The 57,671-nt window shown below is 38.2% G+C and carries 57 protein-coding genes, 1 other RNA gene and 1 pseudogene (1 of these 59 running past the window's edge); 21 read left to right on the plus strand and 38 right to left on the minus strand.

From position 1 onward, the window contains the following. Positions 1–90: 90 nt before the first annotated feature. The 5 genes from EFY79_RS10360 to EFY79_RS10380 form a co-directional block, all read right to left on the minus strand. The gene (locus EFY79_RS10360; RefSeq protein ID WP_123120643.1) at positions 91–1,905 is read right to left on the minus strand and encodes a RagB/SusD family nutrient uptake outer membrane protein; all 1,815 of its coding nucleotides are present in this window, start codon (positions 1,903–1,905) and stop codon (positions 91–93) included. A 26-nt stretch (positions 1,906–1,931) separates the two neighbouring features. Then, positions 1,932–5,198, minus strand: a complete 3,267-nt coding sequence (locus EFY79_RS10365) for a SusC/RagA family TonB-linked outer membrane protein (protein WP_123120644.1) — start codon at positions 5,196–5,198, stop codon at positions 1,932–1,934. 224 nt (positions 5,199–5,422) lie between these two features. Further along, a complete protein-coding gene (locus tag EFY79_RS10370) occupies positions 5,423–6,583 on the minus strand; it encodes a Gfo/Idh/MocA family protein (RefSeq protein ID WP_317128038.1) in 1,161 nt (386 codons plus the stop codon). A gap of 65 nt (positions 6,584–6,648) precedes the next feature. Then, a complete protein-coding gene (locus EFY79_RS10375) occupies positions 6,649–7,311 on the minus strand; it encodes a gluconate 2-dehydrogenase subunit 3 family protein (protein ID WP_123120645.1) in 663 nt (220 codons plus the stop codon). A gap of 21 nt (positions 7,312–7,332) precedes the next feature. Then, positions 7,333–9,072, minus strand: coding sequence for a GMC oxidoreductase (locus EFY79_RS10380; protein ID WP_123120646.1), 1,740 nt, complete (start codon positions 9,070–9,072; stop codon positions 7,333–7,335). 123 nt (positions 9,073–9,195) lie between these two features. Between EFY79_RS10380 and EFY79_RS21430 the strand changes: the two genes are divergently transcribed. The 4 genes from EFY79_RS21430 to EFY79_RS10395 are packed head-to-tail and all read left to right on the plus strand — an operon-like array spanning position 9,196 to position 12,795. Beyond that, positions 9,196–9,351 (plus strand): hypothetical protein, encoded by a 156-nt coding sequence (locus tag EFY79_RS21430; RefSeq protein ID WP_158605195.1) that lies wholly within the window; start codon positions 9,196–9,198, stop codon positions 9,349–9,351. A gap of 57 nt (positions 9,352–9,408) precedes the next feature. Then, on the plus strand, positions 9,409–11,490 hold the full coding sequence (gene ligA, locus EFY79_RS10385) for an NAD-dependent DNA ligase LigA (RefSeq protein WP_123120647.1): 2,082 nt from the start codon (positions 9,409–9,411) through the stop codon (positions 11,488–11,490). A gap of 29 nt (positions 11,491–11,519) precedes the next feature. Beyond that, the gene (locus EFY79_RS10390; RefSeq protein ID WP_123120648.1) at positions 11,520–12,083 is read left to right on the plus strand and encodes an HNH endonuclease; all 564 of its coding nucleotides are present in this window, start codon (positions 11,520–11,522) and stop codon (positions 12,081–12,083) included. 43 nt (positions 12,084–12,126) lie between these two features. Beyond that, on the plus strand, positions 12,127–12,795 hold the full coding sequence (locus EFY79_RS10395; protein WP_123120649.1) for a DUF2461 domain-containing protein: 669 nt from the start codon (positions 12,127–12,129) through the stop codon (positions 12,793–12,795). Between the two features lie 33 nt (positions 12,796–12,828). Here EFY79_RS10395 and EFY79_RS10400 read toward each other — a convergent pair whose 3' ends face one another. Then, the gene (locus EFY79_RS10400; protein ID WP_123120650.1) at positions 12,829–13,350 is read right to left on the minus strand and encodes a hypothetical protein; all 522 of its coding nucleotides are present in this window, start codon (positions 13,348–13,350) and stop codon (positions 12,829–12,831) included. Positions 13,351–13,614: 264 nt separating this feature from the next. After that, entirely contained in the window at positions 13,615–16,485 is a 2,871-nt protein-coding gene (gene gcvP, locus EFY79_RS10405; RefSeq protein ID WP_123120651.1) for an aminomethyl-transferring glycine dehydrogenase, read from the minus strand. Between the two features lie 210 nt (positions 16,486–16,695). Here gcvP and EFY79_RS10410 point away from each other — a divergent pair, with 210 nt between their 5' ends. The 6 genes from EFY79_RS10410 (at position 16,696) to EFY79_RS10435 (ending at position 20,478) form a co-directional block, all read left to right on the plus strand. Continuing rightward, a complete protein-coding gene (locus tag EFY79_RS10410) occupies positions 16,696–16,932 on the plus strand; it encodes a hypothetical protein (protein WP_123120652.1) in 237 nt (78 codons plus the stop codon). 73 nt (positions 16,933–17,005) lie between these two features. Then, the gene (locus tag EFY79_RS10415) at positions 17,006–17,506 is read left to right on the plus strand and encodes a YkgJ family cysteine cluster protein (protein ID WP_123120653.1); all 501 of its coding nucleotides are present in this window, start codon (positions 17,006–17,008) and stop codon (positions 17,504–17,506) included. Between the two features lie 119 nt (positions 17,507–17,625). Then, the gene (gene pepT / locus EFY79_RS10420; protein WP_123120654.1) at positions 17,626–18,879 is read left to right on the plus strand and encodes a peptidase T; all 1,254 of its coding nucleotides are present in this window, start codon (positions 17,626–17,628) and stop codon (positions 18,877–18,879) included. A 39-nt stretch (positions 18,880–18,918) separates the two neighbouring features. After that, complete coding sequence (locus tag EFY79_RS10425) at positions 18,919–19,275, plus strand: cupin domain-containing protein (RefSeq protein ID WP_123120655.1); 357 nt, start codon at positions 18,919–18,921, stop codon at positions 19,273–19,275. A 93-nt stretch (positions 19,276–19,368) separates the two neighbouring features. Continuing rightward, positions 19,369–20,043 (plus strand): MotA/TolQ/ExbB proton channel family protein, encoded by a 675-nt coding sequence (locus tag EFY79_RS10430; RefSeq protein ID WP_123120656.1) that lies wholly within the window; start codon positions 19,369–19,371, stop codon positions 20,041–20,043. Positions 20,044–20,076: 33 nt separating this feature from the next. After that, positions 20,077–20,478, plus strand: a complete 402-nt coding sequence (locus tag EFY79_RS10435) for an ExbD/TolR family protein (protein ID WP_123120657.1) — start codon at positions 20,077–20,079, stop codon at positions 20,476–20,478. Here the strand turns inward: EFY79_RS10435 and prmC are convergent, their stop codons facing one another. Further along, the gene (prmC, locus tag EFY79_RS10440) at positions 20,479–21,339 is read right to left on the minus strand and encodes a peptide chain release factor N(5)-glutamine methyltransferase (protein WP_123120658.1); all 861 of its coding nucleotides are present in this window, start codon (positions 21,337–21,339) and stop codon (positions 20,479–20,481) included. Between the two features lie 65 nt (positions 21,340–21,404). Between prmC and ribD the strand changes: the two genes are divergently transcribed. The 4 genes from ribD (at position 21,405) to EFY79_RS10460 (ending at position 25,409) form a co-directional block, all read left to right on the plus strand. Continuing rightward, positions 21,405–22,442 carry a bifunctional diaminohydroxyphosphoribosylaminopyrimidine deaminase/5-amino-6-(5-phosphoribosylamino)uracil reductase RibD gene (ribD, locus tag EFY79_RS10445; RefSeq protein ID WP_233577977.1) on the plus strand — a complete coding sequence of 346 codons (1,038 nt, stop codon included), beginning with the start codon at positions 21,405–21,407 and terminating at the stop codon, positions 22,440–22,442. 156 nt (positions 22,443–22,598) lie between these two features. Then, complete coding sequence (ffh, locus tag EFY79_RS10450; protein WP_123120660.1) at positions 22,599–23,921, plus strand: signal recognition particle protein; 1,323 nt, start codon at positions 22,599–22,601, stop codon at positions 23,919–23,921. Positions 23,922–24,083: 162 nt separating this feature from the next. Further along, the gene (gene rpsP / locus EFY79_RS21950; protein WP_123120661.1) at positions 24,084–24,560 is read left to right on the plus strand and encodes a 30S ribosomal protein S16; all 477 of its coding nucleotides are present in this window, start codon (positions 24,084–24,086) and stop codon (positions 24,558–24,560) included. Positions 24,561–24,728: 168 nt separating this feature from the next. Next, positions 24,729–25,409: a lipid-binding SYLF domain-containing protein gene (locus EFY79_RS10460; protein WP_123120662.1), complete on the plus strand. Its 681-nt coding sequence runs from the start codon at positions 24,729–24,731 to the stop codon at positions 25,407–25,409. Between the two features lie 1,056 nt (positions 25,410–26,465). Here EFY79_RS10460 and rnpB read toward each other — a convergent pair. The 10 genes from rnpB to EFY79_RS10510 form a co-directional block, all read right to left on the minus strand. Continuing rightward, positions 26,466–26,877, minus strand: an RNA gene (gene rnpB / locus EFY79_RS10465) — RNase P RNA component class A. Positions 26,878–26,922: 45 nt separating this feature from the next. Beyond that, complete coding sequence (locus EFY79_RS10470) at positions 26,923–27,930, minus strand: Smr/MutS family protein (RefSeq protein ID WP_123120870.1); 1,008 nt, start codon at positions 27,928–27,930, stop codon at positions 26,923–26,925. A gap of 149 nt (positions 27,931–28,079) precedes the next feature. Beyond that, positions 28,080–29,168 (minus strand): class I SAM-dependent methyltransferase, encoded by a 1,089-nt coding sequence (locus EFY79_RS10475; RefSeq protein ID WP_123120871.1) that lies wholly within the window; start codon positions 29,166–29,168, stop codon positions 28,080–28,082. A 115-nt stretch (positions 29,169–29,283) separates the two neighbouring features. Further along, complete coding sequence (locus EFY79_RS10480; protein WP_123120663.1) at positions 29,284–29,478, minus strand: hypothetical protein; 195 nt, start codon at positions 29,476–29,478, stop codon at positions 29,284–29,286. 40 nt (positions 29,479–29,518) lie between these two features. Continuing rightward, positions 29,519–30,721, minus strand: coding sequence for a coiled-coil domain-containing protein (locus tag EFY79_RS10485; RefSeq protein WP_123120664.1), 1,203 nt, complete (start codon positions 30,719–30,721; stop codon positions 29,519–29,521). Between the two features lie 142 nt (positions 30,722–30,863). Beyond that, positions 30,864–32,003 (minus strand): lactonase family protein, encoded by a 1,140-nt coding sequence (locus EFY79_RS10490; RefSeq protein WP_123120665.1) that lies wholly within the window; start codon positions 32,001–32,003, stop codon positions 30,864–30,866. Between the two features lie 50 nt (positions 32,004–32,053). Further along, entirely contained in the window at positions 32,054–32,329 is a 276-nt protein-coding gene (locus EFY79_RS10495; protein WP_123120666.1) for an acylphosphatase, read from the minus strand. A gap of 80 nt (positions 32,330–32,409) precedes the next feature. Continuing rightward, on the minus strand, positions 32,410–33,171 hold the full coding sequence (locus tag EFY79_RS10500; protein ID WP_123120667.1) for a sugar isomerase domain-containing protein: 762 nt from the start codon (positions 33,169–33,171) through the stop codon (positions 32,410–32,412). Positions 33,172–33,182: 11 nt separating this feature from the next. Then, positions 33,183–34,343: an MFS transporter gene (locus tag EFY79_RS10505; RefSeq protein WP_199727505.1), complete on the minus strand. Its 1,161-nt coding sequence runs from the start codon at positions 34,341–34,343 to the stop codon at positions 33,183–33,185. Positions 34,344–34,359: 16 nt separating this feature from the next. Continuing rightward, positions 34,360–35,301, minus strand: coding sequence for an ROK family protein (locus EFY79_RS10510; protein WP_123120668.1), 942 nt, complete (start codon positions 35,299–35,301; stop codon positions 34,360–34,362). A gap of 309 nt (positions 35,302–35,610) precedes the next feature. Here EFY79_RS10510 and EFY79_RS10520 point away from each other — a divergent pair, with 309 nt between their 5' ends. The 4 genes from EFY79_RS10520 to EFY79_RS10535 all read left to right on the plus strand — a co-directional run bounded on the left by EFY79_RS10520 (position 35,611) and on the right by EFY79_RS10535 (position 38,879). Beyond that, on the plus strand, positions 35,611–36,354 hold the full coding sequence (locus EFY79_RS10520) for a DeoR/GlpR family DNA-binding transcription regulator (protein WP_123120670.1): 744 nt from the start codon (positions 35,611–35,613) through the stop codon (positions 36,352–36,354). A gap of 184 nt (positions 36,355–36,538) precedes the next feature. Continuing rightward, the gene (locus EFY79_RS10525) at positions 36,539–36,994 is read left to right on the plus strand and encodes a hypothetical protein (RefSeq protein WP_123120671.1); all 456 of its coding nucleotides are present in this window, start codon (positions 36,539–36,541) and stop codon (positions 36,992–36,994) included. Between the two features lie 105 nt (positions 36,995–37,099). Continuing rightward, complete coding sequence (locus tag EFY79_RS10530; protein ID WP_158605196.1) at positions 37,100–37,639, plus strand: RNA polymerase sigma factor; 540 nt, start codon at positions 37,100–37,102, stop codon at positions 37,637–37,639. Between the two features lies 1 nt (position 37,640). Then, positions 37,641–38,879, plus strand: coding sequence for an outer membrane beta-barrel protein (locus EFY79_RS10535; protein WP_123120673.1), 1,239 nt, complete (start codon positions 37,641–37,643; stop codon positions 38,877–38,879). A 170-nt stretch (positions 38,880–39,049) separates the two neighbouring features. On the opposite strand, the gene EFY79_RS10540 is transcribed toward EFY79_RS10535, so the two are convergent. The 4 genes from EFY79_RS10540 to nagA all read right to left on the minus strand — a co-directional run bounded on the left by EFY79_RS10540 (position 39,050) and on the right by nagA (position 43,136). After that, the gene (locus EFY79_RS10540; protein WP_123120674.1) at positions 39,050–39,289 is read right to left on the minus strand and encodes a hypothetical protein; all 240 of its coding nucleotides are present in this window, start codon (positions 39,287–39,289) and stop codon (positions 39,050–39,052) included. 96 nt (positions 39,290–39,385) lie between these two features. Continuing rightward, positions 39,386–40,027, minus strand: a complete 642-nt coding sequence (locus EFY79_RS21755; RefSeq protein ID WP_233577978.1) for a polysaccharide deacetylase family protein — start codon at positions 40,025–40,027, stop codon at positions 39,386–39,388. Between the two features lie 50 nt (positions 40,028–40,077). Continuing rightward, positions 40,078–41,925 carry a glycoside hydrolase family 9 protein gene (locus tag EFY79_RS10545; protein ID WP_233577979.1) on the minus strand — a complete coding sequence of 616 codons (1,848 nt, stop codon included), beginning with the start codon at positions 41,923–41,925 and terminating at the stop codon, positions 40,078–40,080. Positions 41,926–42,023: 98 nt separating this feature from the next. Further along, complete coding sequence (gene nagA / locus EFY79_RS10550) at positions 42,024–43,136, minus strand: N-acetylglucosamine-6-phosphate deacetylase (RefSeq protein ID WP_123120675.1); 1,113 nt, start codon at positions 43,134–43,136, stop codon at positions 42,024–42,026. Between the two features lie 319 nt (positions 43,137–43,455). On the opposite strand from nagA, the gene EFY79_RS10555 reads away from it, so the two are divergent. Both EFY79_RS10555 and EFY79_RS10560 read left to right on the plus strand, forming a co-directional pair. After that, on the plus strand, positions 43,456–44,487 hold the full coding sequence (locus EFY79_RS10555) for a pseudouridine synthase (protein WP_123120676.1): 1,032 nt from the start codon (positions 43,456–43,458) through the stop codon (positions 44,485–44,487). A 10-nt stretch (positions 44,488–44,497) separates the two neighbouring features. After that, positions 44,498–45,223, plus strand: coding sequence for an RluA family pseudouridine synthase (locus EFY79_RS10560; protein ID WP_233577980.1), 726 nt, complete (start codon positions 44,498–44,500; stop codon positions 45,221–45,223). 99 nt (positions 45,224–45,322) lie between these two features. Here EFY79_RS10560 and EFY79_RS10565 read toward each other — a convergent pair whose 3' ends face one another. Beyond that, positions 45,323–45,958, minus strand: a complete 636-nt coding sequence (locus EFY79_RS10565) for a peroxiredoxin (RefSeq protein WP_123120678.1) — start codon at positions 45,956–45,958, stop codon at positions 45,323–45,325. A gap of 124 nt (positions 45,959–46,082) precedes the next feature. Here EFY79_RS10565 and EFY79_RS10570 point away from each other — a divergent pair, with 124 nt between their 5' ends. After that, positions 46,083–46,493 (plus strand): RrF2 family transcriptional regulator, encoded by a 411-nt coding sequence (locus tag EFY79_RS10570; protein ID WP_123120679.1) that lies wholly within the window; start codon positions 46,083–46,085, stop codon positions 46,491–46,493. A 94-nt stretch (positions 46,494–46,587) separates the two neighbouring features. Here the strand turns inward: EFY79_RS10570 and dinB are convergent, their stop codons facing one another. From dinB to EFY79_RS10650, 15 genes and pseudogenes are all read right to left on the minus strand, one after another. After that, entirely contained in the window at positions 46,588–47,736 is a 1,149-nt protein-coding gene (gene dinB / locus EFY79_RS10575) for a DNA polymerase IV (protein ID WP_123120873.1), read from the minus strand. Between the two features lie 159 nt (positions 47,737–47,895). Continuing rightward, positions 47,896–48,270, minus strand: a complete 375-nt coding sequence (gene rplL / locus EFY79_RS10580; protein ID WP_123120874.1) for a 50S ribosomal protein L7/L12 — start codon at positions 48,268–48,270, stop codon at positions 47,896–47,898. A 138-nt stretch (positions 48,271–48,408) separates the two neighbouring features. Then, entirely contained in the window at positions 48,409–49,134 is a 726-nt protein-coding gene (rplJ, locus tag EFY79_RS10585) for a 50S ribosomal protein L10 (protein ID WP_123120680.1), read from the minus strand. 52 nt (positions 49,135–49,186) lie between these two features. After that, on the minus strand, positions 49,187–49,876 hold the full coding sequence (gene rplA / locus EFY79_RS10590) for a 50S ribosomal protein L1 (protein ID WP_123120681.1): 690 nt from the start codon (positions 49,874–49,876) through the stop codon (positions 49,187–49,189). A 54-nt stretch (positions 49,877–49,930) separates the two neighbouring features. Further along, positions 49,931–50,374, minus strand: a complete 444-nt coding sequence (gene rplK, locus EFY79_RS10595) for a 50S ribosomal protein L11 (protein ID WP_123120682.1) — start codon at positions 50,372–50,374, stop codon at positions 49,931–49,933. A 171-nt stretch (positions 50,375–50,545) separates the two neighbouring features. After that, positions 50,546–50,881 carry a DUF6804 family protein gene (locus tag EFY79_RS10600; protein WP_123120683.1) on the minus strand — a complete coding sequence of 112 codons (336 nt, stop codon included), beginning with the start codon at positions 50,879–50,881 and terminating at the stop codon, positions 50,546–50,548. 19 nt (positions 50,882–50,900) lie between these two features. After that, positions 50,901–51,416, minus strand: coding sequence for a hypothetical protein (locus EFY79_RS10605; RefSeq protein ID WP_148041900.1), 516 nt, complete (start codon positions 51,414–51,416; stop codon positions 50,901–50,903). Between the two features lie 51 nt (positions 51,417–51,467). Beyond that, positions 51,468–52,358 (minus strand): tetratricopeptide repeat protein, encoded by an 891-nt coding sequence (locus EFY79_RS10610; RefSeq protein ID WP_123120685.1) that lies wholly within the window; start codon positions 52,356–52,358, stop codon positions 51,468–51,470. Positions 52,359–52,457: 99 nt separating this feature from the next. Beyond that, positions 52,458–52,754: a hypothetical protein gene (locus EFY79_RS10615; protein ID WP_123120686.1), complete on the minus strand. Its 297-nt coding sequence runs from the start codon at positions 52,752–52,754 to the stop codon at positions 52,458–52,460. A gap of 341 nt (positions 52,755–53,095) precedes the next feature. After that, the gene (locus EFY79_RS10620; protein WP_123120687.1) at positions 53,096–53,491 is read right to left on the minus strand and encodes a HEPN domain-containing protein; all 396 of its coding nucleotides are present in this window, start codon (positions 53,489–53,491) and stop codon (positions 53,096–53,098) included. After that, positions 53,488–53,802: a nucleotidyltransferase domain-containing protein gene (locus EFY79_RS10625; protein ID WP_123120688.1), complete on the minus strand. Its 315-nt coding sequence runs from the start codon at positions 53,800–53,802 to the stop codon at positions 53,488–53,490. Before EFY79_RS10625 ends, EFY79_RS10620 begins: the two co-directional genes overlap by 4 nt. A 207-nt stretch (positions 53,803–54,009) precedes the next feature. After that, a pseudogene (locus EFY79_RS22035) lies at positions 54,010–54,213 on the minus strand (type II toxin-antitoxin system RelE/ParE family toxin); the annotation flags it as partial. A gap of 11 nt (positions 54,214–54,224) precedes the next feature. Continuing rightward, positions 54,225–54,563: a hypothetical protein gene (locus EFY79_RS10635; protein ID WP_123120690.1), complete on the minus strand. Its 339-nt coding sequence runs from the start codon at positions 54,561–54,563 to the stop codon at positions 54,225–54,227. 273 nt (positions 54,564–54,836) lie between these two features. Next, complete coding sequence (locus tag EFY79_RS10640) at positions 54,837–57,305, minus strand: helix-turn-helix domain-containing protein (RefSeq protein ID WP_123120691.1); 2,469 nt, start codon at positions 57,303–57,305, stop codon at positions 54,837–54,839. Positions 57,306–57,508: 203 nt separating this feature from the next. Continuing rightward, on the minus strand, positions 57,509–57,671 hold the 3' end of the coding sequence (locus EFY79_RS10650) for a single-stranded DNA-binding protein (protein ID WP_123120693.1). Its footprint extends 182 nt past the window's final position; the window shows 163 of its 345 coding nt (coding positions 183–345); the start codon falls outside the window, past its right edge; it ends in the stop codon at positions 57,509–57,511.

The raw sequence follows: 57,671 nt of genomic DNA on the forward strand, positions 1-57,671 counted from the left end.
CCGTTACCGATGGGCCGACCATCATCATCTACATAGCATTAAATAATAAAATCAAAGAACTAATTTGTATTCATTATTTATTCGTGACACTCAATAACCAGGATTCTGTTTTAAATAGACAGTACCTCCGGAATTGATAGCATCTATCTGACTTTGAGGAATAGGATAATATTCATTCTTTCCGGCTGTAAACTTGGTACCAAGATAATATGGAACATAATTCTTAATATAAGCCTGGTAAGCATTTAAAACCTCTGCAGCAATTCCCCAGCGCACGAGGTCAAAGAAGCGCTGGCCTTCCATTGAAAGCTCAAGTCTTCTCTCCATTATAATGGCTTTTAATGCATAAGCCTGATTGCTAAAAGCGCCTGCGGGGTATAATCCAATTTTATAATTGCCTGCCGGAGTGGTTTGGGGAGAATAGGTAGCTGAAGAAGCGTCATAAGTAGCGCCCCCAGCATATACCCAACCGGTTTTATCGGCAGCACGAGCACGAACTCTGTTTACCAGTGCTTCTGCAGTTGTTGGATCGCCGGTGGCAAGATCAGCTTCTGCCGCCCACAATAATACATCTGCAAAACGAATCACATTTACGTTATTTGCTGTTAATTCTGTGGAGGCCCAATAGCTTTCAGTGCTTGATAATGAGCCTTTTTGACTTTCGGCATACACATCTTTTTTAGTTACGAAATGTCCATTATTGGCCGGATCACGAATCCAGGAATCACCTGGCATAGGGCCCCAATCGAGGTAAGGAACTCCTTTTCTTCCGATTGCAATGTCAATTCTTGGATCCAATGTTCCGGGATAAGTTGAACTGTTGACATCTGTACCACTATTATAGCTGCCATCTAACAGGGGTAATCCATGGGAATCAGTTTTATAGGCATTTCCTAAATCCTGGGATGGATTGAAAAATCCACAGCAAGCGCCCGGGCCGTTATTATATGGAAAATTCAATAAATCGCCGTAGTTGCCGTTTGCTACACCCTGTCCATTGGCCTGCGCATTACCAGACCCGTCATTCACAGACATTTGAACTACAAATACTGCTTCAGCATCACCTTTATGATTTTGTGCCGGATTAAAATTGCTGGCATAATTTATCAAATCATATTTCACACCGTCAGAAGTAGTTCCGCTGCTAATTAGCTCATCCAGCAAAGGTTTGGCATCTGAATACTTCTTCTCATACATATAGCATTTAGCTAAAAAAGCCTGTGCTGCCCATTTGTTGGCTCTGCCAACCTGTGGCTGAGTGGCCGGAAGGTTTTCCATAGCAAATTTAAAATCAGCTTCTATATCAGGCCATACATCTACATACCCAGAGCCACTGATATTAGTAATCGCAGCAGGACTGGAAGTATCTCCTGTTACATTCTCAGAGATAAAAGGGACATTATTAAAAACTTTTTTCAATTCAAACATTTGAAAACCTCTTATAAACCTGGCCTCTGCAGTGATAGTTTTAACCTGGTCTTCCGGAATATCTTTTGCCAGTGGCAAAATCCGAAGAACGTCATTTGCTCTCTGTACACCATAATAACAGTTTCTCCATTTACCTACGGTATAACCATTTGTAGGTAAAGTAGCCCACGTTTCAATAGGAACTACGTCCGGTTGGTCATCTGGTGTTGAACCTTTATAAGCGTCGTCGGCTGCTACACTTCCCAATGACCAGTTCGAAATAGCCCCGCCCCAGCCACCGTCGCCATTTCCCGGATAACCATCAAGAGTGGCATAGGCGCCTACCAGAAGTCCTTCTACTCCTTGCTGGTTAGCCATGATTGATGGGTTCAGGGATCCGACGGGTGGGATATCGAGAAATTCTTTTTTGCAACTGTAGCCTATACAAATCAGAAGGAATACGCTCAGTATTAAATATTTTATATTAGATTTTTTCATATCACTAATTTTTTTATTTTTAAAATTTAAAATGAGGCATTTATTCCAAAAAGGAATTGTTTCTGATTAGAAGGATAGTTACCGAAATCAATTCCGAAATTACTGTTATTACTTAAATTAGATTGTTGTAATTCCGGATCAAGCCCGGTATATTTTGTTATCGTAAACAAATTAGATCCTTGTATATAAATGCGGAGCTTATCAATTCCAACCTTTTTCAAAGGTGAAATAGGAAGCGTATAGCCTAACATTAAAGAACGAAGTTTCAGGAAAGAACCATCTTCCACATAAAAAGAATTAAACGCTCCACTATTACTAAAGCCACCGGCTGTTTCCAAAACCGGAACAGTTGCTCCCGGATTGGCCACATGTGCAGTTGGATCTGTAACTGTAGTTGGCTGTCCGGCTGAATTTACGAGGATAGCAGACTTATTTAATGCATCATTGCTGATACCGCCGCGGAAAACCTGTGGAAAATCAGTCCAGTATTTTACATAATTAACATCCTGGTTGCCCTGGGAACCATAAAAGAATATAGAAAAATCGAAAGCTTTATAACTTGCATTAATATTTAGGCCATAGGTGAAATCGGGATTTGGGTTTCCAATCCAGGTTCTGTCCTGATCATCAATTTTTCCATCAGGCTTCCCATCAGGGCCACTTATATCGGCATATTTGAAACGGCCAGGATTTGCAGCAGTTTGCGTAGGTGATTTAGCTACATCTGCGGCATCCTGGAAAAGCCCAATCACTTTATATCCAAAAAATTCACCGATTGCTCTGCCCGGTTGCACACGGGTAAAGGCTCCAATGCGGGTAGATCCATCACTGTTCCTATCCTGATACTTATAACCCGGAGGCAGGCTAACTACTTCACTCTTATAACTGGTAAGCGTTCCCTGGATATCAAATTTAAAGTCAGAACCTGCGCTTCCATGGAAAGTAATGCTTCCATCAATACCGGAATTTTGGATATCGCCGGAATTAACAACCGGCTGACTCGCACCGCCTGCAAAATTTCCTATCAGAGATTGCTTTTGGAACAATAATCCACTGATTTTTTTCTTGTACCATTCAACGGACAGGCTTAATTTATTATTAAGAATGGTAGCGTCCAGGCCTACGTTAGTTATGATATCCTGCTCCCATGTTGTCAATGGATTGCCAAATTGGCTCTGATAGAATCCCATGGTAGCACCCTGGGGATCTCCGTCAATTGAATAGTAGGAATAGCCAGCACCAGATGCATAAAGGCTATAAGGATTAGTAGCCCCAATATTATTAATGGAACCCAATTTCCCCCAACCACCTCTGAATTTCAAATCATTAAAAAATGAGACGCCTTTCAGGAAGCTTTCCTGGGATATTCTCCAGCCCGCAGATACAGAAGGGAAAACGCCAAATCTATGATCTTTATCAAAAACAGATGCACCGTCTCTGCGCACAGTGGCACTAATAAGGTACTTGTCATTGTATTGATAATCCAGTCGGCCAAATTGTGAATATAAGGATCGCTGATAAGGTGCTCCTCCATTATTACTTACGCCGCCGGTAGGACTTCCGGTATTTAGGATTAAGTAGTTAGGGTCTGAACTGAAATAATTAATTCTCCCAGCGGAGAAGCTACGATCATAAATCTTTTTTGCCTCAATGCCACCTAATACTTTAATGTTATGTAATCCTATTACATTTGAATAAGTTAATGTATTTGTCCATTGCCATAAACTATTATATCCAGCTCCTTCAGTAAATGCATTTGGATTGGTGTTACCTTCCGCATCGTTATATGGCGTAGGGCTGAATGAATAATAGTAATAATTTTCAACAGTGCCGCCGAAGGAAGTATGTGCGGTAAAATGTTTTAGAAAATCCACATCAGCAAATACATTTCCGATCATAGACCAGCTATTGCTTTTATTATTGGCGGTACGCTTTTGCCTGGCTACAGGGTTTTGCGAGTTGCTAAGGTGAGGTGCATGAGTTCCGGCGAAATTTCCCATAATATCGTATACCGGAATAATCGGTGGAGTACGATAAGTGAATGAAATTGAGTTCCCTTCGTTTTGGTTGGTAAATCCCGGATTTTGGCGATATACAACATCGGCATTTTCACCAATTCTTATATTGTCTTTAATATTGAAAACGGTATTTGCTCTTACGTCATATTTTTTCAGGTAAGTATTTATCAGGGTGCCTTCCTGATTGAAATAATTCATTGAAAATAAATAGGACGATTTATCGCTCCCTGCACTTACAGTCACCGTATGGTTTTGAATCATAGCTGGCTTAAAGATTTCATGAAACCAGTCAGTGCCAGGTTTTGATGCTTTTGTAATCTGGTTGGAAGAAATATCATACGTTGAAGGATCTGTATTGGCATCACCATTTTTTGCGGCTTCCGGAATAATATAATCCGGGATTATAGGACCTGTTTGAGAAGGATCTTTTCCAAATTGCCCGGTCCTTTTATCAGGTGTCACTCCTGAATTGCTTTCCATGTTCCAGATAGCTTGTGCGTATCCTTGAGTATTAGTAAGATTCCATACATTTCCTTTTAAAGGTTGCTGGGAACCAAGATACATATTGTAGGTAACGGTTGCTTTGCCGCGTCCTTTTTTTGTTGTAACCACCACAACTCCGTTGGATCCCTGTATACCATAAATGGCGGCAGCGCCTGCATCTTTCAACACCTGTACGGATTCTATATCATCAGGATTAATATCCCTAAGGCCGGTGCCGGATTCAACTCCATCCACGATATATAATGGAGACGAATTTCCTAAGGAGGTGATTCCTCTTACACGCACTGCAGCTCCGCCACCGGGTACACCGGAGGTAGTAACGGTAACTCCTGAGGCTTGCCCTTGTAATAAAGATTCCGCATTCCCTGAGGGAATCTTTTTCATATCGCTCACATCCACCACCGCAACAGACCCGGTAATGTCCTTTTTTCTCTGCGAAGTATAACCTGTAACAACGATTTCATTCAGATTGGTTGCGCTGGGTGTCATCGAAACCGTGATGTTGCTTTGGCCGGAAATTGATACATCCTGATCTGCGTATCCTACATAGCTGATTCGCAAAGTCTTCGCATTTGGAGGTACACTTATAGAGAAGTTGCCGTTCGGCCCGGTAGTTTCGCCGGTTCTGTTCCCAACTACGACTACAGAAGCGCCTACCAAAGCCGTTCCATCGCTTGTAGTAACAGTTCCTGTGATAGTCCGCCGCTGAGCCATAGATTGTAGAAAACAAAGCAGCACGAAGAGGCTGCTAAGCAGTAATCTTTTTTTCATAATCAAGTAATTAAATTTGCGTTAAAGTTAATAGGACACAATTTACATTCTTTTTTATATAACGTAAATTTTTTTTGTAAGCGTTTTGTAAAATACCCCGGAATTTTTACTAACCGTAATCAAAGTGAAACCTCATAGTAAATAAACAAATAAGCCCGTTTTAATTCCATAAAAAAAGTGGCGCAAGGCCACTTTGTAAAAAAAGTCAACAACCAATCTTTTAATTATTCCACAAAATCTGTCCACTTTTCATTTGAATTGCCTGAGGCTACCACATTTTCAATGAATGCCATTCCACGTACACCATCTTCTATTCCCGGGAAATCCAGCATTTCTTTCGTCGGTTCTTTGCCATCTAATTTAGCCATTAGCGTATGGGCAAAATTTCGGTAGATATTCGCAAAAGCTTCAAGATAACCTTCGGGATGGCCACCCGGCGTACGGCAATTTTGCAAGGCATAGCTGCTGAGCCCCGGTGAATTATTACCGGCTCTTAAAATTTGGGCGGGTTGATCAAGCCATCTTACAATTAAGGTATTTGGCTCCTGTTGTGTCCAATCTATTCCGCCTTTTTCGCCATAGATCCTGATCTTCAGGTTATTTTCTTCACCGGCTGCTACTTGTGTCGCCACTAAAACGCCGGCTGCACCATTGTCAAATTTCAGTAAAACATTCCCGTCATCATCCAAGGCACGCCCCTCAACCATTACATTTAAATCTGCACAAAGTTTGGTAATCTTCAATCCGGAAATGTATTCTGCGAGGTGTGCTGCGTGAGTGCCTATATCTCCCATAGCGCCTGCTTTTCCCGATTTTTTCGGGTCAGTCCGCCATGATGCCTGGGCATTGCCTTCTCTTTCAGTGAGCCTGCTCAGCCATCCTTGTGAATATTCTACTACTATTTTCCTGATTTTTCCAAACGCTCCTTCCGCTACCATTGCCTTCGCCTGTTTCACCATTGGGTAACCGGAATAAGTATGAGTAAGACAAAGCGTTTTTCCGCTTTGCTCAAGTTTCTTTTTTAAATCTTTTGCTTCCTGCAGGGTAAAGGTCATTGGTTTTTCAACTATTACATTGAAGCCATTATCAAGGGCCATAGCTGCGGGCGCATAGTGCGCAAAATTGGGAGTAACAATGGTGATAAAATCGATGCGTTTGTCTTCGGGCATTTTGCTTTCTTTCTCAATCATTTCTTCGAAGGATAAATAGGTTCGATCTGCCGGAAGAAATAATTCTTTACCGGATTCCTTTGCTATATCCGGGTTAATACTTAATGCACCGCAACTTAATTCAATCAACCCATCCATATTGGCGGCCAGCCGGTGAATGGCACCGATGAAAGCATCTTTGCCTCCGCCTACCATTCCCATTCTTAATTTTCTCATGATAAAATTTTAAAATAAAAAAATCGGTTTTTTGTTTGCCTGCTGATAAAAGCAGTTTATTTTTTTTAAAAACTAATACATTCTTTTAATTCTTTTTCGGTATACGCCAGGTTATGCTGTTTCAAAACATCTTCCGGAACGCCATTCCATTGGTTAGGCGTATTGCCTATATACCCAATATCTTTTACGCCGATGGCAGTGGTATAAAATCCTGTGGCAGTAAGATTTCTCATCAAATTAAAAAAACTTACGCCCTGCATCACCTCAGGTTTTGCCTTTTTAGGCCATGCTATATCGTCCACCATTTCCATTTGTTGTTTTTGATCGCATTCTGTAAATGGTTTTTGATAACGGGCCAGGCATTCCATATCAAGCCATTTCAATCCACCTCGCATAGGGACCTGATGCTCCGGTTTGTCTTTCACAATAAATTCGATAAAATCAGGAACTTTTGCATCTGATGCGCTGCCGCTTACCTCATCCTTTGGAATAATAATATCCCCAAGAATTGTGATGGTCTGCATTTCATGAGGTGTAAAAAAAGTGTAAGCGTTCACTTCTTCGAGGTGCTTCACTTCCTCTTTCATCAGCCCGGGATGCTTTTTTGCAGGAGTTGCCGATGCTTTTTTGAGAACCGTTTTTTTATTGTCGGTCTCGCAGGCCTGCAATAAAAATCCGGAAGATACGGTTCCGAGAACCATTACTTTAAGCGATTTTCTTCTATCCATAAATATTGAAATTAAATGCTGCTAAATATTATTTTTCTTTAGCTGGTCAACAATATATTCAGACGTGCGCATGGAAAGGGCCAGGATGGTCCAGGTAATATTTTTATCGCCCTGCGACACAAACATTCCTCCATCTACATTAAACAGGTTTTTACAATCATGCGCCTGGGCCCATTTATTCAATGGTGAATCTTTTGGACTATTTCCCATACGAATCGTTCCCGCCTCGTGAATAATATTGCCGGGTGCGTGAAGTCCATAATTATTTTCAGGCCCATCATCTGCTCCCCAAACGGAAACGGCCCCCATGGCATGTAAAATTTCTGCAAAGGTTTCCTTCATGTGCTTGGCCTGTTTAATTTCATAATCTGTATATTTTGTATGAAATCTTAAAACAGGAATTCCATAAATGTCAACGGTATTTGGATCAAGCTCGCAATAGCTGTCCTTCATGGCAACTGCTTCCCCGCGTCCGGCCATACCTACATGAGAGCCGAAGAAATACCGGTAATCTTCTTTTAGTGACGCACCATAGCCACCGGCTTCCTTTTGCTTTCCCTTCACTTTATAAGTCCCGTTCAGGTTTTCAATCCCCCATTGAAAACCATATAAGGGCATCCCGAAACCTCCGCCATATTCGATGTGGTAGCCCCGTGGAAAATCGAGTTTTTTATTATCCAGCCACCAGGGAGTGTAAACGTGCATACCTCCTACTCCATCTTCATTGTATCGTTTCCTGTCAAATAAATCAGGAATAATGCCACCCATATCTGCCCCGGTAGAATCGTGCAGGTAATGCCCTACTATATCACTTGAATTAGCAAGCCCGTTGGGATGGCGCGGCGATTTAGAATTCAATAACAGTCTTGCAGATTCGCAGGCGCTGGCTCCGAGGATAACAGTGCGGCCCATCACCTGGTATTCCTGCATGTCTTCTTTATTTACATAAGAAACGCCCGTAGCCAGGCCTTCTTTATTAGTTAGCACTTCGCGGGCCATGGCGTTGACTACCAGGTCTACATTTCCTGTATTTAGCGCCGGCAACACCAAAGCTGAAGAGGATGAAAAATCAGCGTAAATTTTACAACTTCGGTTGCATTGCTGGCAAAAAAAACATTGACCGCGGGTATCATTAATTTTTTTGGTAAGAATGGAAAGCCTGGATGGGATCACCGGAATTCCAATGCCTGTCGCAGCTTTCTTAATCATCAATTCGTGAAGCCGCGGCTTGGGAGGCGGCAGAAAAAAACCATCAGGGTCATCTACCAAACCTTCATTGGTGCCAAATACCCCCAATAATTTATCTATTTTATCATAATAAGGTTTTACATCATCATAGCTTATTGGCCAATCATCGCCCAAGCCATCAATGCTTCTTCTTTTAAAATCTTTAGGGCCAAAACGTAATGAAATTCTTCCCCAGTGATTGGTGCGGCCACCTACCATTCTTGCACGCCACCATTCCCAGTTAGAGCCTTTTGCATTTGTGTAAGGCTCGCCATCAATTTCCCAGCCCCAATAACAACCATCCATATCGCCGAAAGGACGAAACTTGGTGCTGGCGCCTCTCCTGGGAGAATCCCAGGCATTTTGCAATTGCTTCGAATCTACAGCAGGACTATAATCCGGCCCGGCTTCAAGCAGGCAAACTTTTAACCCTGCATTTGCCAATACATAAGCTGCCATACCGCCTCCTGCTCCGGAACCGATTATAATTGCATCATATTTTTTTGGTTGAACTTTTACTTGAAAATCTCCCATATCAATAAAATTGGATTTTTTATGAATCGGGCATGAAAATAGGAATTCTTGACATAATTAAGTCCAATTATTTTCGAATCCTTAAAAATTTAAAATTTTTTTTGGGATTTTACACGCCGCAAAATGGAAAAAGAATCGCTTACTGATATGAAAAGAAATTCGTTTACCCATAACCGTTATATTCACGGGCAAAATAAAAATTCAAATTATTTCCTGCTTTACTATAACAAACATTTTTACAGGGAAACGAATTATGGAATGTATGCACATAACCCATGACTTCATTCAAGTTTGGAATAATACATTTTTTGTAGTTTTATTTTTTAAAGTTCGAATATGTACACTACAGAGCAGGCAAGGGAATTACAAACAGAAACGGAAAATCTTTTAAAAAAAGATGGTAATGTAGAGCAGTTGCGCGACGTGCTTCGGTTTCATGAATACCGCTATTATATTTTAAATGATCCATTAATTTCTGACACTGAATATGATTTACTTTTTAAGAAGCTCGAAAAACTGGAAAAGGAAAATCCGTCTTTAATTTCCCCGGATTCCCCTACACAAAGAGTAGGTAGCAGTCTTAATTCAGATTTTGAAACTGTTCCGCATCTAGTGGCCATGCTTAGCCTTGAAAATAGCTATAACGCAGAGGATTTAATCGCCTGGAATAACCGGTTAAAAACATTAACCGCAAACCAGAAAATAACTTTTAGCGCCGAGCCAAAATATGATGGCGCCAGCATTTCGCTGATTTATGAAAATGATTTCCTGGTGCGTGGCGCTACCCGCGGAGATGGAATTGCAGGCGATGATATCACGACTAACCTTAAGCAAATTGGCTCTATTCCTTTATCTGCTAAATTTTCAGATGCTGGAATACAAAAAATTGAAATAAGAGGAGAAGTACTGTTAAACAAAGAAAATTTTAAAAAATATAATCAATCGCTGGCTGAAGAAGGATTGGCTCCTTTAGCAAACCCAAGGAATGCCGCCGCCGGTTCATTAAGAATGAAAGATCCATCAGCAGTCAGGAAAAGAAAATTAGAAGCCATATTGTACCACGTAAGTTATATCGAACTGAATGAAAAAGGGAAAAAACATTACCCCGCGCAACTGAATACGCATTCGGGAATTTTGCAATTATTATATGATTGCGGGTTTCGTACACCGGTAAAAGAAAAAAAAGTTTTTGACAAAATTGAACAGGTTGTTGAATTCTGCCACGCCTTTGAAAGCGAAAGAGAAGAGCTTCCCTATGAAATTGATGGCATTGTAGTGAAAGTAAATGAAATTGAAATTCAGCAGCAGGTAGGCAGCACCACGCATCATCCAAGGTGGGCTATGGCATACAAGTTTAAGGCGCGGCAGGCTACGTCAAAATTAATCCATGTGGAATTCCAGGTGGGGCGCACCGGCTCAGTTACGCCTGTGGCAAAAATAGAACCCGTTCATATAGGAGGCGTAACGGTTACGTCAGTGTCGCTTTTTAATGAAGGGATTATTGAAGAAAAAGATTTACGTATAGGCGACACCGTTATAGTAGAGAGAGCCGGCGATGTGATTCCGTATATCGTGAAGCCACTAACTGAATTAAGAACCGGCGATGAAAAGAAAATTATTTTTCCTGCTCAATGCCCGGTCTGTGGAGACGAATTGGTAAGACCTGAAGGCGAAGCTGTTTGGCGCTGCGTGAATATCAACTGTGAAGCCCAGGTGGTAGAGCGTATCATTCACTTTGTGAGCAAAGATGCAATGGATATTAAAACTTTTGGCGAAGCTAATGTCAGAAAATTTTATACGCTTGGTTTGATCACAAACATTCCCTCCATTTATTCTATAGATTTTGATAAAATTGCTGCGCTGGAAGGATTCAAACAGAAATCTGTTGACAACCTGCGAACAGCGATTGAAAAATCCAAGTCACAAAATTTGAATCGTTTGATATTTGGCCTGGGCATCAGATATGTTGGCGAAACCACCGCCAAAACGTTGTCGAAAAGTATTGATACAATTTTTGACCTGCCCAAATTTTCAATTGAAGATTTTCAGCAGTTAAAGGATATTGGAGAAAAAGTAGCGCAAAGTGTTTATGAATTTTTTCATAACCCAGACAATCTTCAAATCATTGAAGAGTTAGCTGAAAAAGGGGTAAACATGAAAGGAGATAAATCCGAACCGGTAAAAGGAAAGTTGTCGGGTCAAACATTTTTATTTACCGGAACGCTGCCGACACTGAAAAGAAATGACGCCGAGAAAATGGTGGAAGCAAATGGAGGCAAATTACTTTCTTCTGTAAGCGCTAACCTGGATTACCTGGTGGCAGGCGATTCTGCGGGAAGTAAGCTGGCCAAAGCACAAAAATTAAAAACGGTGAAAATCATCAGCGAGGCCGATTTTTTAAATCTCATCCAAAGTTAGTTTTGTAACTTCATCAATAAAACTGAGCTATGATCAAAAAACTTAGCGGTGAAATATGGAGGCCTCTTAAATTTAAAGGCATGCAGACAATGAGAAATAAATATGCCATCTCATCGCAGGGACGCGCAGCAAGTTACAAAGATGATATCCTGGCTGATGGGAAACTCCTGGATGGATCTCTTACCAGCGGATACCGCTCATTAAACCTTCGATTAAGCAATGGCAGCACCACTCTTTATTTGCACCGCGAAGTAGCAAAACTCTTTAATCCCAAATCTTCTCCAAAGCATAAATATGTAGTTCATCTTAACCATCAAAAAACTGATAACCGTGCTAAAAATTTAAAATGGGCTACACAAAAAGAAGTAATTGACCACCAGCAAAAAAGTCCACAACGAAAGGAATATAAAAAATCGCAGGTATCACGTAAAAATGGATTAAAGCTAAACGAATCACAGGTAAAAAACATAAAGGCGATGCTGGCAAATCCGCGTCGTAAGCTTACACACAAGCAAATCGCTGAAAAATTCAACATCAGCCCTATGACGGTTTATCGCATAAAAAGCGGCGAAAACTGGTCGGCCATTTCGTGAAAAATTCCCTCTGATTATCCTTTAGCTTTTAAATTTTAATAATTTGATTACCGCTTCTACGCTATCTTTTTTGAAATCGCTAAAAAAGAATAACAATAAACCCTGGTTTGATGCCAACAAGGACAAGTATCTTGAAGTAAGAAATAATTTTGAAGAATTTGTTGCTTTACTGCTTCAGAAGATGACGCTGTTTGATGAAGACCTTAAAGAATTGGAATATAAAAACTGCCTGTTTAGAATCAATCGCGATGTGCGGTTTTCAAAAGACAAAACCCCTTACAAAATCAGCTTTAGCGCTTCTTTCAACAAAGGGGGCAAGAAATCAATTTATGCCGGATATTACCTTCATGTGCAACCGGGCGACAATAGTTTTATTGGCGGAGGCTTATGGAGGCCGGAGCCGGAGCAATTAAAAAAAGTAAGACAGGAAATCGATTATTGTTTTCCTGAATTCAAAAAAATAATAGCAACTCCGGCATTCAAAAAAAATTATGGCGAATTGGAAAAAGATGAAAAGCAAATGTTGGTAAATATTCCCAAGGGATACGAAAAAGAAAACCCGGCAGCAGATTTTTTAAGAATGAAAAGTTTTGTAGCTACTAAAAATATCGCAGATGCTGACATTGTAACTCCAAAGTTCATAAATGAAATCATTCAGTCTTTTAAATCACTGAAGCCCTTACTAAATTTCATCAACCGCTCATTTGAATAATCTTTCTTAAACACTGACAAATCCAATTTAAAATTAACGGTGAGGAACTACAATATGATTTTGCTTTGAAAAATTATCAGGATAATAAGGTAACACAGGATATAAACTTTTTTCAGCACTTACACTTCCCGAAATAGAAAAGGTTCTTGCATCGTTGACATACATTACGCCCATGGATGCAGCAGGATATAGACCGAAATAGTTTTGGCCAAACCGGTTGTTTGAAAAGCTTTTATTAAATCCATTTAAGTAGGAAGGATTAATATTTATATAAGACGGAGCAACAGTGACGTTCGCAAAGGCAAACCAATTATTATTGATTCTCCTGTTAAGCTGAAGGCCCAGTGGCGCTGAAAAAACTGATGCGTTTCCTCCCTTAAAAAAAGAAACACTGGTAGATAAACCACGGTAAGAACTGAAAAACCATTTTTTCGGAAACAAACTATCCTGCGTGTGTGAATCGCTAAAATTACCGCCACTACTATATTGCGTGAGTGATTGCGATTGAACGGCGGTAAATATCAATAGTGCTATGGCTAAAAATGTAATGCGCATCCTGTGGAAATTAAACTTAAAATTAAAGATAAAAATTGAGCGAACCCTGTTATTTCATTTTTATCTGCATCAGACTAGTTAGGCCTGGCTGTGCGATGCAGATCTGCTTTCAAATAACAATAATCAATTTTTGCCTTGATTTTTACACCAGCAAAGCTTGAGACAATTTTGCAGCACTGTTGAAAGCAATAAAATTTTAAAGCAGTTTTTTGCTCAATCAACAGTGAACAGACAAATATCACAGGTTTTTATTCTGAAGTAAACTTACACCTCCACATAACTCTCCACCGGCTCGCAGGTGCAAATTAAATTCCTGTCACCATAAGTATTATTCACTCTGCTCACCGCCGGCCAGAATTTATTTTCTCTGACATAATCCAATGGAAATGCGGCTTTGCCGCGTGGATAAGCATGATTCCATTCGTCGGCTGTAACAACTGATAAAGTATGCGGTGAATTTTTCAGCACATTGTCTCTCCTGTCTGCTTCGCCATTTTCAACACTTTTTATTTCTTCATAAATTGAGAGAAGCGCATCGCAAAATTTATCCAGTTCCTGTTTGTTTTCACTTTCTGTTGGTTCGATCATGATGGTTCCTACAACCGGAAAACTGAGTGTAGGTGCATGGAAGCCATAATCCATCAATCTCTTCGCCACATCTTCGGCTTCAATTCCCGCACTGTTTTTAAAAGGCCGCAGGTCAACAATAAATTCATGAGCGCAGGTTCCATTTTTGCCACTAAATAATATTTTAAAATTCTTTTTTAAAACTGCCCTCATATAATTTGCATTCAGGATAGCATATTCAGTCGCTTTTTTTAATCCGCTTTCTCCTAACATTTTGATGTAGGCATAGCTTATCAATAAAATACTTGCGGAGCCATACTGAGAAGCACTTACGGAGAAGTGACCGTCAGGATTGTTTTTTCCAGGTAAAAAAGGCGCTAATTTTTCATTTACACAAATCGGCCCCATACCAGGCCCGCCGCCGCCATGCGGAATCGCAAAAGTTTTATGCAGGTTCAAATGGCATACATCAGCGCCGATAAATCCGGGCGATGTCAATCCTACCTGCGCATTCATATTGGCGCCGTCCATATAAACAAGGCCGCCATTTTCATGAATGATTTTGCACATCTCAGTTATTCCTTCCTCAAACACGCCGTTGGTGGATGGATAGGTAACCATCAATCCTGCCAAAGAATCTCTATGCTTTTCGGCCTGTGCTTTTAAATCTTCTATTTCAATATTGCCGTGTTCATCACATTTAATTACTACTACTTTACAACCAGCCATCACGGCACTTGCGGGGTTAGTTCCATGTGCTGAAACAGGAATGAGTATCACATTCCGGTGATTTTCATTTTTACTTTCAAAATATCTTTTAATGGCAAGTAAACCTGCAAATTCGCCCTGCGCGCCACTATTCGGCTGAAGGCTGCATGCATGAAAACCAGTGATGGTGCACAACAGGCTTTCCAATTCTCGGATTATAAAATTATAGCCTTCGGTTTGTGAGGCCGGCGCAAAAGGATGAATTTTATTAAAATGCGCCCAGCTTACCGGAATGAGTTCTGAAGCTGCATTTAATTTCATCGTACATGAACCCAATGGAATCATTGAATGAACCAATGATAAATCCTTGTTTTCAAGCAATTTCAGGTACCGCATCATTTCTGTTTCGCTATGATATTTGTTGAATACCGGGTGCAGTAAAAAAGAGGAAGTTCTTTGTAAGGCCAAAGGAATATTATTTGGCGCCTTATCCTCTTCAAAGCTGATACTGGAAGTATCCACATTTTTCACTTCATTAAAGACGCTCACAATATCAAGCACATCGTTTTTGCTGGTAGTTTCATCCAGGGAGATGGAAACCAGGTTTTTTGATGGAAAATAAAAATTCATTTCATTTCTTTCTGAAACGGTTTTTATTTTTTCTACATTATCAATAGCCAAAGTAATTGTGTCAAAATAATGCGTATGAAGCAATTGATAGCCATTTTCTTCAAGTTGCAGGGCAAGGCTTTCGGTAAGAAACGCAATTCTCGAAGCAATATCCTTTAAACCTTTTGCTCCATGATACACAGCGTACATTGCTGACATATTGGCCAGTAAAGCCTGGGCTGTGCAAATATTAGAAGTAGCTTTTTCGCGCCGGATATGCTGTTCTCTTGTTTGTAAAGCCATACGAAGGGCACGGTTGCCCTGGGCATCTACACTTACGCCAATTATTCTTCCAGGAATATTTCTTTTAAATTCATCTCTTGTGGAAAAAAAAGCTGCGTGAGGGCCGCCGTATCCCATTGGAACTCCAAACCGCTGAGAAGAGCCAACTGCCACATCTGCCCCCAATTCGCCCGGTGGAGTTAATAAAGTAAGCGCCAGTAGATCAGTAGCCATAATCACCTTTGCATTTACGCTGTGCGCCGTTTCAATAAAATTTCTATAATCGTCGACCCCGCCCTCGCTATTGGGATATTGAACAATCACCCCAAAATAAGTTTCATCTAATTGCACGTTTTTATAATCGCCAAAAACCGGCTCAATGCCAACAGGCTTAGCTCTCGTGAGTAAAATTTCTTTTGTTTGACTAAATATTTTTTCATCAATAAAAAATTTGCCCGCGGTAATCTGATCATGGTCTTTATTTTTATGATTGAACAGCATGGACATTGCTTCGGCAGCGGCCGTTCCCTCATCAAGCAAACTTGCATTTGCGATTGGTAAAGCCGTTAAGTCGCACACCATTGTCTGAAAATTCAACAGGCTTTCCAAACGGCCCTGGGATATTTCGGCCTGGTAAGGTGTGTATTGAGTATACCATCCCGGGTTTTCAAAAAGATTTCGCTGAATAACTGAAGGAGTAATGGTATCATAATATCCCTGGCCGATATACGATTTAAAAACCTTGTTCTTATTTGCAATGGTTTTTAAATGAGATAAAAATTCAAACTCGCTTTCCGGCTCCGGGATTCCGAGCCTTTGTTTTAGCCTTATCGCCCTTGGCACTGTTTTATCTAAAAGTGCTTCCAGGCTGTCTACACCAATGGTAGCCAGCATTTCGCGGGTTTCGTTGTTGTCGGGGCCAATATGCCGCCCCGAAAATTCGGAAGATTGCTTTTCAAAAAGGTTCATTCTAATTTGTAGGTTTTTTCCACAGTAAATTAATAAATAGCGGGGATTTTTATTTTTCGATAAAAATGACGGCGCAAAGTTACATTTAGAAATGTTACTATAATTGTCTGAATCCGGATTTACAGGATTTTAGGATTTTCAGAACGTAGGTAGCTACCTATAATTTTCAAACAAAAAAATTTGAGTAAATTTATAAGGTAAATAAAACTTATGTCTACAACCTACTATTTAGAATCAGCGGATGAGTTGAATTCTGATTTGCTGGAATCAATAAAGGCTTTCTACAAATCAAAGCCTATAACTATAACTGTTGAAGAAGATGAAACTTATTTCAAACTGGACGATGAAATGAAAGCCATTTTAGATGAACGATTGAAAGAAGATGAGTCAACTTATCTTAGTGGCGAAACATCAATAAATCTTCTTAAGAAAAAATATAGCTTATAAAAAAAGAAATCCCCGGAAAAGTCCGAAAATTAAACAACTGCATCGTTAGAGTCTCCCTGTTTATCTTTGCAAAATGAATGAAGAAATTCTGAAAAATTGGGAAAAAAAATCTGCCGGCCACCAAAAAAATTACAAACATTTTTTAAAACGCGCTGATAAAAATAAAGTGCTTAAACAATTGCCGGTTCTGCATAAAGAAGCTTTTGAAAAAATTAATTGCCTTTCGTGCGCCAATTGTTGCCGCAATTATTCTCCAAGATTTAAAACGCCTGATATCAAAAGAATTGCGAAGCATTTAAAAATGAAAGAAGGAGATTTTATTGAAAAATATTTGCGGGTAGATGAAGACGGAGATTATGTTACCAAATCATCGCCATGCCCTTTTTTAGGAGAAGATAATTTTTGTTCCATTTATGAAAACCGGCCGTCTGATTGCCATCGGTTTCCATACACAGATGAAGATGTGATTTTTAAACGTCCCGCAATCACTTTAAAAAATTCTACTTTTTGCCCGATTGTTTATTTCGTTCTGGAAAAGCTGTCCTTTCCGACCTCCTCCAACGGCGGAGCTTAATAAATTAATGTTGAAGGAATTGTATTCTTCTTCATTTACCTGCACCATAAAAAGGAAATCCTGCTTATTTGTTCATTCACTGCAACAGGCTCCTTTTATATTTTCATATCTTCATGTTTATGTTAGTAGAAATCAATAAAGAAGGCATTGCCGATCGCTTTATGCGGTATGCGCGTATAGACACGCAAAGCTCTCCTACATCAGGAAAACATCCTTCCACTGAAAAGCAAAAGGATTTGAGCAGGCTTCTTGTAGATGAATTAAAAAAAATAGGAATTGAAGATGCCGAAATGGATGAATCCGGTTATGTATATGCCACCATTCCGTCCAATTCTTCTAAAACCAGTGTGCCTGTTATTTGCTATTGCAGCCATGTGGATACGGCCCCTGATTGTAGCGGCACAGGCGTTAAGCCCATCCTTCATAAAAATTATAATGGGGAAGATATAGTATTGCCTGACGATGCTTCACAGGTTTTATCGCCGGTGGTCTTTCCTTATTTAAAAACACAAATTGGCGGAGACATTATTACAGCAAGCGGCCTCACACTTTTAGGCGCTGATGATAAAAGCGGCGTTGCAGCTATCATGCAGGCGGCGGATTTTCTAATGAAAAATCCTGCTGTTATTCATGGAAAAATAAGAATTCTTTTTACCCCGGATGAAGAGATAGGTGAAGGCACTGAAAAGTTGGATTTGAAAAAACTCGCCGCGGATGTTGGTTATACGCTGGACGGTGGAGAAGCGGGCAGTTTGGAAGACGAAACATTCAGCGCTGATGCTGCCACTATTGTAATCAACGGTGTGATATCTCATCCGGGCTACGCAAAAAACAAATTGGTAAATGCGCTAAAAGTAGCAGGTGAGATTTTACATGCACTGCCCACTTCTGAATGGTCGCCGGAGACCACAGAAAAAAAGGAAGGATTTGTTCATCCCGTCCATTTTGATGGCATCGCTGAAAGAGCCACATTGGAATTTATTGTTCGTGATTTTGATGATGAGAAATTGAAAGAACACATCGGGCGATTAAAAAAAATTGCTGAAGAAGTGGTAAGCCATTACAAAGATGCTTCCATAGAATTCTCATCGCGGGAGCAGTATCGCAATATGAAGAAAATATTGGATCAGCATCCCCAGGTGGTGCAGTTTGCTGCTGAAGCGATAACACGGTCAGGCCTTGAGGTAAAGACAGAAAGTATCCGTGGTGGAACGGATGGAAGCCGGTTGAGCTATATGGGTTTGCCTTGTCCAAATTTATTTACCGGCATGCAGGGAATCCATTCAAAATTAGAATGGATTGGGGTGAATGATATGGCCAAAGCTGCAGAAACCATTGTGCATTTAAGTATGATTTGGGAAGAGAAAAGTTAATAGGTAAAAGATAAAATCGTGAGCAAAAAAATGTAAACAATGCCCTTCTTCAAACAAGACAAACCTTTTAAAGTTCCCACAACCGACGGAAAATTAATTGAAGAGCATTTTGGAAATGCTTCAACAAAAAATGAAAATCTCAGCATCGCGCACATGGTTGCGCCGCCCGGCTGGAGCGAGCCTTTTCAAAACCCTGAATTTGATGAATACACATTAATCAGCAAAGGCAAAAAGCTTTTTGAAGTGGATGGCGAAAAGATAATTGTTAATGAAGGAGAATCTATTTTGATAAAAAAGGGCAGCCGTGTTCACTATTCAAATCCTTTCGACAGTCCATGTGAGTATTGGAGTGTGTGCCTTCCTGCGTTTTCAATTGATAAAGTTCATAGGGAATAGTGGCGTTAATAAATTAGTTAAAGTTTATCATATGATTTTATTCATCTTTCAAATTTGAAATTACTTTTTACATTTGTTACTAAACCAAATTAAATGGATTTATTTTTTCTGCAGGTTGATTCAAGCGCATTAACTCACCCGGTTGCACAAACTCAAAACCTATGGGAAACCCTTGAAAGAGGGGGCGTACTTATGATTCCGCTTGGTCTTCTTTTCCTGGCAGCGCTGTATTTCTTTTTTGAAAGGCTGATTGCCATAAAAAAAGCATCAAAAATTGATGATAATTTTATGCGCATTATTCGCGACCATGTGGTAAACAGCAATGTAGCCGCTGCAAGAAGTTTTTCAAAAAATAATGAAAATCCTGTAGCCAGAATTATTGATAAGGGAATTCAAAGAATTGGAAAACCTATCGATGCAATAGAAAAAAGTATGGACAATGTAGGCGCGCTGGAATTATACAAACTGGAAAAAAATCTTTCTATCATTTCAATAGTTGCGCGCATCGCTCCTTTATTTGGTTTTCTAGGAACTATCATTGGTATGCTTGCCTTGTTTAAAGGAATCGCGGCCAGCACTGAATACACAGCCAATACAATAGCAGATGGTATTTATATCAAAATGATTACTTCAGCCACAGGGCTTATCATCGGAATATTGGCCTATATAGGCCACAGCTATCTGGTGACACAAATACACCGGATTGAAAATAAAATGGAAATTGCCAGCGCAGAATTCGTAGATATTTTGCAGGAGCCTACACATTAAAATCACGCGATTAAATAGTTTTAAAATCCAAAAATGAGTATCAGGAAAAGATTTAAAGAGGAAGATACCGAACTGGACACAAGTCCGTTAAACGATATCCTTTTCATTCTTATGTTTTTCTTTCTCATCATCTCTACTATGGCTAATCCAAATGTGATTAAGATGAATAATCCGCGCGCATCAAGCGATACAAAGGCCAAACAGAGCGTGATTGTAAGCATAAACAAAAACAAGCAGGTGTATATCGGGCAGGACGAAATTCCTTTTGACTCGCTGGAATCTGTGCTCAGAGGCCGTTTGCCCCTTGCTGACTCCTTAACTAAACCGGCTGTGGTAATCAACGCCGATTCTTTGGTGCAATGGGGCGATATTGTAAAAATCATGGAAGTGGCAAAGAAATTGGGCGCTACCACTTCCGCGTCAGTGCACAAGTAATCAGTTGTGAATCCCCTTCACCATTCTTTCTTTGCCATAAATATCTTTTTTTATTTCTGACTTGTATCCTGAATTTTCAAAAATATTTTTGACCTCGTTTGCGTATGCTTCATGTACTTCAACAAAAATTTTTCCTTTCGGCTTTAGGTGCGCTTTAGAAAATTCAGCAATCTTTTTATAAAAAATGAAAGGGTCATTATTTTCAACAAATAAAGCAATTGCCGGTTCAAAATCGGTAACATTTTTTGCAAGGATTTCTTTTTCGTTGAATGGGATATAAGGTGGATTGCTAACTATGGTGTCATAAGCCTGAAGAGGCTTCCAGGCATCTTCATTTAAAAAATTAATTTGAAAAAAATTAATTGATGCATTCAATTTGGCTGCGTTTTTTTTTGCTACTAACAACGCTTTTTCACTTACCTCAATGGCGCTAATATTTGAATCGGGCAATTCTTTTTTTAAGGCAACAGGAATGCAGCCGCTGCCAGTTCCAATATCAATAATGTTTGCTTCACTGTCAGCGTCAGCATTTTTCAAATCATTAATAATCCATTCCACCAATTCTTCCGTTTCAGGTCGTGGAATTAACACATTTTCATTCACAAAAAATTTCATTTTATAAAACCAGGCTTCATTCAACACATATTGAACGGGCGTATGTTTCATCAGCTTCTCTAAATAATTTTCTATTTTTTCAAAATGATTTTCAGTCAGTTCATTTTTTTTATTTTCCCTTCTTTCCCATTTCTTTAAGCCGGTCACATTTTCAAAAATCCAGTCGGAAATATTTTCTGCTTCGCGATGTTCATAAACCGTTTTTAACTTTTCTGCAAAATCAATATATGCCTCTGAAATTGTCATTATCACAAACTTAATTATTTTGTGAACCAATACACTACTAAACAAATAAACCAATTAATAACATCATGCCACCCGACGAACGATACATGAGCCGCTGCATTCAACTGGCAAGGTTAGGCGTCGGAAATGTGGCGCCCAATCCCATGGTTGGGGCTGTGTTGGTTTATGAAGACAAAATTATCGGCGAAGGTTATCATCAAAAATTTGGCGAAGCACACGCAGAAGTAAATTGCATTAACAGTGTGACGCATCAGGATAAAAACCGGATTGAAAAAAGTACGATATATGTTTCGTTGGAACCTTGTGCACATTATGGAAAAACACCGCCATGTTCTGATTTAATCATTCAAACAAAAATTAGAAAGGTAGTAGTTGGCTGCCAGGATATTTATAAAGAAGTAGCAGGAAAAGGAATTGAAAAGCTTCGAAATGCGGGCGTAGAAGTGGTTTCCGGAATTCTGGAAAATGAATGCAAAGAATTGAACAAACGTTTTTTCACTTTTCATCAAAAACAGCGGCCATACATTATTTTGAAATGGGCGCAAAGCGCAAATGGAAAAATTGGTTCAAAAGATAGTGAAAGAATTTTAATCAGTAATGATTACAGCAATCGCCTGGTGCATAAATGGCGGAGTGAAGAAGCGGCCATTTTAGTAGGCACCAATACCGTTTTAAAAGATGATCCGTCCTTAACCACAAGGTTATGGAAAGGAAATAACCCCATTCGAATTGTGATTGATAAAGAATTGAAAATTGCGCCTTCATCCAAAACTTTTGATGAGGAAGCGGAGACCCTGGTTTTTAATTTATCAAAAAATTCTGCAACAAAAAATACCCGGTTTATCAAACTGGACAAAGAAAATTTCATAAAAGAATTACTTGATTCGCTTTACAAAAATGAGATTCAAAGTGTGTTAATAGAAGGCGGTGCGAAAACGCTGCAATCATTTATTGACAGTGGCTTGTGGGATGAAGCAAGAATTATTACCAATGAAACAATGGTTGTTGAAGAGGGAATCAATGCGCCGCAAATGAAAAATTTTACCATGATACACCGCGAAAAATATTTTTCAGATTCTATCGCGTATTTCATAAGAAAATAAAAATCCTTTTTATTTATTGCTTTACCGCACAACAGACAACCGCATGACGCACTGAGGCAGCAAACAAAATGAAGTTTTTTGTAAATTTGCAGCCGTCAAAGTGAATATATTTATGTTCACTTTTTTTATCAATTACAAAAAATCAACTTCAATAATATGTTTGACTCTTTAAGCGACCGCCTCGATACCGCGTTTAAGAATTTAAAAGGACAGGGAAGAATCACCGAACTCAATATAGCTTCAACTATCAAAGATATCCGCCGCGCATTGGTGGATGCGGACGTGAACTATAAAATTGCCAAAGAATTTACAGATTCCATCAAAGAAAAAGCTACCGGTGAAAAAGTAATTAACGCCGTTAGCCCCGGGCAGCTAATGGTTAAAATTGTAAAGGATGAATTGACTGACCTGATGGGAGGTATAGAAACCGAACTCGATTTAAGCGGCAATCCGGCAATTATTTTAATTGCAGGCTTGCAGGGTAGTGGTAAAACAACTTTTAGCGGAAAGCTGGCCAATTATTTAAAAACAAAAAAAGGAAAATCGCCATTGCTCGTAGCCGGCGACGTTTACAGGCCTGCGGCCATTGAACAACTAAAAGTTTTGGGTGGCCAGATAAATGTGGATGTATACAGCGAGCCGGAAAATAAAAACGTGGTTGAGATTGCACAAAATGCCATCAAAGAAGCCAAAACGAAAAATAAAAATGTAGTCATCATTGATACGGCCGGCCGTTTAGCCATAGATGAAGTGATGATGACAGAAGTGGCCAATATCAAAAATGCATTAAATCCAAAAGAAATATTGTTTGTGGTAGACAGCATGACTGGCCAGGACGCGGTAAATACGGCCGCAGCATTCAACCAGCGTTTGAATTATACCGGAGTGGTGCTTACCAAACTGGATGGCGATACACGGGGGGGCGCCGCCATTTCTATTAAATACACCGTTAATAAGCCGATAAAATTTGTGAGCAGCGGTGAAAAGCTGGATACGCTTGACGTGTTTTATCCCGAGCGTATGGCGCAAAGGATTTTGGGAATGGGCGATATTGTGAGTTTGGTAGAAAAAGCGCAGGAGCAATTTGATGAAGCCCAGGCAGCAAAGCTTGAAAAGAAGATTCGTAAAAATCAGTTTGATTTCGAAGATTTCAAAACCCAATTGCAGCAGATAAAAAAGATGGGAAATCTCAAGGACTTGATGGGCATGATTCCCGGCGTAGGTAAGCAGATAAAAGATGTGGATATTAACGATGATTCATTTAAAGGAATTGAAGCCATTATAAATTCTATGACCCTGTTAGAGCGACGCAACCCCGATTTAATCAATCCAAGCCGGAAACAAAGAATTGCAAAAGGATCCGGAAAAGATATTTCTGAAGTTAACCAGTTTATCAAACAATTTGACCAGATGAAAAATATGATGAAAATGATGAATAAAATGCCTATGGGGAGGCTGGCAGGGCTAGGGAAAAAGTAAATTTTCACCAAATACGGGGAAATCATGAATTTTAATTAAGATAATACAACTTTTTTTTATAAAATAACTATTATCTTTTGCATTTTTCATGCACACATCTTATCTTCGCTGTCCTTTTTAGAAACCCAATTTAATCACCACCCAAAAAAATTTCTATTTTTTATGGCTGTAAAAATGAGATTGCAACGTCATGGCTCTAAAAAAAGGCCATTCTACTTTATCGTAGTTGCAGATTCCCGTAGCCCTCGCGATGGCAAATTTATTCAGAAACTCGGTTCTTACAATCCATTGACTGTTCCTGCTACCATACAGGTAGACCGTCAAAAAGCATTGGAATGGCTGCACAAAGGTGCACAGCCTACTGATACCGTTCGTCGTATTTTAAGTTTTAAAGGTGTGTTATACCTGAAGCATTTACTTCGCGGTGTATCCCTTGGCTTGTTCGATGAAGCTGCCGCTATGGAAAAATTTACCAAATGGAGCAGTGAACATGATTCTGAATTTGCGAAAAGACAGGAGAATCATAAAAAAACAAGAGCGGCAAGCCGCCCTTCATTTGTGAAAAAACCAGAAGGCCCGAAAGCTGTAAGGTCAGAAGCACCTGATAAAGCGCCAAAGGCTGAAACCTCCGGCGAATAACTGCAAACTTTAAGAAGCTTTAAAAAGTTGCCTTTCACGAGGTGGCTTTTTTTATTCTTATATCTTTATTGGAATCTTCGTTCGAAATGAGCAACATAAAGATTAAGAATTCTTTTGTTTTTCAAACGGCATTATTGTTGGACTTTCAATTTTCTAAATTCAAAAATTATGAAAATTGCAAAAATAATTCCTGCATTCATTATGCTTGCCGGCTTGGTGCTCGTATTCACGAATGCCAATTGCCAGGATAAACAAAAAGAAGAAGAAAAGATTGACGCCAGTATTAAGGTGCTGAAAGATTTTAGCCAAATGAAAGAAAGCATTCCCAAAGAATTGATGCAAATAACCGAAGGAATAATTGTGGTTCCAAAATTAATCAACGCAGGTTTTGTTGTCGGAGGAAAAAGGGGAAAAGGCATTGCAATCGTAAAATTAGAAGATGGCACCTGGAGTAATCCTGTATTTGTAACCATTACAGGTGGAAGTGTCGGTTTCCAGGCAGGTGTCCAGGCAGTAGATTTGGTTTTGGTATTTAAAAACCGGGAAACTTTGGAAGATATAGGGAACGGCAGCTTCACGTTGGGCGGTGATGTGTCTGTAACGGCCGGACCTGTAGGAAGAAGCAGCACGGCCAGCACCGATTATAAGCTAGAGGCAGAAGTGTATTCTTATTCAAGAAGTAAAGGACTTTTTGCAGGAATCAGCTTAGGCGGCTCTGCCATTTCGATTGATAAGAACGCAAATAAAGTTTTTTATGGAAACGAAGCTGATGCGGAAACTATATTCTCTGATACGCCTTCCTCTGCCGAAGCGGTTGAGCAATTGAAAAATGTTTTGAAAGAAATGTAATCAGATCTAACTAAATAATATTAAAACCCGCGTTACCTGGCCACCTCATAAAATTAAAATCATCACTATTTGTTTCTTTACTGGCAATTGATTCTTTAGATTGAATAAGTAATTATCCCATCAGATGTAAGACTTTTTACGATTTGTACAGTAAATTCAGTAGTTGAAAAATCAGTCAGTTTTGCGCTTGTGCAGTGTTGTGGCGCGGCCTATCTTTGTTCTCAGAAGTTGATTGATGTTCAACAAACATTAATCGCCAATCCAAATCCATTGAAAAATACCGATTCCTTTAATCCGGGAAAAACCAATAATCCGATATCAGTCAACTTCTTTTTTTTGAACCTATCCTTTTGAAAGATATTTATCCCAATGAAAACCGGCTTTAATCCAGCCGTAACCATCCTTGAAAAACTAATAACCTTCAGAAATGAAAATTTTAAAACTTTCGCTCAAAAAGCGGAAGTTTTTTTATGACCCAATACATTCCTTTCAAAAAATAGAAAAGAAAAATTTTAGGTATTTGTGCTTTTGCCGTCAAAAAAAAATGAGAAAAATACAAACGAAACCTCTGTAATGATTTCGACGTCCATTATTCAAATACATAAATGTTTTCTGAAGAAAGCGAAAGCTAAAAAGATTACGTGATATATTCTCGTAAAATTACGTGTCAGACAGTAAATTCAGTAGCAGAAAAATCAGTCAGTTTTGCGCTTGTGCAGTGTCGTGGTGCGGCCTATCTTTGTTCTCAGAAGTTGATTGATGTTCAACAAACATTAATCGCCAATCCAAATCCATTGAAAAATACCGATTCCTTTAATCCAGGAAAAACCAATAATCCGATATCAGTCAACTTCTTTTTTTTGAACCTATCCTTTTGAAAGATATTATCCCAATGAAAACCGGCCCTAATCCAGCCGTAATTTATCCAAAGAAAACCAAAAACCTAAGAGTCAAATTTTTAAAAAACTTTCGCCCAAAAAGCGGAAGTTTTTTTTTAAAAAAATTTTGTTTTATTTATGTATATAAAAAAGGCAGCCTTTCGACTGCCTTTAATTCAATTACTGCAAACATGTAAGCCGGATTCTGTGGTCCGCCAGGCGACGGACGGTTATCATTTATCTGGCTGTTGCATTACTGCAACAATCTTGCTGCCTACCCTTCCCGTTATTCCGCGAAAGCGGAAATATAAACGAGCAGCTTATAATGCCTTGCGACATACCGGGATTTACGTGGCATTGCAGTACACAAGGTTTACCCATAATTACAATTACTTGTAATTATCGTGAGCTCTTACCTCACGTTTTCACCCTTATCCCGATAAAAATCGGGACGGTAATTTTCTGTGGCACTATCTTCCCGGTTTACCGAAATCTCAGCGCCGGACCGGCTATTAACCGGTGTGTTGCTCTATACTGTCCGGACTTTCCTTTCGTTCGAAAAATCAAACGAACGATAACCCGTTTGCAGCACCTGCGAATATACGATTTTAAAACTCCTTTTCCAATCCAGAAAGCTAATACTGAAAGTAGATTTCAGTGGCGCCAAAACCAAATCTTTCATGATATTGATTGGCAAAAGTTCTTACTTCTTTTTTTGTCTTCAGTATTTCGTGTATTTCATTTCTAAGCTTGCCGGTACCTACTCCGTGAATCACCACGAGATTTGGCTGACGGTGGGCAATTGCCAATTGATAATATTTTTCAAAATGATTTAACTGAATGGTAAGAATTTCAAAATTGCTGAGCCCTTTCCAATTGTCTATTAATTTTTCAATATGCAAATCTACCACGGAGCGGGCAGGCTCCAGCTTTTGCCGCGCCCGCGAAATATTATAAAATTCAGTTGACTTATTATAATCGGGAACTACATCATCCACTTTATCCGGGTAATGGTCAAAAAGCTGAAATGCAAAAGTGGGTTCATTTTTCATTTTAATTTCTTCAATCTTCTGAAATAATTGTTTTGCTTTTATTTTGAAAGTTGTTTCATAATGGTCAGCCTTTTTTTTGTTAGAGTTTATTAATTCAAAATCAAATTCAAATTTTGGTGCATCATTCATTTCTTCAAAAGGAATATCATGAAGATAAAATTCTTTAAAAGGCAGGATCGAATTATTTAAATGAAAATCTGATGAATCTTTAAACCTTACCTGGTAATTAAAACGGTAAGATTCGTTCGTTTGATTAAGAAGATAAATCTTAAATTTTTCTACCACGTCATCTTCAAAAATGTCCTTCTCAAAAACCGGCAGAAAAGAAAGCCAAACGCCTGAATGAATTTGACTTTTTTTGGTAGCCTCCTCTTTTTTTAGATTATCTACATAAACCTTTTCTCTTTTAGGAACAACAATTTTTTTCTCTGAAAATCTTTTAAAATAGGGAAAATCGATCTGGTCAAAATATACAGGAAACCGAACGCCATTCACATCTACCAAAACCATTTCTGAATTGATAATTTCCACCACTTCACCTTCTTCCTGTGAATGTAATATCAGAACTATATCACCTACCTCGTATTTCATTTTCCAAAGATACTTTGATTTGATTTTTGCGGATTTACTCACCAATCAATTAACAGCAGTAAAGCAATATTTATCGTTCTTTTTTATTTTATAATGATGATTACGTCAGGAAAGTACCGCAAGCATTTACTTCAGATTATTAAAACAATTTACAAAGGCATTCCAAATTGAATCCCTGTCAACATTAAACTTTTTACATTTTTTTGTTGGATGAGCACTTTGAATTTTGTTCCCATATCCATTAATAATTTTTGGATTTGCCATATCGCTGCGCGGTTATTTTCCGGATCACGAAGCTCGAAATTTCTTAAATAATTCATGAGCCCAAGTGAACGAAGAAAATTAGCCTGAGTAGTAAATCCGGAACATTCCAATCCAGCTTTTTTGCCCCAGTGGCTCAATGCAGAAAAATTTACATGCGCCGTAATATCCTGGCTGCCGATGTCGGTATAAAAAGAAGTATTTACCTGGTGATTTTTATAACAAACAATAGTTCCTGTATTTCTTTTCGGGTTATAAAGCTCTTCAGCCGCGTAACCATAATCAATCGTTAGCACAAAACCTTTTTCTAAGCTTTCAGAAATTTCTTTTATCCATTCAATAGCTTCAAGATTAATTTCTGTTACGTATCCATAAGGGAGTTCAATATGTTGTTCGTTTAAATAATTCTTTAATTCCCGCGAAGCAGGACGAAGAACTTCGCAAAAACCGTTGTTGTAATCTACATAGATTTCCATCAACTCCTTTTCCATTTTCACCCTGTGAACGGCAAAATTGTCAAGCAATTCGTTTGATAAAACACAACCATTTACCGGCCCTATTTCGCTGATGGAATTGTACCAGGAAACTTTTTCGGGTAAATGACTTTGTTGATTTTTTCGCAATGCTTCGCCCTTTTCAACAATGCAATATGAAAGCTGTTCGTACAGTGTTGGATTATTTTTCAGGTTACAAAGTATATCATTGCAAAGCGAACCGGTGCCTGCTCCATACTCCACAATGGTAGATGGTTTCTTATCCAGCGCCATCCACATTTCTTCTATTTGTTTTCCAATGAGCTCTCCAAATAGCGAGCTTACTATCGGGCTTGTATAAAAGTCGCCTTCCTTTCCAATCTTACTTTTGCCGGAGTTATAATATCCAAAAGATGGGTAATACAAGGCCATTTCCATGAAATCATGAAATGAAACCGGCCCGTCGCTTCTTATTTTCAATTGTATAATTTCTGAAAGATCCATGCTGAATTGTTTCAATTAAGAAAGCACTACAAGGCAGAATTGATGAAGCAAATTAACCCAGATACAAAAAGATAACAAGACGGCTATAGAAATAAATTTCGTTTAACCATCACCGTTACTCAAGAATCATTTTCCATATTTCATCAATTGTTTGCTGCGTATAAAAACTTTTTTTTGCGCTCGCCTTATTAAAATTGATCAGTGAATTACAATTAGCCATTGTGTGGTCAGGGAAAATAGTCTCTATAATATTTGTATTGATGAGAATTTCAATGCCATCCTTTTGTTTTACTTTAATGAACTGTGCCATAGCTTTCTATTTTGAATTTCTTTTTATTGTTTAGGTTTTATTATTTAAGATTGCTGATCGCTTCAAAACCTGAAGGTGGGCTTATTTTTCTTACCAGCGCTTCCGCATTTATTAAAGCGTGCTTGTCCTGCAATTCTTTGGTCAAAATTTGCTTGGCTTGTTTTTCTGCGGGTGGATTTAATTTTTCAGCCTTTTCAAATTCAATGACCTGTTTTAAAAAATCTTCCGGCAAATCTTTCATATACCTGGAAAGCAATTCTAAAAACTCTGAAGCAAAAAACTGATCCACCTGTATTTTTCTTTTGGTAGTGTGCGTGAATTTTCCAATCAGGCGGCAGATATTGTCGCGTTCATCAGGGCTTAGCTGGTTTACAAATTCGTAATCTTCAATTTTCTTTAAGGTAAGGATAATAGATTCAAGTGAATCAATAGTGATGACATACACATTGTAATCGCCCATATTGTAAACAAACTGTTTTATGGTGTGAATGGTATTCGTTGGCACTACCAGGAAAATATCCTTTTTCACTTTTTCCTGGTTTGCATATTTCCGCAACGATTCTGTTTGCGCCTTAATATATTTCGGAAAATTTATAAGATCATTGTTTGACGGACATTTTGCATCGAACACAATAAACTCTTCACAAATCTCCAAAGTATTATCAGGATTGCCACGAAAAGGAACTACATCAACATACCTGATAAAATGACTTTTGCAAATCGTGCGTATGTTCTGCTCTACGGTAGCTTCGTGCTCGCTCCATTGCCGTTTCATTTTTTCAAATGATTCCCTTTGTTCCTCAAGCCTCTCGTCATTGTGTTTTTTAATTTGTTCCTCCAAAGTATGTTTAAGCTGGTTTAGCTGCCCGATGTTGTTTCTATAATTTATCTCACGTTGTTCTTCAGTATTCTCATGTTTCAGATTTGCATTTTTTAACTCAGACTTTTCAGTTACCAAAGCCTCAATCTTATGATTTAACAAATTGACTTCTTCCTCATTTTTGAAATTCATTTTTTCCAAATGATCAACACTTTCAATTAAAGCCTCATTCCTCGTTTCGAACTGCAAAATTTTTTTTTCAAGCAAATGCAATTGCTCCTCTTTCTCCAATAAATTTCTCTGGATTGATTTAAATTCATCAAATGCATCATAACTTAAATTGCGCAGTGATTGCCAGGAAAATAGCCTTTGCCAAAACGTGAGTCCTTTTATTTTAATAAAAAACAGGTTTAATTTTTCCATAAAAATTGCAACATGAAGGTTATAAAATTAATGTCTTCATTGTACCATGATCAACAACCCCTGAATTAACAAACATCAGTAAGCACTGAAGTAAGTTATAAAAAAAATTTCCGTCAAGTGGCGGAAATTTTTTGTGAAATTTTTATTTCGGAATCATTTGCAAACATACAGGCCTCGGCACATGTATCGTTTTTCCTGTTTCGCTCAACATGCCGGTTTCTTTATCTCTTTTAAAAATGATAATACTTTCTGAATCCTGGTTGGCTGCCAATAAAAAATTTCCGCTGGGGTCAATCATAAAATGCCTGGGATGCTGGCCCAAAGAAGATTGTGTGCCTTTAAATGCGAGTTTGCCGGTAGTGGCGTCTATTGAAAAGACGGTTATGATATTGAGATCGGCGCGATCAGAAGTGTAAAGAAATTTGCCATCCGGTGAAATATTAATTTCCGCGCCATCTTTCCTTCCTGTAGTTCCGTCGGGAAAAGTGGGAAGGTCCTGGATTTCCGTAAATTTTCCATCGGCATATTTGTAGGTGGTAACTGTACCGCTTAATTCATGCATGAGGTAAGCAAACTTTTTATTGGGTGAAAAAACGATGTGTCTTGGACCACTTCCTTTTTTTGATTCAACAAAAGATGGAGTTGATAAGGTTAGCGGTTGGTCTTTTGTTTTATCAAATTTGTAGATGATTAATTTATCCAATCCTAAATCAGGCGTTACCAAATATTTTTCGTCAGGCGAAAAAACGGTTTCATGTACATGAGACGTTGCGGTGCTTCCTGAATCGCGGTAGATAGTGTCATTAATCAATTGCGAATAAGGTTTTAAAGAACCATCTTCATTAATTGGAATTACAGTAGCAGTGCCGCTGGAATAATTAGCCACTGTGAGCCATTTATTATCCGAAGTAGTCGCCAAATAACAGGGATCATCGCCTCCTGAAGCGGTGGTGTTGATAAACTTCAAAGTGCCGTTTGACCGGTCAAAAGAATAAGCGGAAACTCTGCCGGGGTTAACGCCATTGGTTTCATTAACGGCATATACAAACTTCTGATCGCCCGAAACACTAACCCATGAAGGATTGGTAACACTATCTGTATTACTTACCAGTGTTGCATCGCCGGTTGCAGCATTAAAATCATAAACATATATGCCTTTACTGGAGGTGTTAGTGTAGGTGCCTACAAATAAATAATAACGTTGCTCACTGGAGCACGATGCAAGCATTATCAAAACACATAAAGCCAATAAATTTTTAAAAGCAATCGTTTTATTTTTCATCTTAATTAGTTGATTTTTTTTATAAATAAAATATTTCCATTTGAATAATCTTAATGGTTCCTGATCACTTCAAATTTTTTAAAATCTGTCTTTTCTCTTTTTGAAACTTCAACCTTTTCTACAAAAGCTCTTTCCGGCCCGGTTTTACAAAATTCGATAAACTGTTCCACCTCGCTTTTATCCCCCGTAACCACAGCTTCTACTTTACCATCCGCGCAATTTTTTATCCATCCGTTAATATGTAATTTTTCAGCAAGGCGCCGGGAGGTTTCCCTGAAAAAGACACCCTGCACTTTACCGCTAATCAATAAATGCATTGTCTCCATATTTTCAAAGATAGGGATACAAATTTTCCGGAAGGAAAATACAAATCAAAATTATTTGTTCTTTTACTATACACCTACGTTCAAACTCCTGCAATACGGCGTTTGTATTCTGCCAAAGCCTCATCTAATCTTTCTTTGGAGTTGGCTGCGCCTGGCGCATTGTGCGATGGATGAATATATAATTTAACGCCGCGGTCAGCAAGAATTTCAGCAACCGTAGTTACCGTCATCCACACGCACGTGATAAAAGCCATCGTAGATACGGGACCTATTTTATCCACATGATTTTTTAAAGTAACTGAAGCATCTTCAATAGGCGCGCAGGTATCCACCACTACATCTGCAATTTCAAAAATATTTTTGCCTGACGAATGACGGGTTTTTTTTCCCTGCGCTTCTGCGGCAGATCCAAATACCACTACTTTCATGCCTTTCTTTTTTGCTTCAAGCGCCACATCAATATTTACATTGTTGATGCCGGAATGAGAAAACAGCCACATCGTATCGCGTGGATCAAAATCATAGCCTTTCATTATTTCTACGCCATAGCCTTCTACTCTTTCTAAAAAAATAAATTGATGAACACCCATTTGCCCGGTTATGTTTGTAAAAAAAGTTAGCGGTAATTCTACAATCGGATGAAACCCGACAAAGCCACCAATTCTAGGATACATTTCTTCGATTGGCAATGTGGCATGCCCGCAACCAAACGTATGAACCCAGCGGCCACATTCAATAGAATCGGCCATAAGTTGAGCAGCCTTCTGCATATTGTCCATTTGTGTTTCTTCTATTTTTGACATTATTTCCCTCGTGTTGGTAAGCCATTCTTTTGCTAACATAATTTCTGATTTTAATTTTTATGATTCTTATTTAACTTATTTAAAATTGCAATGCACAAAATCATCATGATAAAAAATTCAACAAAGCCAACAGTCGTCAAATGCCTGACACCATATCGCTGAACAATAAATCCCATGCAATAGTTAATGATCATATTTCCGATCAGTGCAATTACAAATGCAATGCTGAAAGCTGTGCCTGATAACTCTTTGAACCGATCGCCTACAAAACCCAGCATGATAGGAAATCCCGCTGCCAGTCCGCCTCCTATCAGGATAAGCCCGCAAACCGCGGGACAGTAAGATTTCCCAAAAGAAAGAAAAAGCAATCCAATCAATAAAAGAGAAAATGTAATAGTCCATATTTTTTGTGCAGACATATTTCTGAAAATACTTCCAAGCAGCAATCGCATTACGGTCATCCCCACAACCGACAAAGAGAGTGCATATAAGGCCTTTGCCGGTAAAACATGAAGATAATCCGTAAGATAGGTGGTGGTCCAGTTATTAAATATTCCTTCCAACGCGCTTTGAAAAAAAAGAAAAAAAGCAATCAATAACAGCAGATCATCTTTAAGCAATAAGAGGCTTTTTTTGACGGGCAAACCGCCTGCGTGCTTGGGTGGCGGAAATTTTACAAGAAGATAAATAATACCCATTAGAAAAGTGGCCGCCCCAATGATTGAAACAGTCGACTCATAGTTAAATTTATTTTGCAGAAAGCCAAGGATAAAAGGCATTCCCAGGGCGCCAATGGCAAAAAAAACTCCGAGCAAACTGAGGTTGGCGCCTTTTTCTTTGTCACTGATGTCTGATACAAGCGCACTGGTAGCTCCATTGATAGCCCCTCCGCCAAGACCAAATAAAAAAATACAAATGTTCAAAGCAAAATGAGACGGCGCATACGCTATTCCTTCAAAGCCGACGAACATGCTGAAACAAGTGAGCGCCAGCAAAACCCTGTAGCCATACCTGTCGCAAAAAGGGCCGAATACCAAAGAGCCAATCAAAATACCAAACGGCAAAATAGAAAATAATGTACCCGCCGCGATGTTATCTAAATCAAACTTTGCTTTTAGCTGCGGCACTACTGAACCCAGCGTGGTAATGGCCATTCCAAAAAATAATATTCCAATGCAGGCTGACCAAAAAACCAATCGTTTGTTATACATTTTGGGAATTGAGTAATTATCGGATATTGTTTTTTAAAGCTAAAAAACCTGCGCCAAATACACCCGCATCATTGCCTAATGCGGATGGTTCTATGCTCACCTGTGTTATACTAATTGGCTGCGCCCATTTAGCTGCTTCTTCTTTAATTGCCGGAATTAATTTTATGGCCGGCCCAAAAACACCTCCGCCCAAAATGATTTTTTCAGGATTAAATAAGCTCACAAGATTTGCTATGGCCATTCCCCAACATTGTATTGCTGTTTCTATTACTTTTTTTGCCGCCCAATCATGATTTTCAAAAGCAACAAACACATCATGAGAAGTAATCTCATCAATGGCTTTAGCGCTTAATTCCCCGGAATAATCTTTATTGTCTCGCATTATTTTTTTCATACTATTGGCAATGCCTTCGCCCGAAGCATAATGTTCAAAACAGCCACAATTCTTATATTCTTCCCTAAAAGGTTTTGACAAAGCCATCCATCCTATAGCGCCCGCAATATGGTTTGAACCGCGAAGTATGTTCCCGTCAATCATGATTCCTGCGCCAATGCCCGTGCCTACCGCTAAAAATATAGCGTGGCTGCAAGCCTTCGCGTTTCCTCTCCACGACTCGCCTAATATATAACATGCTCTGTCGCTGTCAATAGTCACAGGAATTTCTTTACATACATTCTTCACTTCCTGAAGCAGGGGATAGTCATCCCAACCGCGGATATTCGGCGCCCACACAGTTCCTGTTTTTTCCCTGTAAATACCCGGCACAGAAATTCCAACAGAACTAATGGAATTATCTCTGCTTAATAATTTTACAATCTGGTCAGTTATTAATGTGCCCACATGCTGGCCGGCCGCGTCTTTTAATGGAATTTTTTCAAGGTACAATAAGCTACCTTTTTCATCAAAAACAGCAACTGCCAGCTTTGTACCGCCCAGATCAATCCCTAGTAAAGCCATACATTAAATTGGAAAATTGTTTAAAAAATATTTTGCAGGAATACGCTTGTTTAAACAAAACAAGTTAAGTATTAATGCACAAAAACGCAAAAACTTTTTATCAAAAAATTTTTGTTTTTAAGTAAACACGGGGCGGCCCTTAATAGCATTTAGTAAAAAATTACATTTGCGTTCGTGTATGCGCGCGGCATAAATTCTGCGGTGGAAAAATATTGCTTTCGGATATTTGTGACTAAGAGCATTTGAAAAAAAATTATCAACTAAAAAAGAATCATTCGGTATAAATAAAAATAAAAGCAATTAAGTGGTATGTTTAAAAATGAACGGCAATCTTTTATCATCAAGCAAATTAACCTGCACAACAAAGTACTATCCTCCGAGTTAAGCGTAAAATTGAATGTTTCAGAAGATACAGTGCGCAGAGACCTTACCGAGCTGGCTGAGGCAGGTGAAATTATAAAGGTTCATGGAGGTGCCTTATCCAAATCGTATCATTATCCTATTCAACAAAATTTATCATACGCCGTGGAGGCGAAAAAAGAGATTGCAAAAAAAGCGGTGAAACTGATTCAACCAGGTATGACATTGCTGATAGAAGCGGGCACAACAATGTTGGAAATGGTAAGAATGATTCCTGATACGATGGAGGGCACATTTTTTACCGTAAGCCCGTTAATGGCTCTGGAATTGGCCGCCCATCCCGGTTTGAACGTTATCGTTATCGGAGGCAAAATTGATTATACGTCTCAGATAAATATTGGAGAAAGGCCTATCAGCGAACTTGCGGATATCAGGGTAGACCTTTGTTTTTTAGGTGCTCACGGGCTTGATTCCAAAGAAGGCCTTTCAGAATCAGAATGGAATGTGACGCAGGTTAAAAAGGCAATGATAAAATCAGCATCCAAACTTGCGGTGATTACCATATCAGAAAAATTGAATTCTATTTTTAAAATGAAGCTTTGCCCCGTTCACAATATTGACTACCTGGTTACCGAATTAGACCCTAACGATAAACATCTGAAACCTTATAAAAAAAATATGCAGGTGATATAAATTCATCCCATTCGTTTTTGCATAAAATAAAAATCTCCATTATTTCTTTATTTACTGCGTTCGTTTTCCCTTAGAAAAAGTTTTTTTTAAATCGCCCAACGTTTTCTATTTAATTATCGTATTAGATATAACAGCAACCGCGCGGGCTGGAATACTAATTAAATAATTCACTAAAAAACTATAAATGAAAAGTAAAAAATCAATCCTTTCCTTAGCTATTGTGTGTGCATTTGTTTTTGCAGCTTGCAAGAAAACAGATAACGGGCCATCACTTACGCCCGCTCAAAAGGCGCTTACCGGCAGAGTATGGCAATTGCAAACACTGACCGTTCCTTTTACGAGCGACCCAACTAAAGACAGCTCCATCATTCAATCCTGCGCAGACAGCGCCTTGCTGGCTTTTGATTATTATGGACAATTTCAATTTGCGGACCGTTCAAAAAATGGTTGTGACTCGTCAGCCGTGCCTTACGACAAGGGAATTTGGGCAATTTCTTCTGACAATGATAGCTTGCTGTTAAAAGGAACAAGAACTTTTGCATGGAAATTGGAAAAGCTAAACGATACTTTAATTGTGGCAACATTTAAAGACAGCGTGTCTCCTACAGAACATTGGCTGAAAAAGATTACATTAAAATAGGTAACCTCCGGGATAACGCCGGAACGAAAATGTTAAGACAAATTTGACATTCCGGCGTTATTTTACACCGATCAAAATATAACCTTTGCAAAATTTGCTTTTTCCTTGCGGCAACATGAATTAAACGATATAATTTCTGCCTGTAAAACGAACAACTCCATAGCCCAGGAAAGGCTATACAAGCATTATTTTGCCCTGATGTATTCGATATGCAAAAGCTATTCTGAAAACCAGCAAACCATCATCAGCCTTGTTAATGAAGGTTTTTTGAAAATATTCATGAATATCAATTCTTTCGATACCAACAAAGGGAATTTTGAAGGCTGGGCAAAAAAAATAGTAACCAATACGGCTATTGATTATGCACGCTCTGCAAAAAATAAAAGTAATTTTTTGCAGCTCGAAAATGAGGAGCCGCTGCATAACGCTTTGAGCGAAAAGCCAACGAGACATATTGAAGAAGAAGTGTTGTTTTTAATAAAAAAGATGCCGCCGGTAACGCAGCAGGTATTTTCAATGCACGTTTTTAAAGGATACTCTCACAGGGAAATTGCTGAAATACTGAATATAGCAGAAAGTACTTCAAGATGGCATGTGTCTGAAGCAAGAAAAAATCTGAAGCAGCAGGCTCATAAAATTTTTTAAAATGGAAAACAATAAAAAACATATTGACGAAATGCAAAAGCTGGCCGAAGAAGGCTGGAAGCAAATGCACGAAACCTTGCGTCAGCATGGCCTCACTTCTGATATAGTTCCCAGTTCCACCTCAAAAAAAAGAATATTTTTTTTATCACTTGCCGCCTGCCTGGTTTTATTTTTTATTATTTATATTCCTTACAAACTGAATCATAACACACTTTTAAACATACGCCTGCAAACAAATTATTCATCTTCATTACAAAATTCATCTTCATCACAAAAAAAGTATGAACCGGTTCAAAGCAATAGCAATGCAATTTCTTATGAACGCAAAAAGGCGACACCGCTAAGCGTTCAGCAAAAATTCCGGTTGCATCAAAAAATCAATGGTGAATATTTAAAATTCCAGGAAAAGCAAATTTCCGAAGCGCTTCAAAATGAAAAAAGATATTTCCTTGAAAAGTTTACAATGGAAAAGCCTGAACCGGTTAAAATGCAACCATGCGACAACATTATTGATCCAACAAGTGAAATAGAAAAAACACTACCTGTCCAGAAAAGAACGGAAAAACCGGCAGCAAAAAAAGTGAAAGTATTTGCGGGCGCAGGGATTAATATATCACCTGCCACACATGATATTCCGCAATCATTTAATTTGAAAAACTGGAACGTGCATCCTTCGGTAACGGTGGTGATTCCGCTGTGGCAAAAATTTAGCGTTCATACGGGTTTATCAGCATTTTCAACCATCAGTGGAAAAGAAGTAAGTACTAAAGAGAAAGAGCTTGTTTCGAATCTAAGCCCTGATGTATACTACAATATAAAAACTACCAGCATCGTAAAAGCTTCCTATTTTGACCTGCCGGTAACGCTTCACTATTCAATAAATAAAAATTGGTCTGTGGGAAGCGGCCTGCAACTTTCGAGATTAAATAAAGTAAAAATCAAAGAAGAAAAAGAAAGTTTTGGTTATAATAACACCTTGTATGCTGCTACAGTAGACCAATACAATGCTTCTCCAATGATTGCCAGGGCTGCATTTCAAAAGAAACTGGAAATTAAAAAAATTGATCCGCGCTTTATCTTAGAAACTAATTTTGAAAAAGGCTCGTTTCTTTTTTCAGCAGGGTATTATTATAGCCTGGATAAAACAATCATTTTAAAAGACGGCTATAACAGCAGCCATCAATATAGAAATGAATATTTCAAGTTAGGACTTCAATACAGGATTTGCGGAGGCAAATAAAAATTCTTTTAAAAGATTATTTCAAATTGCTCTTCGCTCACATAATGGTGGGTTCATTTTTATCTAACCTCCATGCTTTTTTGTAAAGGTCTCTTGCTACGTTAAGCCATTTTTGTTTGCGATCATCTTTATTCCCAAACTATCTTTTATCTGCTGATTAGAAATTTGGCTTATTTTCTGTATGCCCGCCTTGATCCTGCTTCCATTTCTTCAAGCGTGATACCTTTTACCTCGCCACTTTCCATTTCTGAAAAACGGCTATTCATTTCAGCAACATAGACGTCATCATCCCACCACGGTTCTTCACGGGCAAAAGTCTTTATCACATTTAGCACAGCTTCTTTTTGCGGCACAGTTAACTGGCCTAAATACCGCGTAATTTCTTTATCTAATGTTTTTAGAGTTTGCATCAATTATTAGGTTTGAAACAAATTTACTTTTAAATTTTTACTCCGGGTGTTGACCTGTTCTCATTCGAAATTTGCACAATCAATAAAAAAAATATTTCACAATAATTCATCAATTTTCACAAAACCATATCCCTTCGATTTTAATTCAGTTATCAATTCCGGCAGTTTGAAATAAAATTTATCCGTCCTTTTTGGATCAGTACCGATATGAACGAGCAGGATAAATCCATTTAACCCATTGGTTGATTCTTTTTCATATTGCAAAATAGAATCCATTATCGCCGTGCTGCTAAAATATCTTTTTCCCATTTCGGGAAATGTATAATCTGCATTGCTGTAAGTGCCCGGCGTAAAATTAACGAGTTGCAATCCCAAATTCTGTGTCCATGCGGAAACAGAATCGTTGTACCATTCAAATGCGGGTAAGTAGTAGTGCGCCTGTTTTTTTTCAATTCCCCATTTTGCCAATTCTTTGTAAGCATTATTTAAATCGTCAGTAAATTGTTTTTGTGTTACTAATAGGCTATCTCTTTTTACCCAATCGCAATACAGGATATGCTTATCAGAATGAGAGCCCATGTAGTTCCCGTTTTTAATCAATTGCTTAATTGTCTTTTTAAAACTTTTGTTCCTGTAAAAATTTCCGGTTAGAAAAAAAGAGCCATGTATATTTTCTTTCTTTAAAGTTTTTACGATAAACTTTCCGCCGTCTCCGAAACTATCTCCGGTAAAAACCAACGCTATCTTTTTTAAAGTAGTATCGCCGCGGATAATGCCGCCGTAAGAAATTATTTTATTTTTTTTTTTGAAAGCTCTTTAGCCTCGGCTTCCCTGGCAGCTAATAAATAAACCAAAGAAGCAGTTCCATCCATAGTTGGTTCGTTGCTGCTATAATCGCCGTAGTCGTCATGATAAACGGCGAGGTCACTTTGAAAAGCTGCATATTCATCAGGCTCATGCAATGAAATGCCAATCAGATTTTTATAGATAGCTGTATAAACCGGGCCATCCACCAATCCACCATAAATCGGATAATGGCCGATATGTGTAAACGCAGAATGTGGATCCGCAGGCGTATCGCCCCACGAAGGCAATCCATAAACCATGCTTGTTCCCCACGGATTGCAGCCGAATAGCCAGTCAATATTTGCCTGTGCCAATTCGCTAAAACTATTGTCGCCACTAAGTTTTTGATACCACAAACATTGGATAGCAAAAGAAGTGGTGAGATTATTGCTGCACCAGATAAACGGCACACCGCGATAAAATGCGTTTTCCTTTGCGCGCTTCCACACATCTTCAATCCCCTGTTTATAGTAACTGACAATCGAATCTTTTTTACTTCCTTTCAATTGCTTTGCAAGCTCGTAATGGCCGAGATTTATGAAAGGATAATATTGGTAATGGTTGGCGGTATCACGATAAAACCAAGGAGTAACTTTTTCATCCTGCGAGTATTTAAAGGAAGAATCCAGCAGGTTTTTGAACTTTTTATTTTTAAAATATTTCTGCGAATTAGAGAGCGATGCAAAGCCCAGTTCCATATCATCGGTCCAGTTATCTTCTGCATAAATGTAAGGCGACACAACAGAAACAGTTTGCGTAACGCCCGGTTTTATCAGTGCATAATTGATAGCAGAATACGCATGATTGATTAAGTTTTTTGCATAACCCGGATTGGTTTTATCAAATAAAACCGCGCCCAAAGAAAAGGCGCTTCCAAACTTTGCCGCCGTAGAACTTGTGCCAGTTGTGTGATTCATAAATTTACCTCTCTGCTGCGGCAACCCGTTTATAAAATAGACCGGACGCTCATAGCCTTTGCCATAAAAAGAATCTTCTTTCGGGATGCGCATGCCCTGGTGGTCGCGGTCATCGCCAAGCTGGTTGAACATCCAATCCGGTTTCGGGTGCATTTTCAATAACCAATCTAATCCCCATTTTGCTTCATCCAACACATCCGCGATTCCATTTTTCCCGTCCAATCCATTCGCTTCTTTTTTGTCAGTAAATACATCGGGGAAATCGCGGTATGCGGCCAGCAAATGATAGGTTGCGTTGGCAGAAGTGGTTGAATATTGCAGATAGTCAGAAGCATCGTGCCAGCCACCCACTACATTGATGTAAGTGCTGTCGGGCATTGGGCCATACATCGTGTAGCCATCATGTGTATGACAGGAATCTTTCAAAAAAGGATTGAAGCCGCTTCGCTGCTGGCGCAAATAAAAAAGACAGAAATCGGCGGTTCCTTTGTAAACATCTGCATTAATTTTAAAAGCCGGCGAAACGGCATTTCCCGCTTTTAGAAAATATTTTCCAGGTTTATTAAAAGAAGAAAAATTAAGACGGTAAGTATTGGTAAAAGGCCCATAAGCGCCAAAAGATTTTCCTGCCTCGTCTTTATATACACTGTTTCCGGAAGCAGAATCAATAAGCTCAAAAGTTTTAATCGGTGAATCATCTTTACTGCACCAAACTGCCACCTTAATCCCATTGGGCGTGTATCCCAATTGATTAATCCTTATCCATTGATTTGAATTTTGCTTAGCTGAAAAAGAAAAAATAAATCCAATGCATAAAAAAAGTAAAATAATTTTTATAAAAGAAAATCGATTGTAAAAAAGTTTTTTAATCATAATTCAGGCATTATTTATGACTTGCAAATTGTAAAATAAAAATCTGTATTATTTGTTCGTTGACCCGTTAAACCTCAACTAAGAGCTTTTATTTTCTTTTAATAAGTAGAAATTACTTCGCCATTTAGCACTGTATATTTTGGTTGAAAATCTTCTGAAAAGATAGTCAGGTTTGCCTTATGCCCGGGTTCAATTTTACCTCTGTCTAAAAGCCTCATCACTTGGGCAGGATAGGTAGAAGCCATGCGCAACGCCTCATCCAAAGGAATTTCAGCATGCTCCACACAATTCTCAACGGCCTTTAGCAACGTTAATTTAGAACCTGACAAAGTTCCGTCGGGAAGGGTAAAACGGTCCTTTTTTTCTACGTGTTGGTATGGCCCTTCAGCAACCGGCACCACGGCATCAGTAATGAGGAACAATCTATCTCCCATTATTTTCTTACTGATTTTGAGCGCATTAAAATCCACATGAATTCCGTCGGCAATAATGCTTGCATACGCATTTTTAGAAAGGTAAATCGCACCAGGCAATCCTGTATCACGGTGATGCATAGACGACATTGCGTTAAACAAATGTGTTGTGGTAGTAATACCGCTGGCATAACCTTTAACGGCTTCTTCAAATGTTGCATTGCTGTGGCCTGCAGAAACGACTACACCATTTTCAAGCAGCAATTTTATAATTTCTTCATCTACCATTTCGGGTGCGAGTGTCATTATCTTTAGCGCACCATCAGCTGCTTCTAATAATTCTTCTACTTCTTTTCTTTCCGCGCGTTTAATATATTCAGGAATGTGCGCACCGCGTTTTACAGGATTGAGATAAGGGCCTTCAAAATGCAAGCCCAACACAGCGGGATGGGGATTTTCATTTACCACTTTAATGGCTTCATGAAAAATCTGCATTGAATTAGTAGCAAGGGTAACATAAAAGCCTGTAGTGCCGACACTAAGCAGGCTTTCGGTCATGGATTTTAAAGCGGGGGCCGAAGGCGAGTTAGAAAATAAAAACCCTCCTGCTCCATATATCTGGATATCAATTAAGCCGGGTGAAATAATACAACCTGTACAATCAATTAATTTAGAATTTTCCGGAATTTTATCCTTTGCTGTAATCCCTTTTATTATATCATTTTCGATTACGAGCGCCCTTCCTTCTATTTTCTCTTTTCCGGTATATATTGTTGCGTTTAAAAAAGTTGTCACCATTTTCTGCTATTTGCTATGCCGAGAATAAGCCATTTTCAAAAATGTTAAAACTATAAATATGCATGAAGACGCATATAAAATTAGGCATTTTTCGATTCTGATTTAAACATTTCATAATTCACTACTTATTTAGATAGATAGAAATTGTTTAATATCTTCAGAAAATTGCGTAATTAAAAAAAATTATTGCAAATAAACGCAAATTCAATTTGAAATGACGTCTTTTTCCGACAAGCCTTGCCTCTGCTGGCTACGGGCAGCTTTTTTCAACTAAATTTGCTGAATCATCCTGTTGCAAAAACAGTAAATCTATTCTCAAATGAGTCAGCAACCTTTCCAAAAATTTATCAATCCAAAAAATAACGCTGCTGTAAAAGAAAAGCATAAGCAGGATAAGAAAAAAGCTAAAAAGCAAAGAGCAGCAGCAATTGAAAAACATTTTGAAGAAAAACGTGCCGCGCGAACAAGAGGCTTTGAACAAAAACCGGTTTCAGCAAAAAATAATAAAAGGCAGAAATATCCCCGGGAGAAAACAGAAATCATCAATAAAAGTGCTTCTACTGGCGACGCAGAAAAAAAGAATTCAGCACATGCAGAGATGCCTTTGAATAAATTTCTTGCCCATTGCGGCGTCACTTCAAGGCGGGATGCCGTTCAGCTAATTATTGACGGGAAGGTTACGGTAAATAAAAAAATAGTTACGCAGCCGGCATTTAAAGTAAATGAAAAGGATGATGTGGTTTACAATGGAAAAAAATTATTTGTTACCAAAAACCTGGTTTATATTTTACTGAACAAACCAAAAGATTATATCACCACAACAGATGATCCGCAGAATAGAAAAACTGTTTTACAACTTACCAAAAGTGCAACTGACCAGCGTATTTATCCCGTAGGACGGTTAGATAGAAACACTTCCGGGGTTTTACTGCTGACCAATGACGGCGAATTAACTCAAATGCTTACTCATCCCAGCTTTAATATCAAGAAGGTATATGAGGTAAAATTGGACAAGCCGTTAACTAAAACAGATTTTGAAAAAATCTTAAATGGTTTCAAACTGGAAGACGGAGAAATTCACGCTGATGCACTCGCATATCCAGATGCAAGAGATAAATCAATTATCGGGATAGAGCTGCATAGCGGCAGAAACCGGATCGTACGGCGGATATTCGAATCACTGGGCTATGATGTTAAGGCGTTAGACAGAGTTATGTATGCCAATCTTACGAAGAAAAATGTGGAGCGGGGCAAGTGGCGATATCTCGGCGAAAAAGAAATCCGCTTATTAAAATATATGAATCCGCAAAAAATGCAAAGGCGAAATAAGCCAGAAACAAACAGACCCTAAATCAGTAACCGTGAAAGGCCTTTCGATAATTTTTGAAAACGATGATTTCATTGCCGTAAATAAAGAACCAGGAATGCTCACCATTCCTGACAGGCATGATGATACACAAGTTTCCCTTTATAAAATTTTAACCCGGAAGTATGGCAAAATTTTTATTGTCCATCGTCTCGACAAAGATACCAGCGGCTTAATTCTTTTTGCAAAAAATGACACCGCTCATAAATATCTTTCCCAACTATTTGAACGCAGGAAGATTGAAAAAAAATACCTCGGAATTGTTAGCGGAAGTATGCCCCAAATTGCAGGCTCTATCAATGAACCAATTGCTGAACATCCTGTAAAGAAAGGCCAGATGATAGTGAACCGAAAAGGGAAACCTTCGCTAACCAATTATAAGGTGGTGGAAGATTATGGTATTTATTCTTTGGTTGAATTTGAAATACAGACCGGAAGAACCCATCAAATACGTTTGCATACAAAAACCTTAGGGCACCCCATCATCTGTGACCCAATTTATGGAAATGATAAACCCGTTTTACTTTCTTCTTTTAAAAAGAAATACAAATTGAGCCACGGCGATTTGGAAGAACGGCCCATCATCAGCCGCCTGGGACTTCATTCGCACCGGTTGCATTTTAAAAATTATGATAACGAAGATTTTCTGCTTGAAGCGCCTTTGCCAAAAGATATGAAGGCGCTGCTGCAACAATTGAGGAAAAACAAACCTTCATCGTAATAATATTTCGCCCCAACAGGTAACCAGCTTTCCGGAAACACAAAAAAGGATACAGCATTCAAACGCTGTATCCAATTCATCATAAGGCTAAATTAAATATTATAATTCAGGTTGTGGTGTATAACGCAGATAAGAATTTACTTCCCTGATTCCTTTAGGAAACTTTTTATTGGCATCTTCCAGGCTAAGCGCAGCAGGAATAATTACATCTTCCACATTAAGCCAATCAGCCGGAGTAGAAACATTGTGCTTGGCTGTAAGCTGAAGCGAATCAATTACGCGCAAAACTTCAGCAAAATTTCTTCCTGTAGAAGGAGGGTAAGTAATTATCAATTTAATTTTTTTATCATCACCAATTACAAATAACGAACGCACGGTAAAAGTTGATGAAACGTTTGGATGTAACATTCCATATAAGTTGGCAACTTTTCTATCTTCATCTGCTACAATTGGAAATTCAACATGTACTTTCTGCGTTTCATTAATATCCTTTTGCCATCCAAAATGCTTGTCTAAAGGATCAACACTCACTGCAAGTATTTTTGTATTACGTTTTTCAAATTCCTTTTGCAACGATGCCATTTTGCCCAACTCGGTAGTACAAACTGGTGTAAAATCGGCAGGGTGAGAGAAAAGCACTCCCCATCCATCTCCGAGAAAATCGTAGAAATTGATTTTGCCTTCTGTTGTTTCCGCTGTGAAATCAGGAGCGGTGTCCCCTAATTGTAAACTCATGATAATTTATTTTTTGTTTTTAAATATTTGCAAATATAAGTTTATCCTACTAAAATTATAGACTTTAATTTTTAAATTTGTATTTAATCATTTTTCGCTAATTTTCTTTAAATATCTTCACCTGATGCTTTCAAAAAAAACACAATATGCATTCCGCGCTCTTGTTCATCTTGCAGAGAACTATGGAAAGGAACCGGTGAGAATTTCCGCTATTTCTATTCAACAAAAAATCCCGTTAAAATTCCTTGAGCAAATTTTGAACGATTTGAAAAAGGCCGATATGCTGGAAAGTAAAAAAGGAAAGGGAGGAGGATATTCGCTAAAAGTTTCGCCTAAGGAATTAAACCTGGCTAAGGTGATAAGAATTGTAAATGGCCCTATCGCATTGCTTCCCTGTGTTAGCCTTAACTTTTATAAAAAATGTGATGATTGCGATGAAGATACCTGCGGCACGCGAAAAATGATGCTCATAGCGCGCGATGCCACTTTAAAAGTTCTTGAAAAAAAGACGATTTATGATATGATGAATGAATAATTGGCAAATGTGAAAATGTGAAAATGTGAAAATGAATAATACAGTAAACGGACAAATAGATAAGATTGCTATTCACCAATCACCATCCACCAATTTATTTTCCTGAAGCCCTTACCACGCTGCTTCTTCCGAAACGATTTTTTAATTCATCGACTGCTTTATATAAGGTTTTCTTTCTTTCATTGTCTGCGAAAAGGTTTGTTTGGAAATATTGATCAGTAAAATCACTAAGCTTTACTCCCAAAAGGCGCACCGGCTTGTTTTTCTTATATAATTTATAAAAAAGAGTTTTTGCTACAGGGATGATATCATCGTCATTTGATGTATAGGGAATGGTAGTTTGCTGAGATGAAGTTTCAAAATCCGGGTACCTGATTTTTATGGTAACGCAGGCAGCCGTTTTGGCTTCCTGCCTTAATTTGAAGCAAATAATTTCAGTCATCCTAACGATTTCAGCCATCAGAAAATCAACATTTGTCACGTTTTCCATGTACGTGTTTTCTTTGGAAATAGATTTTGACTTCCGGTATGGATGAATCACCGAAGTGTGCGTTCCCTGTGCTTTTTCCCATAAATCGCGGCCCCATTTCCCCAATAATTCTTCAATTTTTTCAATTGAGCTATTTTGAATATCCCTTATGAGTTTGATATTATGATATTCCAGAATTTTATTGGATTGATCGCCCACGCCGGGTATTTTGCCGACTGGCATGGGTGCTAAAAATTCTTTTTCTTTTCCCGAAGGCACCTGCAAAAATCCGTTTGGCTTTGCTTCGTTGGTAGCCATTTTAGCGATCATTTTATTTTTACCAATCCCGAAAGAAATTGGCAGATCTGTTTCGTGCATTATCAATTTGCGCAAATCAATAGTCCACTGTAAAGGATCAAAAAACCGTTCCATCCCGTGCAGATCAACATAAAATTCATCGATGGAAGCTTTTTCAAACTGGGGCGCTTTGGAGGCAATAATATCTGTTACCCAATTGGAATATTTTACATATTCGCTATAAGTGCCCGGAATTACAATTGCATGTGGACAAAGGCGCATCGCCGTTTTCATCGGCATAGCAGAATGAACGCCAAATTGCCGTGCTTCATAAGTGCAGGTGGTTACAATGCCGCGTTCATTTTGCCCGCCTACAATTACAGCCTTCCCTTTTAAAGAAGGATTTTTCAATATCTCTACTGAAACAAAAAATGAATCGAGATCAAAATGGGCAATAAGGTTTGATGTGGCATTCATTGCAGTGTAAATATACAATGCCGGAACTGGAGAATTATTCTCATCTAAAAACAAAACGTTTAAAAGAATAATAACTTTTTTATACCATAGCTTAGTTGGGTTTCGGCTAAAAACAAAAAAGCCGGGAAACCCCGGCTCATTTTATGAATTTGTAAAGTCTTACACAACTTCCACTTCAGCGCCAGCTTCTGTAAGCCGGGTTTTAATATCTTCTGAAGTTGCTTTGTCCACTCCTTCCTTAATCGGTTTGGGAGCTGTATCCACTAATTCTTTTGCCTCTTTCAAGCCTAAGCCAGTAAGCTCTTTCACGATTTTTACAATGCCAAGTTTGTTAGCCCCCGGCGCTTTCAGAATTACATCAAAAGATGTTTTTTCTTCTGCTGCTGCAGCGGCTCCGCCACCATCAGCGCTGGCAACTACTGTTGCCGCTGCCGGTTCAATGCCATATTCTGATTTCAAAAATTCAGCTAATTCCTGAACTTCTTTAACGGTTAAGCCTACTAAACTTTCGGCTAATGATTTTACGTCTGCCATGATTTGTGAGTTAAATTTTTTCCACCTTCTTTTCAAATATTGATCCGGTGGAGGGTTTTAAAAAAATTGTTATTTATTTAATGAGCATTTGGATAATGAGCTGATTTTGCTAATTAGCCAATGTGCTAATGAAATACATTACGCTTCCGGAGTCTTTTCTGTGTTATCAGAATCCGGCTTTGCTTCGTCTGCTTTTGACGATTCTGCCTTAGGCTCTTCGGGCACTTCTGCCTTCGGTTCTGTAGCAGTTTCTGCCTTAGCCTCTGGCTTTTCTTCTGTCTTTGCTTCTGCCTTTTCAACCGGAGTTGCCTCTGTAGCTGTTGCTGCTGGCGCTTTTGGCGCGGCTCCTGCTTCAGAAGAAGAATTTTTCTCAGCCGTTTCAGGCTTGTTTTGTAAAGCGCCAATTACTCTTTGAATAGGCGACATTAACAACCCAATTACTTCTCCAATCAATTCATTTTTGGTCTTAATTTTCGTAAGGGTAATTAACTGATTATCGCCGATAAATATGTCGCCATTCAGAAAAGCCGCTTTTAATTCCGGCTTTTCGCCGTTTTGTGCTTTACGAAAGCTGCTGATTATCACAGCAGGATCTTTAGGACTTTCGCTGAACATCAAAGCGGTTACCTGGTGCAGAGAATCATAAACGCCCGAATATTTTTCATTGTCAAGGCTTTCTAATGCTTTTTTGATCAAGGTGTTTTTAGCTACTTTCATTTCGACCTGTTTGTCAAAACAATGGCGGCGCAGATTAGTTATCTGGGCTACGGAAAGGCTTTCGGTATCTGTAATATAGAAATTAGAATACTGAGAAAACTTGTTTTTCAGTGTTTCTATTACTTCTTGTTTTTGTTCTTTGTTCATGTTGATTGATTTGTGCTTCTTGATTATGGGACTACCGAAGCAAATAATTTATTTAGTTCTGCACTGATTTTGTATCTATCATAATGCCGGGGCTCATCGTGCTGGCCATGCTGAGACCTTTTAAGTAAACGCCCTTTGAGGTAGCAGGCTTTAACCTGATGATGGCATTAATCAATTCCTGGCTGTTAGCAGCAATTTTTTCCGGGGGAAAGCTTACTCTTCCGATGGAGGCATGAACAATTCCAACTTTATCCACCTTAAAAGCAATTTTTCCGCCCTTTACATCATTTACCGCGGCGGCTACGTCGTTGGTAACTGTTCCTGTTTTGGGATTTGGCATCAGGTTTCTTGGTCCTAATACTTTACCCAACCGGCCAATCTTGGGCATTACTGATGGGGTAGCAATTATTACATCCACGTCAGTCCAGCCGCCTTCAATTTTAGAAATGAATTCATCAAGGCCAACAAAATCAGCTCCGGCGGCTTTGGCAGCTTCTTCTTTGTCGGGAGTGCACAGTACTAATACTTTTTTTGTTTTACCTGTTCCGTGAGGAAGAGAAACCGTACCACGAACTGCCTGGTCGGCCTTTTTAGGATCCACACCCAGACGAATATGGAGATCCACAGAACTATCAAATTTGGTAGTATTTATTTCTTTTACCAGTGAGGATGCTTCTTTCAAAGAGTAGGCTTTGTCGGCATCCACTTTTGCGTTGGCAATTTTTCTTTTTTTAGTAATCATTTTTTCAAAAGTTTTCCTGATCCCGAGACTTATCGAAACAGGATTGTTTACAATTTATTTTTCCCAGGGCGCTGTTCCTTCTACGGTAAGTCCCATACTGCGGGCGGTGCCGGCAACCATTTTCATAGCGCTGTCCAGCGTGAAAGCATTTAAATCAGCCATTTTATCTTTGGCGATTTCTTCTACCTGGTTCCACGAAACTTTGCCTACTTTATTTCTGTTGGGTTCTTTACTGCCATTTTTTACTTTAGCAGCGTCCAGAAGCTGAACAGCAGCGGGCGGCGTCTTGATGATAAAATCAAATGATTTGTCGCCATAAACTGTAATGAGAACGGGAAGAACTTTTCCTTGTTTATCCTGGGTTCGTGCGTTAAATTGTTTGCAGAACTCCATGATATTGATACCTTTTGAACCGAGCGCCGGGCCGATTGGCGGTGCCGGATTAGCCTGTCCTCCTTTGCATTGGAGCTTGACATAGGCTGTGATTTCTTTTGCCATTTTTTAATTTTTTTGGTGTTAACGTTCTTCGACAAGCTCAGAATGACAACTTCTACAAGCGCAGTTTGACATCTTCGGCAAGTTTTCAAAACTCCCATTCAATGATTTCTATAAAGAACTTTTTTGGGAGTGCAAAAGTAGGGGAAATGATTGGAATAAAAAAGGGGAAAGTTAAGGTGAACTTTTAGTCTTTACTGTTTTTTGTGATTTCCAAAAAAATGAAGTCATTAATCCTACACTTACAACTACATCAACTATATTCCAGATTGTTCTACCCAAAGCAACTTTTATAAAGGGCTGAAATAATAACGCTAACGCGAGATAAATAATTACGTTCGAATTTAATGTTTTATTTTTTTGATAATCGAAATAAGCTAATAATGCAAAACCTAACATTCCGGCAAAACGAGCAGCCTGGTAATAACCATACGGCATTTTTAAAAGGCAAAGTAGAAATAGGATTGAGAGGATGACTTTTAGAATAATTAGAGTTGTATCATTTTTCATATTTATGCTTTAAAGCTTTTTATTCTATCCACCCTAAACATGATTTATTTAAGTTGTCAACATATTCAGTCACCATCCTAAAAACCAATCTCCTTCCCGGAATTAAACTGGCAAACTCTTCGTCTGTTGCAAAATTTAAGGTCAAATGAGCAGAAGATTTATTCGCTATTTTTAGAATGTTACACAAATTTTGCTTTTCAATTGAGTTCAATATACTCAGAGGATATGCTTGTTTCCCAGGAATTACATCCCATATTTGAACATCGTCTTCTTTGTTACTATAAAAATTGACGAGTTTATTTTCCTTCAACCCAAGTCCCATAAAATGAATCAGACTTCTTGCAAATACAATAGAGATTTCAAAGGCAGGTTGCAAAAATTCACTTTCCCAATAGCATTTTTTATTCTCGCTTTCTTGCTCATAAGTTTTCGCACGTCTTCTGGAAAAGTAAAGGTCCCATGCCATTAACGAATTTAACCGATATGGAATTTCCTCATTCAAATACTTCAATTGTTGTTGAGAGGTTAAAGTCATTAATTTTAATATTTTAATTTCGTGTTGATTCTTCGTCCCGAATTCATTTATTTATTTTAAATCTAAATCCTTAATATACTCTCCTGCCAATTTGGAACCTAAGTCCCGGGCTTTTTGCAAATCAGATTTCGCATTAGTCATATTTCCATCTTGATAATAAAATACGCCCCGGCTAAAATATGCATCACCATTTTGAGGTGGTAATTCGATTGCTTTTTGAAAATCATCCAAAGCTCCGTCCTTATCTTTTATCTCGCCCTTTGCTATACCCCGACTTATATAAGCCAATCTGTTATGTGGTGAAAGTTCTATAGCTTTACTAAAATCGGCTATCGCGTTTTCAAAATCACGGTTCTCAAATTTTTTCTGCGCCATTAACATAAATGCTTCCGAACTAATACTTACTTTTTCTTCTGAATTCTTTTTCAAAAAATAAATAATTTCTTCTTTTGATAATTTATCGAACAATGAAGGATCTTTCATAATCTCAAGCTTTGCAAACTCAGTTTCTGTTTGAATTGCAATTCCACAAAAAATATGACCGAAAATAAAACTCAAGCAGAAAAAAATACCATAATCGTTAAGGTGAAATCCATGATTAAACCAGAACCAACATAAGAGAATTATTGGTATAATCAATATTCCATTTTTTTTTGAAAACGCGATATATGTCCCCCAATATGAAAATAAAATTCCAAAAAGTAAATACCAGTTGTGATCTTTATAAGCTATGATGGGAATTAATATTAAAGGACCGTACATATATCCGAACATAAAAAAATAGAAAGCTGTTTTCCCAAATCCTTTTAAGAATTTTCGTTCAGCAGTGAACGATGTATCAAAGTGGAATTGTAGCGTTTTATCATATTGAACTCCGTTAGTATATTCTTGATAAGTTAGACCTTTTATAACATCAATATTGCTGTTGTTAGTTTCAGGCATAATTAGTTGGTTTTAAAATGCAAAAGGCAGTTTGAAATTAAGTAAGAACGAACTTGTGTAAAAAAAAGAAACATTCGATTGTTTTTTTGATTTACTAATCTACATAACCTCTTCCTTAGTGTTGATGTGATTATCAGGTATTTGATTATTTCTGTTTAAACCACGGTCAATTTCGGAATTTGGTAAACTTAAAAATAAATCACTCGGAAGAACAGAATAATAATCCTTAGCACCTGTTCTATATATAAGATTCAAGGTTGCTACACCATCACTCAGATTAAGTTCTGCTATAAAAACATCTTTCTTATAATGATATAAAGTTAAGTATTGATAAGGTTCTTCTAAACAAAAGTTTGCCCTTGTAAGATTTAGCTTTTTGATAATTTCTGCTTGCATCTATTTATTTTTGTAAAGGTACAGGCATCCTTTCATCAAGTATATCAAATTTGGGGGCAAAATATAGCAACGAACTAACCAAATTTTTTCCAGTTGACCAGACTGATTTATCTTTTAAAGAAAGAATAATTGTTTCTAATTCTTCCGTTATCCCAAGCTGTTCTAATTTAAAACATGAGTATCAATTTCATCTTCTTCCTCTAATGAAATCAAACTCCTGATTAATTCCAGCCGTTTTATAATTTTGGAAAACTTCATTTTTTGAACATCCGGCATAAGCAATTCGTTTTAGTAAATTTAATGACAACCAGTAAAGAAACAAAAAAGGCGGTTTCTTATTTTTAACTTCTGCCTTTTATTTCCATTATAACCAATTCCTTTATTTCTAAAGTAATCTGATAAAATTCTTCTGCTTCTTCTACTGAGGGTAATAAAAAATCATGCGGATATCTTCCCCTCACTGCAAAATCTTCAAGGTTTTTCACATCAACTTCTTTAAAACGATCATTAATTGTTGAGCAGTTTTTTAACAACAGATCAATATTGTGTGTTTTGGGGAAATCCTTTTTATGAAAGATTAAAAATGTTTTCAAATATTTTTCTACTGCCTGCTGGCAATGAAAGCAGGAGATGTCCAAAATGATTGGTTGATGATCAAGAATTAGTCGAGCCGCCAACAAATCGTTTGCTGCTTTTTCAAGCCATTGTTCCACATAATTTCTTTCATCGTCTTTCATATTTCTACCGCTTCTTTCATTGCATAGTAAACGATATGGCCTGATAAATTCTTTTTCTGTGACACTTCCTTTTCACTTTGAATAATGACATCAAAAGGAAGGTTTAATTCATTTACCAGCGCTTTTCTGATCTTACTTTCCCAATTCATTTTTACGCGTGGCGCGTATGTTTCGCGTGTAATGACTAAAAGATCATAGTCACTGTCTATAGTAGATTCTCCTCTTGCCCTTGAGCCAAACAAAAGCACCTGGGCATTTGGCAAAAAGGAATTTACCATTGATTTGATTGTATGATGAATCTGATCTTTCATTATTCCACAAATATAATTTTTATAATTCAAGATTTTCTAGCGCCAATAACTATCAATTTCATCTTCTTCCTCCAATGAAATCAGGCCTTTTATTAGTTCCTGCCGTTTGATGATTTTGGAAAGATTTATATTTTGAACATCCGGCATAAGCAAGTTGTTGGAGTAAATATAAAGCTTATCGAAACTCTTTCCATTTAAGAAAGATTGTTACTTCCTTCTGTATTTTTTTCGCGGATTTCTACTTGTATGAAATATAGAATTGATAATAATTATTCCTTCCTTTTTATAAAATGTATAAATGATTATAAAGGGAAAAGTTCGCAAAGCTATTTGTCTAAAATTACTTTTTTTCTTTGGATATCTTTCCGGATGTTCTATAATAGATTCAATCTTTTTAGTTACTAAATCACGAAATCTTTCTCCTAATCCAGACTTCTTGTTTCATACCATTCTACAGTTTCCTGAAATTCAATTCCCGCGTCTTCAAGAAACTTAAGAGTAAGCATTATTTTTTCAGCTTTTACTTTTTTAATCACTTCATTTACTCCAGCTAATGTTTCTTTAAAAGTATAAGTTTTAGCAGTACCATTTAAATACTCTTTCTCCCTCCGTTCTAATTCGGCAATAAATACTTCATCTTCCCAGCAATTATCTGTTTCTTCTATTTCTTCTTCAACCATTGTGTAAATTGCTTTAAGTTTCTTTTCCTCAGCGGTTTCAATATAATTATGCAGTTTTTCTTTTAATTCCTGCGTTTTCATGATGCTGACTTTTAAAACAAATATAAGAATTTAGGTTCGTAATTTTGTATGTGTTAGGAGTTGTTCTAAGTTAAACATGCAATAACAATTTCATCTTCTTCCTCCAACGAAATAAGGGCTCTTTATTAATTCCAGCCGTTTGATGATTTTGGAAAGATTGGTATTTTGAACATCCGGCATAAGCAAATTGGTTTTAGAAATATAGTAAACAAAGCTGCCAACCAGCGGGTAAACAAAAAATGAGATTTTCTGTTTTCGATTAAAATTCCACGCTCAGTTATCACTTTTCTCCGCCGCCATCACCATTCTTATTTCTCCATAACTAATATCTTCCGGCAAATTTTCTTTTAAAGTTTTTGTACTTAACCGGCCATTAATTGCTATCGCCTCTTTTATCAACTTTTGTTTTTCCGCAGAAACCAAATCATCAATATTTATTTGTTTACTGGCAATAAAAGAAGCTAAATGTCTTTCAATTGTGGTGGTTGCAAGATTCCTTTCCGCGGCAATTTCTGCAATAGATTTTCCCTCTATATACAAATTGAAACTCAAAATATTTGTAGGAGTTCTTTCTTCCAAAGATTTTTCTTTACGCTCCTTTTTTGGATTGCCTTCTTTTGAAGACATATTACTTTCTAAATTATTCCTGCTGCAATAATCCTGAACCATATCTAAAATATCATCGCCATATTTTTCTGCTTTTGCTTTTCCAAAACCGCTTAAATTCATCAAATCTTTTTTGGTAAAAGGCAAGTAAGTGGCAATTTCTTTCAGGGCATTCTGATTGGCAACCAAATAAATCGGCATCCCGGATTCTTCAACTATCAAATCTCTCCAACGCTTCAGGCTATCAAACAATTCAGGATTAGGCACATCCGAAGAAGATTGTTTTTTGCCGCTTGCATACGCGGAAACTTTTAACCGGGGCAATTCATATTTTATTTTATGCTGCAAAAATGTAGTTACAGAAAATGGTTCTTTGCAGTATTGCAAATAATAATTTTGAAGATGCAGCGCCAGTAATAATTGATTCAAATACTCATTTAGAATAGTCGCTGCTTCCCTGTGCTCTGTTATTATTGGATGGTTTTGGATAGCATCCTGAAACGCCAAAAATTTTGGTGAGAAATGGTTGGCTGCGTCATTAATTCTTTTTTGCAAAGCTTTGTTTTTTTCAACTACTGGTTCTTGTTTCATGAAGTCGCGGATATGCCTGGTAAAATTTAAGCCAACAATTCTGTCAGCAGTAAACGAACTTTTAAGCTCATTTATCCATTTCAGAGATTCTTTGCTTAGTTTTTCTTTTTGCTCATTTATTCTAAATTCCAAAACTTCCACCAGCGTTTTTATTTCTTCAAAAGAAAATATTTCTTCCAGCAATTGTAGGGTAAAAACCTGCCTCGCACCTTCAAATCTTTCTGCCAGCGAGCCTTTCGGCGCAAGTGTTTTCTGACCATTGATTACATTTTCATTACTATAAATGGCAGAAGAAGGAATTTTGGATAATAAAACAATACCATCCAAACTGGTGCAGCGGCTCAATGCTACATACACCTGGCCACTGCTGAAAGCGGCTCCGGCATCTATCATTACTTTTTCAAACGTAAGCCCCTGGCTTTTGTGAATGGTAATGGCCCATGCAAGGCGTAACGGGAATTGAGTAAATGTTCCCAAAACTTCCTGCTCCAGTTTTCCATCATTTCTGCCTAAACTATAGCGGGTATTTTCCCAGGTTTCCGGTGACACATAAATTTCAAATCCATCGCAGTCAACAATAATTTCATCCTGGTCCAATCTTTTGATTACCCCGATTTTGCCATTGAAGTATCTTTTTTCTGTGTCGTTTTTCAGGAACATCACTTGCGCGCCTTCTTTCAAAACCAATGAACCTTCCGCGGGATACATACTTTCGGGGAAATCATCTTCAATTCTCGCGCTGTAGGTAAATGACCGGGCTGGTAATTTATGTAATTCACGTGCATTGATGAGGTCTGCCTGGTTATTGTGAGAAGTAAGGGTAATGTATTTTTCTTCCAGTTCAGGACGAAATGCAGGATAAAACCGGCTATGCAGATCTTCAAAATCATCCGCATTCATTTGGTTGTTGCGCACTTTGTTCAGAAGATAAACAAAGGAATCCTCTTTCTGCCTGTAAATTTTATTTAGTTCAATCAGAATTGGCATCTGCTCTTTTATAACGAGACTGTCAAAAAAGAATTCCGAAGAATAGTATTCCTGCAAAATGCTCCACTCGTCGCGCTTCGCTACTGGTGGCAATTGGTACAGATCACCGATACACAATAATTGCACGCCGCCAAAAGGCAGTTCATGTTTCCTGCGAACTGATCGTAAGATCGTGTCAATTGCATCCATCGTATCGCAGCGAACCATGCTGATTTCATCAATTACCAGTAGTTCCATTTTGCGCAAAAGATCCTGGCGCCTTTTCACAAATTTCATTTTGCCCAATAAATCGCTCCTGCCTGCCATTGTAGGCAGAAAAGGGCTAAAGGGTAATTGAAACAAACTGTGCAGAGTAACTCCTCCCGCATTGATAGCTGCAACACCTGTAGGAGCAGCCACAATAATATTTTTAGAACTGTTTTCTTTCAAATATTTGAGGAAGGTAGTCTTTCCTGTCCCGGCTTTTCCGGTGAGGAAAATGTTTTCACTCGTTTCAGTAACAAAGCGGTAAGCGAGGTCAAAAATTTCGTTGCGATCTAATGAGTTTGAATTTTCCATTTTAAAAAACACCTGTGGCAATTGATAGAATATGCTTTAATTCAGCCAAGATCGAAACAATTCGCCAAATAAAAAATATAGAAAATTGAAAAAAGGTAAACCCGGTTAAAAAAAAGCCACGAATTACAAAATTTGCCGGGATTTTCAGAACCTGTCGCCACTCTGTCCACAACTGAAAACCCATGTAATCCGTGGCCCCGAACCTAAGCAGTGGGTTTTGGCCCTATCAACAAGAACTCGTTGACTTGGATTTGTGTAATAAACCTTTTGATACCGTCCTTATCGGTATAGTTATTATTCATAAGTTTGCCTTCTATAGCCACTTCCATTCCTTTAGTTAAATACTTTTCTACTACATCAGCTATT

Source organism: Hanamia caeni (genome assembly GCF_003721595.1).
Classification (GTDB): domain Bacteria; phylum Bacteroidota; class Bacteroidia; order Chitinophagales; family Chitinophagaceae; genus Ginsengibacter; species Ginsengibacter caeni.

What these genes read in the sequence shown, in the direction of transcription:
- EFY79_RS10360 (WP_123120643.1), bottom strand. Translation starts at nt 1,905, where the DNA reads ATGAAAAAATCTAATATAAAATATTTAATACTGAGCGTATTCCTTCTG.
- EFY79_RS10365 (WP_123120644.1), bottom strand. Translation starts at nt 5,198, where the DNA reads ATGAAAAAAAGATTACTGCTTAGCAGCCTCTTCGTGCTGCTTTGTTTT.
- EFY79_RS10370 (WP_317128038.1), bottom strand. Translation starts at nt 6,583, where the DNA reads ATGAGAAAATTAAGAATGGGAATGGTAGGCGGAGGCAAAGATGCTTTC.
- EFY79_RS10375 (WP_123120645.1), bottom strand. Translation starts at nt 7,311, where the DNA reads ATGGATAGAAGAAAATCGCTTAAAGTAATGGTTCTCGGAACCGTATCT.
- EFY79_RS10380 (WP_123120646.1), bottom strand. Translation starts at nt 9,072, where the DNA reads ATGGGAGATTTTCAAGTAAAAGTTCAACCAAAAAAATATGATGCAATT.
- EFY79_RS21430 (WP_158605195.1), top strand. Translation starts at nt 9,196, where the DNA reads ATGGAAAAAGAATCGCTTACTGATATGAAAAGAAATTCGTTTACCCAT.
- ligA (WP_123120647.1), top strand. Translation starts at nt 9,409, where the DNA reads ATGTACACTACAGAGCAGGCAAGGGAATTACAAACAGAAACGGAAAAT.
- EFY79_RS10390 (WP_123120648.1), top strand. Translation starts at nt 11,520, where the DNA reads ATGATCAAAAAACTTAGCGGTGAAATATGGAGGCCTCTTAAATTTAAA.
- EFY79_RS10400 (WP_123120650.1), bottom strand. Translation starts at nt 13,350, where the DNA reads ATGCGCATTACATTTTTAGCCATAGCACTATTGATATTTACCGCCGTT.
- gcvP (WP_123120651.1), bottom strand. Translation starts at nt 16,485, where the DNA reads ATGAACCTTTTTGAAAAGCAATCTTCCGAATTTTCGGGGCGGCATATT.
- EFY79_RS10410 (WP_123120652.1), top strand. Translation starts at nt 16,696, where the DNA reads ATGTCTACAACCTACTATTTAGAATCAGCGGATGAGTTGAATTCTGAT.
- EFY79_RS10415 (WP_123120653.1), top strand. Translation starts at nt 17,006, where the DNA reads ATGAATGAAGAAATTCTGAAAAATTGGGAAAAAAAATCTGCCGGCCAC.
- pepT (WP_123120654.1), top strand. Translation starts at nt 17,626, where the DNA reads ATGTTAGTAGAAATCAATAAAGAAGGCATTGCCGATCGCTTTATGCGG.
- EFY79_RS10425 (WP_123120655.1), top strand. Translation starts at nt 18,919, where the DNA reads ATGCCCTTCTTCAAACAAGACAAACCTTTTAAAGTTCCCACAACCGAC.
- EFY79_RS10430 (WP_123120656.1), top strand. Translation starts at nt 19,369, where the DNA reads ATGGATTTATTTTTTCTGCAGGTTGATTCAAGCGCATTAACTCACCCG.
- EFY79_RS10435 (WP_123120657.1), top strand. Translation starts at nt 20,077, where the DNA reads ATGAGTATCAGGAAAAGATTTAAAGAGGAAGATACCGAACTGGACACA.
- prmC (WP_123120658.1), bottom strand. Translation starts at nt 21,339, where the DNA reads ATGACAATTTCAGAGGCATATATTGATTTTGCAGAAAAGTTAAAAACG.
- ribD (WP_233577977.1), top strand. Translation starts at nt 21,405, where the DNA reads ATGCCACCCGACGAACGATACATGAGCCGCTGCATTCAACTGGCAAGG.
- ffh (WP_123120660.1), top strand. Translation starts at nt 22,599, where the DNA reads ATGTTTGACTCTTTAAGCGACCGCCTCGATACCGCGTTTAAGAATTTA.
- rpsP (WP_123120661.1), top strand. Translation starts at nt 24,084, where the DNA reads ATGGCTGTAAAAATGAGATTGCAACGTCATGGCTCTAAAAAAAGGCCA.
- EFY79_RS10460 (WP_123120662.1), top strand. Translation starts at nt 24,729, where the DNA reads ATGAAAATTGCAAAAATAATTCCTGCATTCATTATGCTTGCCGGCTTG.
- EFY79_RS10470 (WP_123120870.1), bottom strand. Translation starts at nt 27,930, where the DNA reads ATGAAATACGAGGTAGGTGATATAGTTCTGATATTACATTCACAGGAA.
- EFY79_RS10475 (WP_123120871.1), bottom strand. Translation starts at nt 29,168, where the DNA reads ATGGATCTTTCAGAAATTATACAATTGAAAATAAGAAGCGACGGGCCG.
- EFY79_RS10480 (WP_123120663.1), bottom strand. Translation starts at nt 29,478, where the DNA reads ATGGCACAGTTCATTAAAGTAAAACAAAAGGATGGCATTGAAATTCTC.
- EFY79_RS10485 (WP_123120664.1), bottom strand. Translation starts at nt 30,721, where the DNA reads ATGGAAAAATTAAACCTGTTTTTTATTAAAATAAAAGGACTCACGTTT.
- EFY79_RS10490 (WP_123120665.1), bottom strand. Translation starts at nt 32,003, where the DNA reads ATGAAAAATAAAACGATTGCTTTTAAAAATTTATTGGCTTTATGTGTT.
- EFY79_RS10495 (WP_123120666.1), bottom strand. Translation starts at nt 32,329, where the DNA reads ATGGAGACAATGCATTTATTGATTAGCGGTAAAGTGCAGGGTGTCTTT.
- EFY79_RS10500 (WP_123120667.1), bottom strand. Translation starts at nt 33,171, where the DNA reads ATGTTAGCAAAAGAATGGCTTACCAACACGAGGGAAATAATGTCAAAA.
- EFY79_RS10505 (WP_199727505.1), bottom strand. Translation starts at nt 34,343, where the DNA reads ATGTATAACAAACGATTGGTTTTTTGGTCAGCCTGCATTGGAATATTA.
- EFY79_RS10510 (WP_123120668.1), bottom strand. Translation starts at nt 35,301, where the DNA reads ATGGCTTTACTAGGGATTGATCTGGGCGGTACAAAGCTGGCAGTTGCT.
- EFY79_RS10520 (WP_123120670.1), top strand. Translation starts at nt 35,611, where the DNA reads ATGTTTAAAAATGAACGGCAATCTTTTATCATCAAGCAAATTAACCTG.
- EFY79_RS10525 (WP_123120671.1), top strand. Translation starts at nt 36,539, where the DNA reads ATGAAAAGTAAAAAATCAATCCTTTCCTTAGCTATTGTGTGTGCATTT.
- EFY79_RS10535 (WP_123120673.1), top strand. Translation starts at nt 37,641, where the DNA reads ATGGAAAACAATAAAAAACATATTGACGAAATGCAAAAGCTGGCCGAA.
- EFY79_RS10540 (WP_123120674.1), bottom strand. Translation starts at nt 39,289, where the DNA reads ATGCAAACTCTAAAAACATTAGATAAAGAAATTACGCGGTATTTAGGC.
- EFY79_RS10545 (WP_233577979.1), bottom strand. Translation starts at nt 41,925, where the DNA reads ATGATTAAAAAACTTTTTTACAATCGATTTTCTTTTATAAAAATTATT.
- nagA (WP_123120675.1), bottom strand. Translation starts at nt 43,136, where the DNA reads ATGGTGACAACTTTTTTAAACGCAACAATATATACCGGAAAAGAGAAA.
- EFY79_RS10555 (WP_123120676.1), top strand. Translation starts at nt 43,456, where the DNA reads ATGAGTCAGCAACCTTTCCAAAAATTTATCAATCCAAAAAATAACGCT.
- EFY79_RS10565 (WP_123120678.1), bottom strand. Translation starts at nt 45,958, where the DNA reads ATGAGTTTACAATTAGGGGACACCGCTCCTGATTTCACAGCGGAAACA.
- EFY79_RS10570 (WP_123120679.1), top strand. Translation starts at nt 46,083, where the DNA reads ATGCTTTCAAAAAAAACACAATATGCATTCCGCGCTCTTGTTCATCTT.
- dinB (WP_123120873.1), bottom strand. Translation starts at nt 47,736, where the DNA reads ATGAATGCCACATCAAACCTTATTGCCCATTTTGATCTCGATTCATTT.
- rplL (WP_123120874.1), bottom strand. Translation starts at nt 48,270, where the DNA reads ATGGCAGACGTAAAATCATTAGCCGAAAGTTTAGTAGGCTTAACCGTT.
- rplJ (WP_123120680.1), bottom strand. Translation starts at nt 49,134, where the DNA reads ATGAACAAAGAACAAAAACAAGAAGTAATAGAAACACTGAAAAACAAG.
- rplA (WP_123120681.1), bottom strand. Translation starts at nt 49,876, where the DNA reads ATGATTACTAAAAAAAGAAAAATTGCCAACGCAAAAGTGGATGCCGAC.
- rplK (WP_123120682.1), bottom strand. Translation starts at nt 50,374, where the DNA reads ATGGCAAAAGAAATCACAGCCTATGTCAAGCTCCAATGCAAAGGAGGA.
- EFY79_RS10600 (WP_123120683.1), bottom strand. Translation starts at nt 50,881, where the DNA reads ATGAAAAATGATACAACTCTAATTATTCTAAAAGTCATCCTCTCAATC.
- EFY79_RS10605 (WP_148041900.1), bottom strand. Translation starts at nt 51,416, where the DNA reads ATGACTTTAACCTCTCAACAACAATTGAAGTATTTGAATGAGGAAATT.
- EFY79_RS10610 (WP_123120685.1), bottom strand. Translation starts at nt 52,358, where the DNA reads ATGCCTGAAACTAACAACAGCAATATTGATGTTATAAAAGGTCTAACT.
- EFY79_RS10615 (WP_123120686.1), bottom strand. Translation starts at nt 52,754, where the DNA reads ATGCAAGCAGAAATTATCAAAAAGCTAAATCTTACAAGGGCAAACTTT.
- EFY79_RS10620 (WP_123120687.1), bottom strand. Translation starts at nt 53,491, where the DNA reads ATGAAAGACGATGAAAGAAATTATGTGGAACAATGGCTTGAAAAAGCA.
- EFY79_RS10625 (WP_123120688.1), bottom strand. Translation starts at nt 53,802, where the DNA reads ATGAAAGATCAGATTCATCATACAATCAAATCAATGGTAAATTCCTTT.
- EFY79_RS10635 (WP_123120690.1), bottom strand. Translation starts at nt 54,563, where the DNA reads ATGAAAACGCAGGAATTAAAAGAAAAACTGCATAATTATATTGAAACC.
- EFY79_RS10640 (WP_123120691.1), bottom strand. Translation starts at nt 57,305, where the DNA reads ATGGAAAATTCAAACTCATTAGATCGCAACGAAATTTTTGACCTCGCT.